Origin of the sequence: Collinsella aerofaciens (assembly GCF_039758965.1) — a bacterium.
In the GTDB taxonomy this organism is placed as follows: domain Bacteria; phylum Actinomycetota; class Coriobacteriia; order Coriobacteriales; family Coriobacteriaceae; genus Collinsella; species Collinsella aerofaciens_BR.
Map to the genome: position 1 here is coordinate 1 of NZ_JBDMSL010000002.1, position 57671 is coordinate 57671.

Genomic DNA, 57671 nt, shown 5'->3' on the forward strand with positions numbered 1-57671 from the left:
TTTGCCGCCAGGGTCCCGGGCCTTGTGGCGCCGAGCACGAGTATCGACGAGAGAAGGAAGGGGATGAAGGGAAGGAAAGACGGCGCCGTGGCAATGGCGTAAGGCAGGAAGGAAAGGAATGGCAGGTCGTTTGCGGAGGCCGGGATATCCGTGATGCCGGAGCTGCTCAGGGCACGGCAATATGCGAGCGCTGCGTCATTGGTCTCTCGGTCTCCCACGATGGACCCGGATTGGAAGCCTTCGCCCATGAGCGCGTAGTAGCTCTCGGCAGAATCGAGAAAGGCGGCGTCGGTTTGAGCGGCAAGGGCGGCGTTCGCGTATCTTGCAAGCTCCGCGTCATTTTGCTGCTCTGGCGATAGGTCTATGCCGTTGGCTTGGGGCGCGCGCGTATTGAATGCGTCGACAAAGCTCTGCATGCCCTGTTTCATAAAGAAGGGCCCGTAGATGGGTGAATTGAACGCAATGGGGACGGAAAAGGCTGCAGCGAGAACGAGCGTACAAATCCATACGGCCTTGTCTCTTAGGATTAGTTTGAGAAGAAGTCGACAGTACATTTAGAAGCACCTACGTTCCTCAAAGAATTGTTAGATTAAAAGTAACAGACCGGATGAAGATACGTGCGACGGGGGCGAGGCGAATGGCTGAGCGGTATCGATACGCTGGTTCAACGGCATCATATTGACCACATAGATTATCAACTTGCTTGACTTGTAAACCTAATCGTCCTGTCATCATATTCAACTTCGAAAAAAGGGGAATGAGGGCATCCCGATGCATCGAGTATTACTGGAACCCTGGCGATACGCTGAATGGTTTGTGACGAATAGTCATGTCCATCAAGAAGGCTCGACGCTTCGGGCAGCTCGTCAATCGATATATCAATTCTTGGAGACATGTATTCCTACCATTTTTAAAGAAACAACGGCTGTAATCGCTATCGCGATTGCGCCAATAATACCGAGCGCCATCTATTTATACTTGATTTAAGGCGGAGTGGAATGTGGGCGCGCAAGGAGATGCGGAATCGATGAGAGCCTCAAAAAAAACTACTGCAGTGTTATCATCTTTCATCTTCTCTATTCTTCCATTTCTGATTCTATGGGCGGCTTGGTCAGTCCTCCCTGATACAATTCCCGCTCATTGGAGTGGGGGTGTGGTTGATAGATGGGGCAATAAGCTTGAATTGCTGGTTGTTCCGCTGTTTTCCCTGATTGGTTCTATTGCAATTTCTGTGTACCTTATTGTTTCCACGCGGCGAAGAGAGTTCGCGGATTTCTCTGTTCGAATGCGACGGGACTTTGTTGCGTGCTATATTTCTAGTCTTCTTTTATCGACAACCTGCTCAGTGATAATTGCCGTTTGGGTTCAGTTGATTCTTACGCAAAGCACTGCGGTTGATGGGGAACTTGGACTATCGATCCTGTATTCCCTTCCCGGGCTATATGTGATCTTGTGCGCTTTGCCGCCTTTTTATGCGAGCGGCGAGAGCAAAAAGGCAGAGCGCCTGATAACAGTTCTTATTGGCGGCGCGGAGATTGTTCTTTGTGGAATAGTGCTTGAAGGTTCGGCTGCCTCTTATGCGATGATTGGACTGATGATTCTGTTCTGTGCGTTTGAGATTGTGTCACAGGTAAGGGATAGCCGGTCCTCATGAGTTGAATTACGCGCGTGCGGATATAAAGGGTGGCATGTTAAGCTGGTCGTTTTCTCGTTCTGGGACATTTGCAGTAGGATGAGTGGGACTAGGCGCGCTGCGGTGTGATGGTGACGGATGAGACTTGTATCGCTGCAAATCCGCTGATGCACATTTTGCTATTGGGCTTGAAGGTGGGACCGACAGGCCTTTGTTTGGGTTGTTCTGGTCGTCCAACGCGTGTTGCACGGCTTTATATTGTTACCCTCGTTCGGCGCTCCGTTGGAGCATTTCCTGGTTTGTCGGCATCATGACTTGGCCAAGTGACACGCTTGCCGGGACGGTTGTAACGCCGCGCCGGTTCCGTGTGCTCCTTCGTTGTTGGCCTGTCCAGCCGGGGGCGGATTCGGCCTCATGTTGTGGCGCACGGCCTTCAGGGGCTTCCCCTGGCGAGTTATGTTCGTCCGCATGGGTAAGGGTCGGGTTGAGCTGACAATCCCGTGTCGGAAGGGGCTTGGACCATGCGCGCGATGACAGAGATTGAGTGGCTGGACGGCCGTGTGACGAAGGTGCCGGAGCTCGCCCTGGGCGATGCGTTCGGCGAGAGCGTCCAGGCGGAGCTCGATTTCGGGTTCGACGATGTGTTGGAGGGCCTTTGGGTCGAGGTGCGCCATCATGAGCCGGATGAGGACTCGGACGGCGACCCGCGCGGGAGGGGCTGCGCACTGTACGCGGACTGCCGGTACAGCCTGGTCGAACCGTCGGACCTCGACCGTGACCTCACACGTCGCCATTGCCTCTCCAATCAATGCCGGTCCCGGACTTTACTGGTACACATCTTATTGTGCATATTCAACGTCCCAAAACGTATGCCGCCAGACACTCGGAAATATTCCTCTTCTCATGCCGCTGCAGCATCCAACACATTTCCGCAATCTCGAAAACATCGAGCCCGCGACGGAATATATAAGACCGATTGATGTTGCAAAATAGAAGGAGAGGCATTACACCCCTCCTTCTGGACAGCCTGTATCCCGGTTCCCTGCCTGCCAGTTCGCCCTCCCCGAAACCCTCGGGGCGCTATGGGGTCGAACCCCTCCGCATGGAAAATTCTATCGCGGCCATGCCCACTATGCGCGTCACGCACACCACGCCAAACGTCAGGTTTACCAGCCGGAGCTGAGTCCTCTTTCGAGAGCAGGGTTATATTAGCATCTACAAACTCGAAAAACCCTGCCGCATTTGAGGAGTACCAAGAAAAAGGTCTACACCTTGAATATCAACTTCACCCGAACACCTCCCGCATTCATACGAACATGTACGGATGAATGCGGGAATCCGATACCCTGAGGGCCGGATCGGCCGGCCCACTGAGCACGAGCGAGACACGGTCCAGAGGATGCCGGAGCGCAGAACCCCGTGTAGGGAGATCGCGAGGGAGCCGGGCAGGTCGCCCTCGACGGTGAGCGCCGAGGTGCCGCGCACGGGTTCATCGCCGCGCCCACCCATGAAAAGAGGGTTCCCTCGCAGGCGCCGCATCCGCACGCCCCCGCAAAGAAACCCTCGCACTCGCATCTCTACCTGCGAACCCGTATGCAGCCTCGCGCGTGTGTTCCGCAGTTGCTAGTCGCGGTAGAACGAGCCCATGTAGCGGATGTACTCGTCCTCGGTGTGGTTTGCCTTCCAGTCGTGGACGGAGTCCTTGTTGCGCTGGCCGGCGATGACGGAGAGCTCCTTACCCAGCTTCTCAAAGGCCTCGTCGACGCACTCCTCGGGGGTGAGGGCGATCTTCATGACGGCCTCGCCCTGCGGGCCGCCGGGGAGGTTGGACAGCAGGCTGGGGGTTAGGGTGGTGCCGAGGGTGATGACCTCGACGTCGACGCCGGTGCCCTCGCACTCGCAGGCCACGGCCTCGGTCATCTTGAGGATGAAGGCCTTGCCCGCGCCGTACTGGCCGTTCCAGGGGCTGGAGCTGATGCCGGTCATCGACGAGACGTTGATCACGGCGCCGCGGTCCTGGGCGGCAAAGATCCGCATGTAGTGGTGGAAGCACTTGAGGAAGGTCACGACGTTGACGTTGATCATGGCCTCGTGCTTCTCCCAGGGGGTGTCCTGGATCTTACCGAAGCTGTGCAGGCAGGCCACGTAGCTCATGAAGCCCATGTCCAGGCCCTCGGTCGCGGCGAAGACGGTCTCGGCAGCGCCGGGCTGGCTAAAGTCGGCGCGCACGACCTTGGTCTCCACGCCGTAGGTCTCGCGGATCTCGCCTGCGAGCACGTTCAGCTTCTCCTCGCGACGGCCGACCATGACGACGTTCATGCCGCCGGCGGCGATCTTCTCGCAGAACGCCTTGCCGACGCCCTCGGTCGCGCCCAGGATCAGGCCCCACTCACCGTACTTCTCCCTCAGGTTCATGCTGCATCCTCTCTCTCGATGCCCATGCGGGCACATCTCCTTTAGCGTGCGACCGCACAGCCGCACACGGTGCACCATTATGCGCTGAACAAGAGGGGAGCGTGTTCACGACTTTGCGAACGAGCCCGTAACAACGATGAACGGTGTCGGTCTATCACCACGAAGAAACCCTTGCGGCATCGAGAGAGGAGGTGCTGGCAGGTGGAACCAAAAGGTGAACGCCGCCCTGGCGTGAGCGGCGTTCGGTGTGGTTTTACTCACCTTGCTAGCTGTTCACCAGGAGGGTATTGCGACCTCCGGTCGCCTTTGCTGTATCCCCTTGTGTGCCCATGTACAAAGGGATGCATCGCTATTCTGCGCCGGTGCTCGACGTCACCGCTTCGGTGGGCTCGGCAAATACGTTTCTCGCAATGTTCATGGTCGGCGTGATGCTCGATGTGCACATCGATGCCGAAGACCTGGGACCTCATGCGCCTCATCGACTACGTTGCGGCGCGTGGAGTCTGCGCGAACTCGGCTGCGTCGGCTTTTCCGGCGGTGGCATGCAGACGCTCTACCTCGCTGCGCTCGACGAGCGCGTGCGCTGGGCGCTCATCAGCGGCTACCTCTACGGCGTGCGCGACGCGCTGCTCACCCTCAACAATAACTGTAGCTGCAACTACCAACATAGCCCTCGCGGCTACTTCCTGTGAGAGTTTTTTGTTAAAGCAACGGCGCGAGAGTCCTCGTGGCACCCAGCAGCATCCTCCATATGTCTGGACTCTCTATGGCTGCGCTGGATAGACATCGCCGGAACGGGTATAGTATCGAAAGTTTTGTCGTTAACCAGCGGGGGAGTCCTGTGGGCATCAAAAAGAAGATCAAAAAGGAGCTTATCGGCACTTCCGATTACCCGTCGAATAAGATCTTTACGATCTCCAATTTCATCACCTTTACGCGCCTGATCCTCACCCTGGTATTTCTGTACCTGTTTGTGACGGATAACAACCGTGTCATCGCCATCGTTATCTACGCCGTTGCCGCCTCCACCGACTGGATGGACGGTCAGATCGCCCGCATGACTAAGACGGTCTCGTGGCTCGGCAAGGTCATGGATCCCATTTGCGACCGTGCGCTGCTGTTCACCGGCGTACTTGGACTGGTGGTCCGCGGAGAGCTGCCCATCTGGGTCTGCGTACTCATTATTGGCCGCGATATCTATCTGGGCATCGGCACGCTTATCGTGCGTCATTATCACCGTCGCCCCATCGATGTCGTCTTCCCCGGAAAGATTGCCACAGCGCTGCTCATGACCGGATTCTCGCTCATGCTGCTCGGGTTCCCCGTTGTTGACGGCCTGCAACTTTTACCTTCAACCCTCACGGCCTTCCCGGGCCTCAACGGAAGCTCGGTGCCCCTCGGCATCTTCTTTGTGTACGGCGGCGTGATCTTCTCCATGCTCACGGCTGTCATCTACTCCATTAAGGGCGGAGCGGCCATTAAACAGGCTCTCACGCATCCCGAGGACGAGGACATCGACTTTCTGAACCCTGAAATCGAAGACTGATTCGTTGGGGTATGATTACGTACGGTTCATTATTTGCGGCACGTCCGCGATAAGTTAGGGGTTGTCATGGACAACATGGTTAACAATATGCCTCAGAATGATAAGACTGCTGACGCTACCTGCGTATTCCGCGTGCCTTCAAGCGACGTCACCGTTCCCGACCTCATGGCCAACGTGCGCATCACCGCCCCCGTTCTGTCCATCGTCAAGGGTCCGCAGACTGGTGCCGCCTTTGAGCTCGAGGACGACGTGACCACCATCGGCCGCGATCCTGCGAACGGTATCTTCCTCAATGACATGACCGTTTCGCGCAGCCACGCGCGCATTATCCGCGAGGGCCTCGGCGCTCGCATCGAGGACTTGGGCTCGCTCAATGGCACCTGGGTCGACGGTGCCATCGTCAATGCAGCCCCGCTGCACGACGGTTCTTCCGTGCAGATCGGTACGTTTACGCTCATCTACCACGAGAGCACGCCGGAGCGCATCGAAACCGGTGAGTAGGGCATGGCCGAACGCAACTATCTGAGTATCGGCCAAGTCGTCAACCTACTTCGAGGCGCATACCCCGATCTTTCGAACTCAAAAATTAGATTTCTAGAGGATGAGGGGCTCATTACCCCTCATCGTACGCCTAAGGGATACCGTCAGTACTCCAAGGAGGACGTTGATCGCCTGGAGGTCATCCTGCACTTGCAGAAGACCCGCTACATGCCGCTCAACGTGATTAAGCAGCGCTTGGAAAACGCCACGGACCTGTCAACGCTCGCTTACGAGGTGGGCTTGCTGTCCGATGTTCCGCTCAAGACGGAGCCCAAGGAGACTAAGCAAAAGCTGCATCCCATCGAGACCATTCCCGATATGCTGGGCGTCGAGATTTCGTTCATCCGCTCGCTCGCCGAGAACGACCTCATTCGCATCATCAAGAGCCCGCAGAATCGAGAGCTCGTCGATGGTCGCGATTTCCCGATCATCCGCTACTGCTCCGAGCTGTCACGCTTCCATATCGAGCCGCGCAACCTGCGTCAGTACGTGTCTTCCGCCAACCGCGAGTCCTCCATGTTTGAGCAGGTGCTCGTGAGCATGCTCGGAATGGATACCTCCGATGACGAGCGCGACGCCAAGCTCGAGCGTGCGTTTAAGAAGCTACACGACCTGACGGAAGGTGTGCACACCGCGCTGCTCAAGAACCGCGTTTTTGAGTCGCTCAACGCCGTGGTCGAGGACGCCGACATCGATGCACTCGATGAGGAAATCACTCGCTCCGAGTCCACCAAGACCAAAAACGAAGAGACTGCCATGCCGGCTTCGCACGAGGATTCTCTCGTAAAGCCGCTCAAGGTCGTCGCCCCTTCGCAATCCGGCACCGCCACCGCGGGCAAATAACAGCTGCTGAAATTTCGGCAACCCATTGAAAGGTCATGCAATGTACGACTTCGAATCTCAAATCGTCGACATCCCCGACTATCCCGAGCCCGGAGTCATCTTTAAAGACATCACGCCGCTCTTTGGCAATCCCGAGGCGCTCAAAGCCATGACCGATGCCCTCGCCGAGCACTTTGCCGGCATGGGAATCACCAAGGTCGTGGGTCCCGAGGCTCGCGGCTTTATGGTTGGCGTACCGGTGGCTGTAGCCCTTGGCGCCGGCTTTGTTCCCGCACGTAAACCGGGCAAGCTACCGCGCGAGACCGTGAGCCAGAGCTACGAGCTCGAGTACGGCACCGATTCAATTGAGATCCATGCCGACGCTATCAGCTCTAAAGATACCGTGTTGATTCTGGACGACTTGGTCGCGACGGGCGGAACCGTCGAGGCAACAGGTAAACTGGTGCGAGATATGGGCGCAAAGCTTGTCGGTTACGGTTGTATCCTAGAGCTTGCGTTTCTCAACCCGCGCGAGAAGCTCACGCCGTCTGATGACGATGTGGAGCTCTTTAGCCTGGTGACGGTGGACTAGCCGTTACCCTTAGTTACTGGAAAGGAAGCTACATGCGCACAGCAAACACGCACAAAAACATGGCACGCTGCGCTGCTACGGCAACCCTCGCTTGTGTTTTGGGCTTGGGCCTCGCGGCTCCTGCCTACGCCGATACCGCATCCGACCTTGCCGCTGCTCGTACGAAGCTCGAGCAGATCGGTACCCAAACCCAGCAGATTTACGATGAGCTCGCCACGCAGACGCAGGCGCTCGATCAGACTGCCGGCGAGATCACGCAAAAGCAGCAGGAGATCGCCGATGGCCAGGCCAAGCTCTCGACCTATGTCGCCGGCGAGTACAAAACCGGCGGTCTGAGCCTGCTTCAGGTTCTGACGGGTGTCGATGACCTGAGCGATATGCTCAACCGTCTGTTCTACTACGGCAAAGTTTCCGATAAGCAAGCTCAGACCATTCAAGAGGTCAAGGAGCTTAAGCAGCAGCTCACCGATAAGCAGTCCGAGCAGGAGAAGAACGTCGCCGCAACGCAAAAGAAGGTCGATGAGCTTAACGCCCAGCAGGCTGAAGCCCAGAACGTCGTAAACTCCCTGGATTCGCAGCTGCAAGCCGAGCTTGCCGCAGAAGCCGAGGCCAACGCCGCGCTGCAGGCTGGCATCAACGCCAGCACCGCCGAGAAGGCCACGGTGAGCAACGAGACTGCCGGTACGACCGAGAACACCAACAACGGTGGCCAGACCAGCAATAACAACAACCAGGGCGGCAACACTCCGGCTCCTACGCCGGCACCTGCTCCGACGCCGCAGCCCTCCACGCCTGCTCCGGCTCCGACGCCTTCTGCTCCGAGCCAGTCTGTTGATGGCGGTTCTGTTGTCTCGCGTGCATACAGCAAGCTTGGTTGCGCTTATTCCTGGGGCGGAATTGGCCCGAACAGCTTCGACTGCTCTGGTTTTGTTAGCTATTGCCTCACTGGTCGCTATTGCCGCCTGGGCACCACGGGTACCTTTATGGGCTGGACGCGTGTGTCCGATCCGCAGCCTGGTGACGTTGTGGTCAACTCGTACCACACCGGCATTTACATCGGTGGTGGTCAGATGATTCATGCTTCCGACTACAACACGGGTGTTATCATCAGCTCCGTTGCCGCCGGCATGAACAATAACTACATCTTCGTGCGTTACTAAGTATTCAGATAAAGCAAGCGGATATGGACCTCGTGGCTTTTAGTCATGGGGTCCATTCTTTTGCCTTTAGTGCAGGCCGCTATCTAGTTTTGAATACTAGATAGCGGCCCAATCGGTCTGCAAGAAGGCTATAATTGTTTGGGAACAATTAGAAAGGACCCTCTATGAGCTGGGCACTTATCTCAGATTCAAGCTGTAACCTCCGCGATTGGCAACCGACCGCGCCCCATACTACCTTTGCATTTGCGCCCCTCAAAATTCGAGTGGGGGAGCGTGAATTCGTCGATGACCTTTCGCTCGATGTTCATGAGCTCAACTGCGCTGTTCAGGCGGAGACGAACGCTTCTTCGAGCGCTTGTCCCAGCGTAGGGGAGTGGGCCGAGCTCTTCAAATTGGCAGACAAGACCATCTGCATGCCGATCTCTGAGGGCGTGTCGGGCAGCTACAACGCGGCAGCCACGGCTCGCGATATGGTTCTTGCCGAGGAGCCCGACCGACAGATTCATCTAGTCAATTCACGCGCAGCTGGCGGCAAAATGGACCTCATTTTCTTGCTGTTCGACCGCTATCTTGCAAGCAACCCGGATGTCTCATTCGAGGATGCTTGCGCATACTTCGATAGTCTTGAACAGAACAGCAAAATCCTCTTCAGTTTGTGCAATTACGAAAACCTCGCCAAAGCCGGACGTATCCCTAAGGCAGCCGGCGTCATTGCCAACAAGCTCAATATCCGCATTTTGGGCACGGCGAGTGAGGCCGGTAAAATCGAACTCGTGGGGCACACGCGTGGCGAAAAGAAGATGCTCAACAAGATCATCGACACTATGGAAGCCGAGGGCTTTACGGGCGGTGAGGTCGTCATAGATCACGTTGAGAACGAAGCTGGAGCCCAGGCGCTCACTGACCGCATAGTCGAGCATTGGCCCGGCTCCAAGACCATCATCATGCCCTGCAACGGCCTGGATTCCTATTACGCCGAGATGCACGGCCTCATCATCGGCTACGGCATGGGCGTAGCTTCGGGCAAATAAAGTCCAACCAAGCAAAAATACGGGCGGGACAAAGCGACAGATGGCTCTTTGTCCCGCCCGTTTTATACGTCGGCTAGCTATTAAACCCGTTGAACTTGAGATAGCTCATCAAGTACGCCTTCGAAACGAAGGACGATACCGCGCTACGCACAAGCAGCGACTCACGCGTTACCTGATGCGCCGTATCGGGCACGGGAGTCTGCTCGACGGAAAACGCCGCACGAATCGATGCCTCGAGCTGATCGACCACATAATCAAAGGCCGTCGGGGCATCGTAGCTCAAACGCTGAATGTTAAAGAGTGCCTGCACCGCAGCAATAGGTAGCACCTGCTTAAAGATGCAGATAGCGATCAGGCGGGCAATCTGCTCGCGGCCATATTGCTTTTTGACCGGAGCAGGCACTAGGCCGACCTTTACGTAGTTATTGATCATCGATGGCGTAATGATAGGCTGCTCAACGCAAATGGACAGCGGCTCCATCCACAGCGTAACATACTCAATAACCTGGTCGCGGTAGAGCGTCACATTGGGCAACTGGTTATAGCGCGGCAGACTCAACGTATTAAGTTTGCGCACGATATCGGACTGAATAAATGCATCGGGCAGCACAGTGGGCTGAATATCCTCAGGCTTAATGCTGACCGACGAATCGGACATCGGGATAACGCGTTTGGCGTGGTTCATAAGGATCCTCCGTTCATTAGCTATATTGTATTCTAGGTTATCTAGTTTTGCATACTATATAGCAGGAAAGTAAAAGTGGTTGGACAGCACATTGATGCACCGTCCAACCACTTTGTATTAAAGATAGCAACCTTACATAAGATATATTATCGTACTTATCCGCGGAGAAACGCGTATGCGCCCGTTGCTGCTATGGCTCCGTCAGAAACGGCGGTCACAACCTGACGTAAGCGCTTGGAACGGATATCGCCAGCAGCAAATAGACCTGGCGTGCGGGTCGCCATGGATTCATCAGTCAGAATGCCGCCATCAGGCGCCAGATCGACAAGATGCTCAACAAGCTCGGAATGGGGCTGCGTTCCGGTAAAGACAAAGATACCAAACGAGCCAGGGACAAATGACTCGGTGTGAGTTTCCCCGGATGCATTGTCCTTAAAGGTAATCGTCGTTGGCATGGCTTCGCCCGAGAGCTCGACAATACTAGTTTGGTACCTAACTGAAATATTATCTTTTGCAAGAACTTTTTGAACCACACCATCGGGGGCACGGAACTGATCGCGGCGCAAAACGATGGTCACGCTGCTGGCGATTTCTGACAAGAACAGAGCTTCCTCGCAGGCAGCATTGCCGCCGCCGATGACAAAAACCTGCTTGCCGCGAAAGAACATGCCGTCGCACGTCGCGCAATACGAAACGCCACGACCGCGATACGCATCCTCGCCAACAAAACCAGCAGATCGCGGCGTGGCACCCATGCAAGCGATAACGCTCGAGGCCGACGTATCGCCCAAATCGTGATGCACCGTAAACAGCGCTGCATCGGCATCGTAATCGATACCCGTAACCATGCTCCATGTAACCTGTGCTCCCAGGCCCTCTGCATGCTGCTGAAAACGCTCACCGAGTTCGGCGCCACTCAAGAGCGGAATGCCCGGATAGTTCTCGACTTCATTGGTCGTGGCGATCTGCCCTCCCGACATGCCCTGTTCAATCACGGTCGTCGTTAGGTTGGAGCGCGCCGCATAAATGGCCGCAGCATAGCCCGCAGGGCCGCCACCGATAATCGCAACATCGATCGGCTGATGGGTAGTCATGAAGAGACCTCCTGTCGAAAGATTGGCGTTCTTTGCGCTCATACCCAAATTTACGTGAACATGACACTCATGCACTACAATGATAAATCGCGTAACAAAGCTGAAGGGGAGTTATCGATGGATCAAACGCAGATGAGCAATAGCGCTCCCCTGCCCATGCAAGCCACTCCCCAACCGGAGCAAATGACCGTTTCACCTGCACAAAAACCCCTAGTAACCATTGTGCACGCATCGGTTGGATCGGGCCACAAAGCCGCCGCCAACGCGATTGCACAAGCATTTGATCTTATCCGCGGCACCAAGGGAATCCCTGAGGATATTGAAATTGAAGTGCTCGATATCCTTGATTTTGGACGTATTAAATTCGACGGCAATAAGACCGCGGCTTCTTTTACGGGAGCCACACGCCCCATTTACGACCTGACCTGGCGATATACGCTTACGGGACATCTTCTCTGGGGTGGCGGCACGGCATGGTCGCGTATTATGTTCCCCGCCTTCAACGAATATATTCGTCGCCGCAGGCCTATAGCCGTGGTCGCAACGCACATCACAGCAGCCAATGTTGCCGTGGGCGCCCGCGTAATTACGGGTATCGATTACCCGGTCATCTGTGTGCCGACCGATTACGAAGTCGAAGGCTTTTGGCCCCACAAGGACACCGACCTATTCTGTGTAGCCAACGAGTTTATGGCCGAAACGCTGCGCCCGCGCAAGGTTCCCGAGTCAAAGATCCGCATAACGGGCATCCCCATCCGAGCCGGTTTCGATTCAGATTACAAACGCGAAGATGAGCTCAGCAAGTTCAATCTCCCCATAGACAAAACCGTCGTATTGGTGATGGCCGGCGCCAGTTTGCCCCAACCATACGTGCGTTTCCGCGCCGCGATGGACCACACGCTCCCCTTCTTACGCGGCTTTGAGGACATGCACTTTGTCTTTTTGCCCGGTAAAGACGTGGAGTATGCCACCCGGCTGAAGACGCTCTTCGTCGCCATGAAGCTCGAAAACGTCACAGTTCTGGACTACGTGGATGACATGGCGGCCCTCATGCACGGCTGCGACCTGGCAATCCTCAAGTCGGGCGGGCTCACCGTCACCGAGTGCCTATGCGCACATCTGCCGATGATCCTGCTGGGCAAGTCCTATGGCCAGGAAAAGGCCAACACCACGATGCTCACCGGCATGGGCGCCAGCATGCATGTCACCACCGCACGAGAGCTCATCGTTACCCTACGTCACCTGCACGACCATCCCGAATCACTCAAAGCCCTACTCATCAATGGCGAAGTACTACGCCGCCCCCACGCAGCCGAAGACATAGCCATCGCAACCATGGAGCTAGTAGGCAAGCCCCAAAAGCGCAAACGAGCCTTCTGCCGCTTCTACTGGGGCGGAAAGCCCGCGCATATCCGCTAGCACCGGACTGTCCGCCGTGGCGCAGGCCGCCCACACATATCATTCCATGCTCAAACATTCTCGCTTCGCTTCGCTCGCTGCGAAACTGCGCGTGGAACGATATGTGTGGGCGGCCTGCGCCACGGCTATATGTACGCACTAGCAGCCATATCGGATACCCTACTAAAAGCAGCGAAGGGAAACTCGAAAACAAGAAATCAAAGTAATCCAATCTGACAAAGGAGCCGTCTCTTTGTCAGATCGGATTACTTGTTAGACACAGCTTCTAGATACAGCATTAGGCTTCAGATGGGAAGCCATAACCGATTGCGAGCATGTAAACGTAGCTCGCCCCTGGGATGCCCCTATATATCGTCCCGCGCGCAGTTTCGCAGCGCAGCGAGAATGTTTGAGCACGGGATGATATATAGGGGCATCCCAGGGGCGAGCGGACATTACGACACTCCGTTCAACGAAGCAAAAGACTAAGCGACGCCGCTGGAGCCGAAGCCTCCGTTGCCTCGGTCGGTTTTGTCTAGTTCTTCTACTTCCATGAGGTTGACCGTGGGGACTTCTTGGATGACGAGTTGGGCTATGCGGTCGCCTTTGTTGATTTTGATGTTGTTGGAGGGATCCAGGTTGATGAGGATAACCTTGAGTTCTCCTCGGTAGTGGGCGTCGATGAGGCCCGGCGTATTGACTATAGACAGGCCCTGCTTGATGGCCAAGCCGCTGCGGGGCTGGACGAAGCCGGCGTAACCGTCGGGCAGGGCGATGGCCAGCCCAGTAGAGACCAGACGACGTTCGAAGGGCCTCAGGACGCAGTCCTCGTTGGAGCGCAGATCCAAACCGGCATCGGTGGGATGGGCGTATTTGGGAAGCTCGACGGTGGGGTCGAGACGCTTTATGTTGACGGTAATGTTGGACATGGAATCACCTTAGCTTGTCAAGCTCTTGCAGAAACTCATCGACGTCTTTGAAATCGCGGTAGACCGAGGCAAAGCGGATGTACGCCACCTTGTCGATCTTGGCCAAGCGCTTGAGCACCATGTCACCCAACTCATGGGACGTGACGGCCGTCAGCGTACGAGAACGCAGCTCGACCTCGATATCGTCGATAATCTCATTGAGCTTCTTAGTGTCGATATCACGCTTGATGGTGGCGCGCATCAAGCCGACGAGCAGCTTATTGCGATCGAACCGCTGCTTGGTTCCGTCCGACTTAATGACCTCAATTGGGTCTTCGCATCGCTCGAACGTTGTAAAGCGGTAGTTACACGAGCAACATTCGCGACGGCGCTTAATGGTGTTATTTGACTCCTGCATACGGGAATCAACGACGCGGGTATGTGCCTTGCCGCATTTGGGACAGCGCATGGTACCTCCTCTTAAACGATAACAAGGGTACCATGTGCAGCGCGATAATGATTACGAACGAGCAGGAACCTTAAGATGCGCACCGGCGGCGAGCGAACCATGCTCCAGATGATTGACGTTACGGATCATGTCGGAAGTCTCTTGCGTGGAAAGGCCTTCGATTGGATATTCCTCGGCAAGCGACCAAAGAGAATCACCAGGCTGAACGCGAATGGTCTCGTAGGTAACGTTGGAAACGGACTCGGCATACGCGGCGTGACGAGCGCTAAAGACCGACGTAGCGAGGACAAAGAAGAGCGTAAGCGCAACGGCAACGGCGACAATCGTCGGAACCTTCAGGGCAACGCGGGCCGGCACAACTGCAGCCTGCTGATTGCGAGCAGGCTTTACGGTCAAAGGCTGAAAGCCGGAGCGGCCACCCTGAACAACCGTAAAAGTGGGTTCAGCAGGCGTCACGAGCTTAAGGGCGAGGTTTCCCTGGACCATATTCGTTGCGTTCATCATGTTCTCCTCTCGCGTGTTTTGCTGAGAACAGTTTTATCAAGCCGCGCGGACAAAAATATCTGGCGCGAGAACGAATGTTCGGTTATTATTATCTTCGAACAGTTGTTCCTGTCAAGCAAAATTCGAACATTTGTTTGACACGGGTAGAGAGGATGCCCTGATGGCTCGCAAAATTACCAAGCGTCAGCAGCAAATTTACGACTTCATCAAGGAATATCAGCAGGAGAAGGGTTATCCGCCCAGCGTGCGCGAGATGGCTTCTGCCGTGGGCCTTTCCTCCCCCAGCACCGTGCACGCCCATCTATCTGCTCTGGAGGCGCGCGGGCTACTCAAGCGCGATGCCACCAAACCGCGCGCCCTGGAACTCTTTAACGAGGACGGTTCCTCTGTCTCAATTTCTAAATCTGACGAGCCCACCGCACCTCGCGGAACGGTCTCGCTACCGCTCGTTGGTCGCGTCGCGGCTGGGATTCCCATTCTGGCCGAGCAGAATATCGAAGACACTTTTACTATCCCGACCGAAATCGCCACTGATCAGGGTTCCTTTATCCTTGAGGTGCATGGGAGCTCAATGATCAATGTCGGCATCTTCAATGGCGATTACATCATCGTCCGTGAACAAAAGAGTGCCATGAACGGCGAAATTGTCGTGGCCATGATTGATGGTTCAGCGACCGTCAAGACGTTCTACAAGGAGCAGGGACGCGTACGCCTGCAGCCCGAGAATGACACCATGGAGCCTATCTATGCAACGAATCCCGTTATCTTGGGCAAAGTCGTCGGCTTGATGCGCCGGTTCTCGTAATGCAAAAACGCATCACTATCTTTGATACCGTCCGCGGGTTTACGATGATTTCAATGGCAGGTTTTCACGCTTGCTACGATCTCGCCTACCTGTACGGTTGGGATATGCCCTGGTTTACCCAGACCGTCTTTCAAGACATCTGGCGCGCCAGCATCAGCTGGGTATTCTAGTTTATCGCGGGTTGGATGTGCACTCTTTCGCGCAACAATATCAAACGTGCCGCCAAATACGCCTTAGCAGCACTCGTCGTCTGGTTGGCAACAACACTTGTCTCAGTCGACGATTCGGTTAATTTTGGCATCATCTACTGTATGGCCGCATGTACCGGCATCGTAGCGTTGACCAATCCCGTCCTTAAGAAGATTTCGGCGAGATGGGGCGTGTCCCTATGCCTTGTGTTGTTCGCCCTCACCTGGAGCATCCCCAAAACGACCTACCCTGTCCCATACCTGGCGTGGCTAGGATTTCCGAGCCCTGGATTTATCTCAGGTGATTACTACCCCATCATCCCGTTTATCTTTATGTATCTTGCAGGATACTTCGCCGCACACATAGCGAAGGGAATCGATAAGACCGTCCCTAGCTGGGCCTACGCGAATCCCATCCCGGCGCTCGCCAGCCTTGGACGTCATGCACTCCCCTTTTATCTGCTACATCAGCCCATCATACTGGGCATTTTGGAGCTCGCCTACTCGGTGCGATAACGCTCGAGCCGCGGTGCAATACGAGCCGGCAGTTTCGCCACAATACGAACGCCATCCTCAAGATATTCCTCGTGCAAAAGGGTCCCCTGCTCATGCACGACTGTGATGAGTGCACCTTCACGATATGGAATGTCGGCGGAAAGCAGCACATCGGTGGCGGCCGCCTCGCGAGCAATGCGATCGACGAGATCGTCGAGCCCCTCGCCCGTTTGGGCCGAGAACAGAACAGCTTCCGGATAACGACGACGGAAACTCAATCGATCGACGCTATCGAGAAGATCGATTTTATTGAACACCGTAAGCGTTAAACGCTCTCCGGCGCCGATCTCATCAAGCACGCGGTCGACAGCCTCAAGCTGTCGCTCATAGTCCTCATCAGACGCATCCACGACTTTGAGAATTAAATCGGCACCCAACACCTCGGACAACGTCGATTTAAAGGCATCGACCAGACCATGCGGCAGCTTTTGAATAAAGCCGACGGTATCGGTAATCGTCATGCCGCGACCGCCAGGCAGGCGATATGAACGCGTCGTCGGGTCGAGCGTAGCAAACAGCTTGTCCTGCGAAAGTACCGTAGAACCGGTCAGACGATTGAGCAACGTCGATTTACCGGCATTGGTATAACCGGCTAACGCGACGCGAAACGCCGGTGACTCAATACGACTCTTGGATTGAACATCACGACGCTGTTCAACCTGCTTGATCTCACGTCGAAGCGCAGCGATCTTATTACGAATGAGGCGACGGTCGACCTCGAGCTGACTTTCGCCCTGACCAAAGCGTGAGCCGATGCCGCCGCGCGTCTGTTCCTTGGCGAGATGGCTCCACATGCCGCGCAGACGAGGCAACAGATATTGAAGCTGCGCCAGCTGTACCTGTAGGCGTCCCTCACGCGTCTGAGCATGCAGGCCAAAGATATCCAAGATCAGTGCCGTACGATCGATAATCTTTACCGGCTCGCCCACGGCTTTCTCCAAATAGGATTGCTGCGAGGGCGTCAGGTCGTCGTCAAAAATAACGACATCGGCATCCATGCGATGCACCAGGCCGCACAGCTCTTCAACCTTACCGGAACCGATAAACGATTTAGGATACGGCTTTACCAAACGCTGAGACAAGCGAGCCACGCACTGGGCACCAGCCGTATGGGCAAGGCGCTCAAGCTCGTCAAGCGAACGATCGAGCGGCCACGCATTGTCGCGCCACTCAACACCAACTAATATGGCACGCTCGGGCTCGGGTGCCGTGGGAACAAGGGGGAAGCGGGCCATTAGGCAGCCTCAATACAATGCAGGATGTCCTCAACGACCTCATCGATCGTAAACTTGTCCATATCGAACCACACGATGCGATCATCGCGTTTAAACCACGATAGCTGACGCTTGGCATAACGACGCGAACGCATCTTAATGAGCTCGCGAGCCTCATCCATGCTCATCACGCCATTAAAAGCATCGATAATCTCTTTATAGCCAATTGCCTGCATCGACGTCAGGGCATCTCCCAGCCCCTGGTCCATCAGACCGCGAACCTCATCGACAAGACCCTGTTCAAACATCAGATTGACACGCAGGTTAATGCGCTCGTAGAGAACCTCGCGATTACGCGTCAGACCAAACCATAGAGCATGATAATGCTCGCGCGGAACACTAAACTGACTTTTTTGCTGTGCATAGGAGATACCATCATCATGCATCTCGAGCGCACGAATCACACGGCGCACGTTATGGGGATGAATAACAGCAGCAGATTCTGGGTCGCGCTCGGCAAGCAGGGCATGCAGTTCTTCCTCGCCAATACGCTCGGCAAGCTCCTGATACCCCGCACGGCGATCGTCCTCAAGTTCACCCGAGGGAAAGTCCATCTCATCGAGGGCGGCCTTGAGATACAGCCCCGTACCCCCGCAAAACACCGGTAGACGGCCCTCGCCAAGCAAGCGCTCAACATGCGCGCGAGCGTCAGCCTGATAAAGCGCAGCAGAATATGCCACACCCGGCTCTACAATGTCGACGAGACGCAGCGGCGCCGTACACTCATCGGGCGTCATCTTTGCGGTACCGATGTCCATGCCGCGATAGATTTGCATCGCATCGCACGACAGCACTTCGGACGAAAGACGAGCGGCCAAACGGTCGGCAACATCACTCTTACCAACCGCCGTCGGACCGACGATCGCAACGGCGGAAAGACCTGCCCCGGAAGAAACCATTAGCGCGGCTCGCCCACAACGGAGCCGGACAAATACCAGGTCTTGGCAACGTCAACGTCAACAGCAACGATCTTGCCAACAAGCTGATCGATGCTGTAACCCTCGGGGATAGGCGCATGCACGGTCTGATTCTTGGGACTCTTGCCCAACAGGACCGCATCGTTCTTCTTGCTCGTACCCTCAATAAGCGCCGGCACAACGGTATGGAGCTCACCTTGGTTATACTCGTGCGCCGTGGTCTCGATAATCTTCACCAGACGGTTGAAGCGCTCAAGAATCACCTCATGCGGCGTGGGATCGTCAATCTCGGCTGCCGGAGTACCAGCGCGCTTGGAATAGATAAACGTATAGGCCTGAGCATAACGGACCGTCTCGGCAAGCGAGAGAGTCTGCTCAAAGTCTTCCTCGGTCTCGCCGGGGAAGCCCACGATGATATCGGTCGAAAGCGCGATATTGGGCATGCGATTGCGAATGCGATCGACGAGCCCCAGATAGTCTTCGCGTGTATAACGGCGATTCATCTCTTTGAGGATCCGTGTCGAACCTGACTGGACGGCCAGGTGCAGCTGCGGCATAACGGCAGGCGTCTCGGCCATGGCGTCGATGGTCTCGGGGAGAAGATCCTTGGGATGCGAAGACGTAAAGAAGATGCGCTCCACACCCGTATCGCCCACGGCACGCAGCAGATCGGCAAAACGTGGCTTGCCAAACAGATCGCGACCATATGAGTTAACGTTTTGGCCCAGCAGTGTAATCTCACGCACGCCCTGGCGCACCAAACCGGTCACCTCGTCGACAATCTCTTCGAAGGGGCGGCTCTTTTCGCGACCGCGCACGTACGGCACGATGCAATAGGTGCAGAAATTATTGCAGCCCGTCATGATGGGTACCCAGGCGTGATACTGGGTCTCGCGATGCCACGGCATGCTCATGGCATCCGTATCCTCATGCTCATTGGTGCGGATATGACGCTTGCCGTCAAGGAACGCCTCGGCAATGAGCTCGGCCACATGTGCGATAGAATGCGTACCAAAGATGACATTGACGTTATCGACGTTGGTGAGCAGGCCCTCGCCATCACGCTGCGCGATGCAGCCGCCCACGGCAACCACACGCTTGCCCGAAGGCGAAGGCGGCAGGCTTTTGCAGGAATTGCACTGACCGTACAGCCGAGTATCGGCGGCCTCGCGCACGCAGCATGTCATGAAAACAACGATATCGGCATGCGCGGGATCAAGCGCCATGAGGCAGCCATACGAATCAAGCAGACCGCTCACACGCTCGGAGTCGTGCTGATTCATCTGGCAGCCAAAGGTGCGGATAAAGTAGGTTTTACCGGCAAGAATATCGCGTACGGAACGCTGGTCCATGTGATAAGTCCTAACGATGGAAGGGAGGCGAATCGAGGCAAGCAGAAGCTATGCCACAGGCTTAACATCATCCATGACGACGTTATCCATAGCAGCTCGATTGATCTGGTGAACGTAGATAGAAAGGCGGATGGCCGTGCGCGACTCCCCGTTAATGAGGATGTCGGAGAACACGGGCGCGCAGGAAATATCAAAACCGGTTGGAATCAAAAAACCGCGCGCGATAGCCACGGCCTTAATGGCCTGGTTGACAGCACCAGCGCCGACACACTGGATGTTGACGGGTACGCCATCCTTGACCATGCCGGCGATGGCGCCGGCAACGGACGCGGGCGATGATTTGCTTGATACCTTCAGGCAATCCATGAAGAAACTCCTGCGTTTAAAAGTACGTTTTAACTGCAATAACTGTATCGTACCGAGTGGACTCGGTAAAGGCACTATTCCTCTTTGGCAAGATCGAAAGTCACAGTGATTCGATCACGCGAAACACGAATCTTTGGGTCGCCGCAAAGGTTGAGATAGTACCGGGCGGCAAGATCATTAAAGTCGCGCTCCACAGCACGCGAAAACTGTGCCATGTCATCCTTGGCAATACGTAGCCCGCGACGATCCTTCGCGAGGTCGACAGGAGCCGGCGCATGCGAGGACGAATCGCGCTCGCGCAGCAGACGCGCGGTCACACCGCGAACGGGCTTAATCTGCCCTGCCAAAATACGATGGGCCGTGCGCTCGGACATCTCAAGACCCAAACCCGAACAGATACGGATAAAGTCCTCGGCATCAGAGGCAAGGCCTAAACGGTCGACAACCGGAAGCTCGCTCTCGTCATCAATAAACAGGAGACGAGACGTATCGAGCCGACTGGACGCCTGAGCATAAAGGGTCGCGGCAATCTCAGACGGAGAACCAAGATAGACATCGCAACCACGCAACTCCTCGAGCGCAAACTCACAAGCAGCGCGAATAATATTATGCGGGCCGCGAGCACAGACATAACGTCCGTCCTCATCCTTGACGGCCTGGGGCCAGCTAGACTGATCGGCACGCTCACTGAGGCGATCGGCCGCAACGCTCACCTTAAAGGCCGAGCCAAGGTCGACACCTGACGTGACCACACGGGCCTCGTCGGTGTTCTGCTTGATCGAAAACAATGCCATGCCACGACCGTGAACGCCCCAACGGTCCATCTTCATGCTCTCGAGCTTGGAGGTAACGCGGGCATCGAAGATTCGCTCTTGCATATCCTGCGGAACGCCCGAACCGTTATCCAGAAAGACAAGCGTGCGGACGCTATCTTCCTTGGTCGTGGCGAGATAGACTTTGTCGGCGCCGGCATCGCGAGCATTACGGAGCATTTCGATGACGATATCCTCGACATGCTGAATGTCGTGCTTTGCCTGGCGCCGCTCGGCCTCAGAAACGCGGAGGCGGACATACCCCTCGCCAAGGTTCTCCTCGACGCGAAGGTTGCCCTCCCCCGACATCGACGCGATAAATGAGATGAGCTCGTTCGCGTCGCTCATGTTATTTAGCGATATCGACAGCGCGGCTCTCGCGAATCACGACGACGCGCACCTGACCGGGATACTCCATCTCTTCCTCGATCTGATGGGCGATATCGTGAGCCAGGACCGTGGACTGGGCATCGGAGATCTTGTCCGGCTGAACCATGACGTGGACCTCGCGACCAGCCTGCATGGCATAGGTACGCTCGACGCCGTCATGGGAGTTGGCAATCTCCTCGAGCTTCTCAAGACGCTTGATGTAGTTCTCGGCAGACTCGCGACGGGCACCGGGGCGAGAGGCAGAGACAGCATCGGCGGCCTGTACCAGGACATCGAGCACCGTGTTGGGGTCGACATCGGCATGGTGAGCCTCGATAGCGTGGACGATAACGGGCTTCTCGCCATAACGACGGGCGAGCTCGGCGCCGATGACGGCATGCGGGCCCTCGACGTCATGGTCAATTGCCTTGCCCAGGTCGTGCAGCAGGCCGGCGCGCTTGGCGGTCACAACGTCCAGACCAAGCTCGGAAGCCATCACGCCGCACAGGTCAGAGACTTCGAGGGAGTGCTGAAGCACGTTCTGACCAAACGAAGTACGGTAGCGTAGGGCACCAAGGGTCTTGACGATCTCGGGGTGCAGGTCGTGAATGCCGGTATCGAAGGCAGCCTGCTCGCCAGCCTCGCGAACGCGCTGCTGAACCAAGTCGGCAGCCTTGTGATACATCTCCTCGATGCGGGCGGGGTGAATGCGGCCGTCGGCGATGAGGTTCTCGAGGGCAACACGGGCGGTCTCACGACGGACCGGGTCGAAGCTCGAAAGAACGACGGTCTCGGGCGTGTCGTCGATCACGAGGTTGACGCCGGAAACCTGCTCGAAGGTCCTGATGTTGCGACCCTCGCGACCGATGATACGACCCTTGAGGTCATCAGAGGGAATGTGCACGGAGGTAACGGTGACCTCGGCAGTGTGGTCGGCAGCGCAGCGCTGAATCGCCAGGGACAGAATCTCCTGGGCGGTCTTGTGGCACTCGGCGCGAACCTGCTGCTCGGACTCGCGAATGATCGTGGCGGCCTCGTGGGTAACCTCGCCGCGAACCTTATCGAGGAGCTCCTTGTGGGCGTCCTCGCGGGTAAGGTCGGCGATACGCTCGAGCTCGGAGGTCTGCTTTGCGCAGAGCTCCTCGAGCTCTCGGGAGCGCTTCTCGACCTGACCGGCCTGGCTGGACAGCTGATGCTCGCGCTTGTCGAGAGCGTCGTTACGGCGATCGAGGGATTCCTCGCGCTGCATCACGCGGTTCTCGAGCGTACGAATCTCGTTCTTACGCTGCTTGTCCTCGGCCTCGGCGGCCTGCTTGTTTTTGATGATCTCCTCTTTAGCCTCGAGCAGAGCCTCTTTTTTGAGGGTCTCGGCCTGACGCTTTGCATCACCGATCAGGGACTCAGCCTGTGCGTGTGCCGACTGGATCTTTTCGTCGGCCTCGTGAAGACTACCCTGCTTGGCGGTGCGCATGTAGGCAATGGCGGCGATAGCACCCAAAACGATGCCAACGAGCGCTGCGATGATAGGCATGCTCACTCCTTTTTATGGATTCGTTACACAACAAAGCGAACCGTCCTTACGAACGGCTCGCGACATTTGAGTAATATGGGCGCAGCTTATGCGGGTCGGATACAGATAAACATATAAACAAACTCATCACAGATGAGCACATATCACAAAGCAAATGACAGTGTTTATCGTACGTTGAACCACAACAACTGTCAAATAAATGGCCCCAGTACGGCGGCTAAAACGCGGTGAACGGCAGGGCCACAAAACGCATACGCCTAAACCGCACATTCCTCGCATTCGGCATCGAGACGTGCCTTAACGGCATCGGCGGCAATGTGATACGAAAAGCCCTTGCCCATCAAAAACCGAACCAGTTTTTCGAATCCGCGCGTCTCTGGAACACGCCGCTTGGCGAGCAGGGCTGACGCACGCGCCAAATCGTCTTCGACGGCAAAATAATCCTCGGGATAACCGGGAATGTCATCGAGCACAACATGACGTCGCTTGAGCTCGGTCTCGATTTTGCGCTGTCCCCAACCGCGCCGCTTGCGTTCCTCGATAAAGTACGAGCAAAAGCGGTTCTCGTCTAAAAAGCGATACTCGGTGGCGCGCTCGACGGCGAAATCGATCGCGGGCTGGCGAAAGCCGTAGCGAGCCAACTTGTCACGGACCTCACCCGTCGCATGGTCGCGGCGCGATAACATCTCGGTCACCATGGTAAGTGCACATTTACGCTCGATGAGCTGCACCGCCTCACGGAAGTTGTCCCAATCACAGGGAAGATCGGGGCGGTTTTTGACATACAGCCGCGCAACCCGCACGGGAATCCAAATGGACCGCTCAAAACCGCCCTCAAGCTCACAATCGATATGTGCGCAAGGCTTTTTGGACGCATACCCGCTCGAGAACGAGGAGGCCGACTTCTTATCGGGAAAGACGACCGTAGCCTCGGTCACCGTATACGACATGAGCGTAACCGCTACTCGTCGTCATCATCGAGCATGGCGGAACCATCGATGGCATAAAGCTCGTCAAACTCCCCAGGCGCAGGCTGATCGGTCAACTCGACCTCGGACGGAGCATCGTCATCAAACTCAAGCCCGCAGGCGAGGCGGACCTTATGCTCAATCTCGTCGGCGCAATCGGGGTGTTCGCGCAGGAACGCCTTGGCGGCCTCGCGACCGTTGCCGAGCTTGTCCTCGCCATAGGCAAACCAGGAGCCCATCTTCTTGCAGATGCCGCACTCGACAGCCATGTCCAGAATCGAGCCCTCCTTAGAGATGCCCGTGCCGTACATGATGTCGAACTCAGCAGAACGGAACGGAGCTGCCACCTTGTTCTTAACGACCTTGGCGCGCACGCGGTTACCGATAACCTCGTCCTTAAGCTTAATGCTGTCGATACGGCGAATGTCGATACGCACCGAAGAGAAGAACTTAAGGGCGCGGCCGCCCGTCGTGGTCTCGGGGTTGCCGAACATGACGCCGATCTTCTCACGCAGCTGATTAATGAAGATGCACGTCGTGTTGGACTTGGACAGCGAGCCGGCGAGCTTGCGAAGCGCCTGGCTCATCAGGCGAGCTTGCAAGCCGACCGTGGTATCGCCGATTTCTCCCTCGATCTCGGCACGCGGGGTCAGCGCGGCGACGGAGTCGACGACGATGGCATCGATGGCGCCGGAACGCACGAGCATGTCAACAATCTCGAGCGCCTGCTCGCCCGTATCGGGCTGGGAAATGAGCACCTCGTCGATATCCACGCCGATGCGCGCGGCATACGTGGGATCGAGCGCATGCTCGGCATCGATAAATGCCACAACGCCACCCATTGCCTGGGCCTCGGCCAGGATCTCAAGCGAAAGCGTCGTCTTACCGGAGGACTCAGGACCGTAAATCTCGACGATACGGCCGCGCGGCACACCGCCGATACCCAGAGCGGCATCGAGGGCCAGGGCGCCCGTGGGAATGGCCTCGACCTCGAGCTCGGGACCACCGTCGCCGTACCTCATGATGGAACCCTGGCCGAATTTCTTCTCGATCTCGGCCTTGGTGGTGGCGATCATCTCATCGCGCTCTTTACCCGTCGTGCGAGCATGAACGGTACGTACGGGACCTGAATTCTTGGCCATGAATAGCCCTCCTCTTAACAACCTGCATCGATAATAAACGAACGGCTGTTCGTGGTCAACCGTTCAGGCCAATCATATGCAGGCGGTCTTTCCAAAACCCAACCAAACGCCGACCAAACACTGACCAAATGCTTGACCACAAAGGAACAAATAAGAGCAAGGAAGGCAAAAATACATCTACAACCAGCACAAACGCCAAATGAGCCTAAGGTCCCTATCTCCACAATTAAGGGGCTCGGAGGCCCCTTAAAACACGTCTATTCCATAGAGTTGAGCACAAGGGCAATGCGACCCAATGCCTCCGTGACCGCATGGGCACGAACACACGAACGGTCGCCCTCATAGTGGCAGCGCACAGAGTCCACGACCGGCACGCCCCCATCGGCGGAACGATGCGCCCAGCCAATATAGAAAGTGCCCGCCGGATCGTCCTCAGTGCCACCGCCGGGGCCGGCATAACCCGTTGCGCTCACTGCAATATCGCTCTGGTACAGCTCCAGCGAACCCACCGCCATCTCGCGCGCGGTCTGATGCGACACCGCGGTATAGCGGTCGAGCGTCTCCTGCTCAACACCAAGAACACGATGCTTAATCTCATCGCAATAGGTCACCGCACCGCCACGCAGCACCGCCGAGGCGCCCGGGATATCGGCAATCGTCGAGGCGATCATACCCGCCGTCAGCGACTCAGCCGTCGAAACCGTCACGTCCCGAGCGCTCGCGCGCTCGACAATATCACGCGCCAGCTCCTCGTTATGTGCGGAAATCTGCTCAAAAGAGTCCGTCATACCCACCAGGACCTAGACCGAAAAGACGATCTTGCGGCAGTTCCAGAAGTACTGGGCGCCCGAGATAACGGTCAGGACAACGGCAACGGCGTACAGGAAGCGCGACACCGAGTAGATGCCGAGCGTCAGCGCCACCGGGCCAAGGTGCAAGCCAGCCATAGCAAAAACGCACAGGTAACCGCAAATGGAGACCATCGTGGTTGCCGTCTTGTACTTGCCGAGCTTATCGGCCGCAACGACCACACCGGCCGCACTCGCGACCATGCGAAGGGCGCTCACCAGAAGCTCACGGAACAGGATAATGAACACGGACCACACGGTCACCGCGCCAAAATCCAAGAACAGCAGCAGGGCCGAGAACACGAGCAGCTTATCGGCGATGGGGTCCAAGAACTTACCGAAGTCGGTGATCTCGTTGCGCGAACGCGCCAGATAACCGTCGACCTTATCGGTGCACGACAGGATCACATACAGAATGAAGGCAGCGGCGGCGAGCGGGCCGTCGAAGATGCTCCAATCCGTACCGGCAACACTCGTGTGAGAAAGCGCCGACACGATCATGAACACCGGGATAAAGACGATGCGAACGCACGTCACGATGTTGGCGGGCGTCCAGACACTCGTCAGTTCCTTATTGCTCTCGTTAGCCACGACGCTCTCCTACTCCACAACATGACCGATAAGCTCATAGCAGAAGCTATCGGTAAACTCGACGGTCAGAATATCGCCCACGGACGCCTCGCTGGCGTCCAGATGCACCGCGCCATCGGAATCGGGCGCCTGGAACCAGGCATGGCCGATCAGCTCGGCGCCATCCTCGGTCTCTTCGATACCGTCGACGATTACCTGGGCGCGCTCGCCCACATGTGCGGCGGTGGCGGCAAAACCGAGCGACTCGGCCAGGTCCATGGCCTCCTGGGCGCGCTCGAGCTTAACCTCCTCATCGACCTGACCCTCCATCTTGGCGGCCAGGCTGCCTTCCTCACGCGAGTAGGCAAAGACACTCGTATAGTCAAAGCCGACGGTGTCCATAAAGTCGATAAGGTCGCGGAACTCGTCGTCGGTCTCGGTCGGGAAGCCGACCATGGCCGTGGAACGAATCACGATGCCGGGGATGCGCTCGCGAAGGTCGCGGAACAGATCCTCGAGCTCCTGGCGCGAACCGGAGCGACGCATGGCCTTGAGAATGCGCGCGTCGCAGTGCTGCACGGGGATATCGATATAGGGCAGTACCTCGGGCGTATCGCGAATCGTCTCGATGAGTTCGTCAGTCATGCCCTCGGGCTGCAGATAGAGCACGCGGACCCAGACGTTGTGCGGGCGTACGGCCTCGGCGACGGCACGCAGCAGCTGCGCCAGATTGCGCGGCGAGCCATCAGTGACGTCCTCATCGGCAAAGTCGGTACCCCAGATGCCCGTGTCCTGGCCGATCAGCACAATCTCGCGCACACCGCCGGCAACCAGGTCACGCACCTCGGAGATAATGCTCTCGGCATTGCGCGAGTGATAGCGACCGCGGATGTAGGGAATCATGCAGAAGCTGCAGAAGCGGTTGCAGCCATCGGAAATCTTGACGTAGGCGACAGCACCCTCGACGGTACGCTTGACCTGCGGGATATAGGCTGCAATCTCGCGCTCGACACCCAGCACGCCATCGATGACCGCCACGATGCCGTCTTCCTCGTCGGCCTTCACAAAGGCAGCGACCTCGGGCAGCTCGTCAGGCAGGTCATCGCCATAGCGCGACGGCACGCAGCCGCACATGACGATGGGGCAAGAACGAACGCCGTCCTGAACCTCGTTGGCGAGCTCGAGCGTGGTCTCGATGCTCTCGGACGTTGCGGAGGCGAGGAACGAGCAAGTATTGACGATGGCGATATCGGCATCCTGCGGGTCGAATGCCTCCTCGTAGCCCGCGGCGGTCAAAAGAGAACGCATGCGGTCGGTGTCAACCTCGTTCTTAGCGCACCCGAGGGTGATGTAGAGCACGGAGCCCAACGGTGTATCCATGTTGGAGAGCAGTCCTTTCGATTGATATTAGCGGTAGTTGGTGAACTGCAGCGGCTGGTCGTAGTCCTGGTCGCGCAGGAACTGGATCACGGTCTGCAACGCGTCCTTCGAAGCAGAGGAAACACGCAGCTTGTCGGCCTCGATGGTCACCTTGACCTTGAGCTTTTGATCCTTGATGTCCTTGTTGATCTTCTTGGCGGTCGCCTGGTCGATACCCTCGACGATATGGCCGAGCACGCGCACGGTGCCGCCCGATGCCGCCTGCGGAGCATCCCACGAGACAGCCTTGAGGTCGATGCCGCGCTTGATGAGCTTGGAGCTCAGCACGTCGACAACCTGTTTGGAGACAAAGTCGGCCGGGGCGTTGATCGTAAAGAGCTTGTCGCCCTTCGAAAGCTCAATCGTGGCGCCGGAATCCTTAAGGTCATAGCGCTGGGAAATCTCGCGCGTGGTCTGCTGGAAGGCGTTGTCGACCTCTTGCATGTTGACCTCGGACACGACGTCGAAGCTGGAATCTTTAGCCATGATGTTTCCTTTCGCGTACGAGCGGCTTAGTAGCTATCGTACGAATAGTCGGTAGAATCGCTGGGCGTCTGACCGTCAGTTGCGGTATCGGCGCCATCCGTGGAGTGGGCATCGGTACCGTCGGTGGTATCGGTACCATCGGTGGTGTCGGTACCATCAGAACTTTCACCATTCTCGGAATCAGACGTCTCCTTCTTGGGAACGGTGATCGTCACACGCGCCACGCCCGAGGTCTTGGTATCGTAACGGACCTTTTCACCGTTCTTGGTAACGGTGACATCGGAAGGCTTGGACGTGGTGATCTCGATCGAAGACTCGGGCGTGTACTCCTGCTCAAAGGGGCCAGTCGCCTGGGCGCCATAGACCGACTTGCCGTCAACCTTGACCTCAATCCACGCGGTCTTTCCCTTGGCAACGGAGACTTTGACCTTCGTGACCTCGTTCTCTTCCTTCTTGGCCGTCGTCTTGGTAGCGTCCGAATCAGTCGACTCATCCGTCGCCTCATCGGTGTCTTCGTCCTCGTCGACCGTTTCGGTCTTCTTAGAAGACTTCTTGGTCGGCATCTTGGTAGCAGTGGGCGTCTCGGGCGTGTTCTCGGGCGCCGAAGATGCGCAGCCACGCAGAAGCACCACGATGAGCACAATCAACAGCAGCGCAACGGCACCGATGCCGGCGTAGACGATACGCGGATCGAGCCCGTTGTTTTGAGGAGTACGTGATCCGCCGCGTCCACGACTGGAACTGCTGCGGCCGCCTCCCTGAGGCATACGACCACGATTGCTATCGGAACGGCCGCGATAGCCACCCTGGCCCTGAAGGCTGCGCTGACCCGAGCGGAGCGCAAGTTCACCGCGGCCTTGATAGCCACGCTGGCCCGAACGCGGAGCCGAAGAGCGCTGGCCATACGGCTGTGATTGAGAGCGAAGACGCGGCGTCACCTGCGTGGTATCGGCATCCGCATAGCCACCGCGAGAGCGTCCGGTGGAGGCACCACGGTAACCGCGATCGGAATAGCCGCCGTCGCCGTAGCCGGCACGAGGGTCACGCGCTACACCACGGGCAGCGGGAAGTGCACGGTCCTCGGGCATCGGCGTACTGCGGAACCGGTCACGCTGTGAGCGAATCTCCTCACCCGAACCCGTCTCGGTAATATAACCGGCCTGCTGAGGACGCTGTCCATAGCGGGTCGAACGACCACCCTGAACCATCAGGAAGCGCCCGTTGTCGACCGAGGAACGCGAATTGACGTAGCCGGCGGCGTCCTGAAAACGACCGCCCTGCTGCGACGTCTCGCGTTCGTATGCCATCAGGTCGTCAAAGTAGGCATTGACGACCTCGCGCGGATTGAGGCCCAAAAAGCGAGCATAGCTCGAAATCATGCCCTGCGCATAGCCGCGCGGCGGCATCGAAGCAAAGTTACCGGTCTCGAAAAACTCGATGATCTGCGGCCTGATTTTGATGGTGTTGGCGACCTGCTGAATGGAAAGGCCCATTCGGCGACGCTGCTCGAGCAGCATGTCACCAAAGCGTGCAGCCATCAGAATCCTCCAAACTCACGATCTTCACGTGCCATCTCGGCGTCGACAGATTCCAGCGCGGCAAGCCCCTCCTCGTCCAACAGGACCTCGCGCGGCTTGGAACCGTCGGGCGGGCCGACGACACCCTTTTCTTCCAGCATGTCCATAATACGCCCGGCACGCGCATAGCCAACCTTCAGGCGGCGTTGCAGGCCAGATGTGGAGCCAAGCTGCGAATCCACCACAATATGGGCGGCTTCCCAGATGAGCGGATCATCGTCTTGCGGCTCGGCGACTCCGGTACGGACAATGCCGCCGCCACCCGCCATGGACATGGAAGCGGGCGCCACGGCAGACAGGATCTCCTCGTGGTAGTCGGGCTCGCTCTGCGACTTGACGAACTCGACAATCTCGTTGATTTCGTCATCCGAGACAAAGCAGCCCTGGATACGGCGGGGCTTGCCCCAGTCGACCTTGGAGAACAGCATGTCGCCCAAACCGGTGAGCTTTTCGGCACCCATCTGGTCGATGATGACGCGCGAGTCGATGCCCGTGGCGACGTTAAAGGCGATGCGGTTGGTGATGTTGGCCTTGATAAGGCCCGTCACCACATTGGAACTGGGGCGCTGCGTGGCCACGATAAGATGAATACCGGCGGCACGGCCCAGCTGGGCGATACGTACGATCGAGGCCTCGACATCCTTACCGGCGACCATCATCAGGTCCGAGAGCTCGTCAATGATGATGACCAGGTAGGGCATCTTTTGCGGCGGATTATCGTAATGCTCAAACTCGCCGGCGGCCTGCTTTTCGTTGTAGGTCGAAATCTTACGCACGTTAAGGCGCTCGAAGACCTTCAGGCGACGCTCCATCTCGGACACGGCCCATTGCAGGGCGCTCGCAGCCTGCTTGGGTTCGGTAACGACCGGTACGTAAAGATGCGGCAGGCCGTTATAGCCCGCGAGCTCGACGCGCTTGGGGTCGACCATGATCAGGCGAACGTCCTCGGGAAGCGCGCGCATGAGCAGGGTCGTGATGATGGAGTTGATCATGACCGACTTACCGGAACCGGTCGTACCGGCGATCAGCAGGTGGGGCATCTTGGCAAGGTCGGCGACGACCGGCGTGCCCTCGGCATCGCGCCCGATTGCGAGCTCAAGCGGACCGCCCTTCACATAGGGCAGCACGTCGCCCAGGTTGACGTTCTGGCGCTTGCGATTGGGGATCTCGATGCCCACGAGCGAGGTGCCGGGGATCGGGGCAAAGATACGCACCGACTGGGCAGCGAGCGAAAGCGCGATATCGTCCTCGAGGCTCGAAATCTTGCTCACGCGCTCGCCCTCGCCAGGTTGCAGCTTAAAGGTCGTCACCGTGGGGCCGGCGATCCAGCCGACCACGCGGGCACTACGACCAAACTCCAGCAAGGTGGACTGAAGAGACTCGGCAGTCTGTTCCAGCTCCTTGTCAGAAGACGCGGAGGAAGCCGACTGCGGGTTGGCATGCAGGATTTCGAGCGGCGGAAGCTTGAGGCCGTCCTCTTCTTCGCCCTCGTTATCTGCGGCGCCACCGTCCGCTCCCCCATCGCTAGCCGCAGCCGATTCGACAGCACTCGAGGCAGGCGCATCGGCAACCTTGGGATGCTTCAAGAAGTCGGGAATCTGAGGTGCAGCCGAAACAGGATTCACGGCAAACGGCGGCTCGGACTCGTCGATCTTATCGGGGTCGTCTTCCATCGAAAGCTGACCGGTTACCTGGTTGCGCTTTGCATGGCAACGCGGCAGCAAAGTTGTCTTTGCGGTCTCAATCGGTGCCTCGTCGTCCTCGTCATCGCCCTCAGTGAGCTCAATCTCGCTATCGGACCAAGACGGGTCGGGCTCGCTCGTGTTGAGTTTGGGCGCAGCCTTGCCCTTCTTGACATGGCGGCGCGGCAACAGTGTGGTCTTGGCCCGCTCAGCTTCCACGGCCTCGGACACGTCGACAAACGGGTCATCGTCCTCATCGTCATCGTCCAAAACCGGGTCCACATCGTTGCCCATAACCGTGGTCACGGCAGCATCGGAGCCCTTTTGACGAAGAATGCTCAAGTGCGGACGGGCAACGCCGGGCACCGACAGGGCTTCGTCGTCACCCCACGGGCTCGCGTTGACGTCGGAACGACGGCGCTCGGCAAAATCGGCCGCACGGTCGCGAGCAGAGCGCAGCACGCCACCCACCGAAAAGCCGATGATGACAAAACCAACGACGGCCAGACCCAACAGGACCACCATCGCGATAGGCTTACCCAGTGCATTCTGCAGCGCACTCGCAATAAACGCACCGATGTAGCCACCCGAGGCGGACAGATTTTGCGGCGTAAACATAAGGTCACACGAGTCGCTCGTACCCGGCACCATCAGAGAAAGAATGGAGACAACGGCGATAAAGACCACGGCTCCGCCCGCGACCGAGCGAATGTTGAGCGGCGAGTCCTCGCCTAAAAAGAGCGTGGCGGCAAACAGCAAAATGACGATCGGCAGCACGTAGGCGCCCAGACCAAAGCCCAGGTGGTAGAAACCGGCAACCGCAGCCGTAACGGGTGCTGTTGCCGGAGAAATCACGGCAATGAAGGACGCAATCGCCAAAACGGCGATGACCACGCCGGCAATATCGCGGTTGGCCGAGGGCTCGACCAGGGGCTCAAAATCGTTGAAGTCGGCCTCGTGGCCCTTATTGGCACGAAGATGGGAACCGGCACCCTTAGCAGATGCCGGTTGGTTATTGGCCTTATTACCTTTGGCGTTTTGTGCAGATCCGCGCGCCAAACTAAACCTCCATGACGACCGGGATGATCATCGGACGGGTGCGCGTACGACTCCAGATAAAGTTAGAGAGCGAGTCGCGCACGGCCTTGCGAATGGCATCGGAGCCGCTGCTCGTAAAGCTGAACTTGCCCTTCTCGATCGTCTTCATGATGGACGCGGAGGCATCCTCAGAGAACTGGTCGTCGATGGCAAACGAGACGCCGCGGCCCGAGAACTCGATGGCCTCGATCTTCTTGTGCTTGAGCGAGACGATGGCAACAGCGGTAACCATACCGTCATTGGCGAGCTTCTGACGATCGCGCAGGACGATGGGGTCGGTATCGCCGATACGCAGGCCGTCGACGTAGACGACGCCGGACTCGACGGGCGTACCACGCTTGACGATACCACCGCGCATCTCGAGCGTGTCGCCGTTATCAAGGATAAAGATATGATCGTCCTTGATGCCCATCTTGCGGGCCAGCTGGGCATGGGCGCGCAGATGCACGGCCTCACCGTGAACCGGCATAAAGTACGTGGGCTTGGCCATGGCCATCAGGAGCTTAAGCTCCTCCTGGCTGCCGTGGCCCGAGACGTGAACAAGAGCGCGGTTCTTATCCCACACGTCGCAGCCGAGCTTGGCCAGGCTGTTGACGACCTGCTGGACAGCTTTCTCGTTGCCGGGAACGGGAGTTGCCGAGAGGATGACGGTATCGCCCTCGTGGATAGAGAGCGTCTTGTGCTCGCCATTGGCCATGCGGGACAGGGCCGACAACGGCTCGCCCTGCGAACCGGTGCACATGACGACGATCTTGTCGTCGGGCAGGTTATCGATATCGAAGGCATCGATGATATCGGCATCGTCGATGTTGAGGTAGCCCAGCTCGCGCGCGACGCGGGTGTTGGTGAGCATGGAGCGACCGGTCACAACGACCTTACGGCCGCACTTGCGGGCGGCATCGCAGATCTGCTGCAAACGGTGGATATGGCTCGAGAAGGAAGCGACGAACACGCGACCCGGGGCGTTCTTGATGGCATGCAGCAGGTTGGGACCAACCTCGGCCTCGGACTTGGTAAAGCCGGGAACCGTGGCATTGGTGGAGTCGGAAAGCAGCAGGTCGATGCCCTGCTTGGCAAAGCGGCTGATAGCGGCATAGTCGGGCGTGACGCCGTCGATGGGCGTCTGGTCGAGCTTAAAGTCGCCGGTGTGCATAACGGTGCCCTGATTGGTGCGGATAAACACGCCCAGAGCGCCGGGGATGGAATGCGTCATCGAGAAGAAGTCGAGCGAGATGCCGCCGAGGTTGACATGGCTGCCGCCCTTGACCTCGCGGAACTTGGGTGCGCGAATGCGGAACTCAGAAAGCTTGCCCTCGATAAAGCCAAGCGTCAGCTTGCTCGAGAAGATGGGCACCTTGTTGTTGAGGTCCTGCAGCAGGTACGGAAGCGAACCGGTGTGGTCCTCGTGGCCGTGGGTGACGACGATACCGCGGAGCTTCTCCTCGTTCTCCAGGACATAGGTGTAGTCAGGAAGGACCAGATCGATACCGGGCTGTGAGTCGTCGGGGAACATGAGACCAGCGTCGACGAGCACCATGTCGTCGCCGCACTCGAAGACCGTCATGTTCTTGCCGATGCCATCAAGGCCGCCGAGCGGGATGATCTTCAAGGGAGATGATTTTTTAGCTGCCATAGGTGAGTGTTGTTTCCTTTCTTCGAAACGGGTCTGGAACAACCGGCGGGGCGCTTCTGGCAAACCGACCGTCGGGAACGTACAACAATGCATCACAGAGTCGATGCAATAACCACAGTATGATACCCATTTGCACAACAACAGACCACCCATGCATCAAAGCCCCATCTGGACCCGTCTATCCCGCCGGTTTCCCGCGAGGGCGGGCACGGATGAAGTTTCCTGCTCTACAGTCCTGCTCACGACGGAGGCCACATTAAGTGGCCTCCTGTTCGTGCGGAACTCGCGATAAACTTCATCCGTGCCCGCCCTCGCGGGGAACCTACCAAAAAGGGGCAGGTTTATTTTGGTCGGTTTTATTTAGGGAAATGCTGCTGCAGCTATCTACAGATCTGAAATCTGACTACCGATTAGACTGTCCAACTTATATAGCGAGCGGCACTAACCAGCCCTTTTTCTTGCGACCGGGAGGGCCGCATATGAAGTTTATCGCGAGTTCCGCACGCAAAGGAAAGCACTTAATGTGCTTTCCGTCTTGCGCAGGACTGTAGAGCAGGAAACTTCATATGCGGCCCTCCCGGGCGCAAGCAAAAGGGCGACCCCTGTCCGGAGTCGCCCTTGTTGAGCTGATTATGTGCGGCTGTTACTCGACGTCGTGGTGACGGCGGGGCTTGCGGCCTCCGTTGTCGCCGGGACGGCGCGGACGGTCGCTGCGCTCGGAGCGCTCGCGACGCGGACGCTCACGGCGCTGGAAGTGCTCGCCGTCGCCCTCGGAGGAACCCTCGGCGCGAGCCGGGGCCTCGGGCTTGTCGAGACGATCGAGCGAGATTTTGCCGCGATCGTCGACCTCGATGACGACGACCTTGACCTCGTCGCCCACGTTGAGGACGTCCTCGACTTTCTCCACGCGGCCCTTGGCGACGCGGGAGATGTGCAGCAGGCCGTCCTTACCGGGCAGCAGGTTGACGAAGGCGCCGAAGGGCTGGATGGAGACCACGCGACCGGTGTACTCCTCGCCCGGCTCGGGAACCTTGATGATGAGCTTGATGCGCTCGACAGCCTGGTCCACGGACTCGCCGGTGCCGCCGACAAAGACGGTGCCGTCCTCCTGGATGTCGACCGAAGCACCGGTCTCGTCCTGGATGCCGCGGATGACCTTACCGCCGGAACCGATGACGTCGCGAATCTTGTCAGTCGGAACCTGGATGGAGACGATACGCGGAGCGGTGCTGCGCGTGGTGTGACGCGGCTCGGGGATCACATCGAGCATCTTCTGCAGAATGAAGGCGCGACCCTCCTTGGCCTGCTGCAGAGCGCGGGCCAGGATGTCGAAGGTGAGGCCGGTGGCCTTGTTGTCCATCTGCAGGGCGGTGATGCCCTCGGTGGTGCCGGTGACCTTAAAGTCCATGTCGCCCAGGAAGTCCTCGAGACCCTGGATGTCGGACAGGACCACGGTCTTGCCCTCCTCCTGGATCAGGCCCATGGCGATACCGGAGACCGGGCGCTTAATGGGCACGCCGCCGTCCATAAGGGCGAGCGTGGAGCCGCAGGTCGAAGCCATCGAAGAGGAGCCGTTGGACTCCATAACCTCGGAGACGACGCGGATGGCGTAGGGGAACTCGTTCTCGTCGGGAAGCACCGGAAGTAGAGCGCGCTCGGCCAGGTTGCCGTGGCCGATCTCGCGGCGCTTGGGGCTGCCCATGCGGCCGGTCTCGCCGGTGCAGAACGGCGGGAAGTTGTAGTGGTGCATGTAGCGCTTGCCCTCGGTGGGCTCGATGGTATCCAGACGCTGGCCCTCGTTGAGCATGCCGAGCGACAGGACGGAAAGAACCTGAGTCTGGCCACGCTGGAACAGGCCGGAGCCGTGAACGAGCGGCAGGTAGTTGTCCTTCACCATGATGGGACGAATCTCGTCGGCGGCACGGCCGTCGACGCGCTCACCGGTCTCGACGACCATGGTGCGCATGGCCTTCTTCTCGAGCTTCTTGAGCGCCACGGGGATCTCGCGCTCCCAAGCGGCCTGCTCCTCCTCGGTGAACTCGGCGCGGATGGACTCCTTCAGAGCCTCGACCTTACCGATGCGGGAAAGCTTGTCGGCGTCGCGCAGGGCAGCGGCCATCTCGTCGTAGTGGGCGAAGATGCGCTCCTGGACCTCCTCGACGGGCTGGTCGAGCGGGTACTCCTTCTTAACGATAGCGCCGTTGACCTGCTCCCACTCGGCGACGAACTCGTCTTGGGCCTGGCAGAAGGCAGCGAGGGCCTCCTGACCAAACTTCATAGCGGCGAGCATGTCGTCCTCGGAGATCTCCTCGGCACCGGCCTCGACCATCGAGATGAAGTCGGCAGAGCCGCCCAGCTCCAGGTCCAGGTCGGAGTTCTCGCGCTCCTCATAGGTGGGGTTGACGATAAACTCGCCGGTCTCCACGTTGCGGCCGATGCGCACGCAGGCAAGCGGGCCCTCGAAGGGCACGCCGCCGAGCGTCATGGCCAGAGAGGCGCCCATGACGTTGATGACGTCGAAAGGGTTGACCTGGTCGGCGACGAGCGAGGTGGCGACGATGTGCACCTCGTTGCGGAAGCCGTCCGGGAAGCTAGGGCGGATCGGGCGGTCGATCATACGAGCCGTGAGCGTGGCCTTCTCGCTGGGACGGCCCTCGCGCTTGAGGTAACCACCCGGGATACGGCCGGCAGCGTACATCTTCTCGTTGAAGTCGACGGTCAGCGGGAAGAAGTCGTAATTCTTGCGCTCCTTGGAGACGACCACGGTATCGAGCATCGTGGTGTCGCCCTGCTTGACCAGACAAGCGCCGGTGGCCTGCTTGGCAAGCTCGCCAGACTCGAAGGTGTAGGTCTTGCCGTATAGCTCAAAGGTCTTGGATACGAGTGTCATTGTTCTCCTTTACCCCGCAGGCCCCTTGCCTGCGGGCTTCTCATGTGACGCGGGCCCCCTGCCCCCGCCACGCTTCAGAGCGTGATTGTTCACGCCCTTACACAAAAAGAGCGCCCCGCTGCGCAGGACGCTCTTAGCATGTACAAATCCTTACTGGATGTTGTCGCGGATGCCCAGAGCCTTGATGAGCTCACGGTACTCGACGATGTCGTTCTTCTTGATGTAGGAAAGAAGACGACGACGACGGCCGACGAGCATGAGCAGGCCACGACGGGTGTGGAAGTCCTTCTGGTGGGACTTCATGTGCTCGGTCAGCTCCTTGATGCGCTCGGTCAGGATGGCGACCTGAACCTTGGGGTTGCCGGTGTCGACCGGGGTGTTACCGAACTGGGCAGTCAGCTCCGCCTTGCGCTCTTTGGAAACAGTCATTGTTTCACCTTTCGTTTTACGTCGCCCGCAGGCGACTCGATTCGCCTCGGACTGGGAAGCCGCCGGTGGAGCGAGCAACCAAGGTCGAGGTACCAACAGGTCGGCATGATACCACAAGCAGCCCGCGCCTGCGCATCATCACCGACCCAACATGAATTCCATCGCACGGAGACGCTGATCGGTGTGCGTCGCAGCCCAAACATGCGAAAGCCCCAGCAAAAAAGCTGCGGTATGGGGGTCGACCCTCTCGGCCAAGAGCGAATCGAAGGTCATGGACATGAGGGCGCGCAGCCATGCGACCTCACCGGTCGACACCAACTCGGCACCCGGAACGCTCGACGCGCACGAGCCGCACATGAGCCCGCCGGCCTGGGGCGAAAAGTACGACAGCATGGGATCTCCACACAGTACGCAGGCCGAAAAATCGGGTCGGTAGCCAACGTGCGACAGCAGCTTAAAGACATATGCCGCCACAAGCAGATCCATATGCGCTGTGTCGAGCCCGCTGCCCACCAGGGCAAGCGCTCGCTGCGTTATGGCAAAGGTATACGGGTCCTCGGCGTCCTCGAACGAGCACACGCGCGCGACCTCGGCGATCGCGCTTGCGGCGCAGGTCGTCTCGTAATCGGGTGCTGCGCCGAGCGGCGCCTCCATAAGCTCGGCCTGGGAAACCACATCGAGCGAACGTCCATGCGCAAGCAGCATGTCAACGGTACTGAACAGCTCGCAGCGCGCAGCCAGGCGCCCACCGGGTTTGCGGGCGCCCTTTGCCACGGCACGAACCTGCCGACCCCGCTCGTCAAGCATCGTCAGGATCAGGTCCGTCTCTTTGAGCTTCGTCTTATCGAGGACGAGCACCTTCGTGCGATATGTCCGGGAGCCTGCCATGCGTGCCGCGCGCCCTTAGTCCTCGGCGTTGTAGCCAAAGCGGCGAATCTGGGCCTCGTCGTCACGCCAGCCGGCCTTGACCTTCACGTCCAGCTCCAAAAAAACCTGCGTGCCAAAGATGCGCTCAAGATCGCGACGGGCGTCAATACCGATATGCTTGATCATCTCGCCGCCCTTGCCGATGATGATGCCCTTTTGGCCTTCGCGCTCGACGTAAATGGTGGCGTGCACGCGCAGCACCTTCTTGGTCTGCTCGAGCGCATCGCAGATCACGCCAACGGAGTGCGGGATCTCATCACGGGTGCGGCGCAAGACCTTCTCGCGCACAAACTCGGCAACGAGCGTCTCGTCGGAAGCGTCGGTACCCATATCCTCGGGGAACCAACGCGGACCCTCGGGCAAAAAGTGCGCAACGGTCTCGATGAAGGCATCGACGTTGAAGTTCTTGACGGACGACGTCACGATCTCGTCGTCATATTCCATGAGCTCGTGGGCGGCCTTAAGCTGCTCCATGACCTGTGCGGGGTCGGCCTCATCGGCCTTGGTGAGCACCAGGACCTTCTTGGAACGGGCATTCTTGACGCGCTCGGCAACCCAGGCGTCTCCCCTACCGATCGGTTTGGTGGCATCAATCAAAAACGCGACGACGTCGACATCGTTCAGTTCGAACAACGCGCTCTTGTTGAGCTCGGATCCCAGACCGTCCTTGGGCTTGTGAATACCCGGGGTGTCGACAAAGACCAGCTGGAAGCCGGGACGGTTGACGACGGCGCGCATGCGGCGGCGGGTCGTCTGGGCCACCGGCGAGGTGATGGCGACCTTTTTGCCATAGCAGGCGTTGAGCAGCGTGGACTTGCCGGCGTTGGGGCGGCCGACCAGCGCCACGAAGCCGCTGCGGAAACCGGGCTCAACGTCGCCAAAGCCCACGAGGCTATCGTCCTCGTCGCACAGGGCGTCGAGTTCCTCGTCGCTCATGCCCTCAAACGGGTCGAACTCCTCGACCTCCTCGCAATCCTCGGTCGCTTCGGCATCCACCGCATCCAGGGACTCGTCATCCAGAGTTTCATCGATAGGCTGCATAGTGTCGGACATGGAAATCCCTTTCTAAATAAAGTCGAGCGCGTGGGCAAATACCAGCAATCCCACAATCGCGGCGGTGATGGAAAGTACGTATACGGAGGCGGCGGCGATATCTTTCGCACGCTTTGCCAGAGGATGGAGCTCCTGGGTCGCCAGGTCGACGATCGCCTCCATGGCGGTGTTGCACAGCTCGCCGTGAATTACCAGGCCACAGCAGATGATAACCGTGGCCCATTCGGCAATATCGAGCCCCACGATGCAGCCGGCAATGACGGTGCACACGCCTGCCGCGAGCATAACCTTGATGTTGCGCTCGGTCTTGACGGCGGTGACGAAGCCCTCCATGGCATAGGAGAACGACTTTAAGAAGGACGGATGGTCCTTGCTCGATCCGGGAATCATAGAAGGCTCCTAGTCGTGGGCATGGTTGGTGATGGGGCCGACGTGGACCAGCTTGGGGTCCTCGCCGCGCTCGAGCGCCAGATCGCGCAGGATGGCGTCCTCGCGGGCCTCCATGACCTCGGCCTCGTCGTCCTCGATATGGTCATACCCCAGCAGGTGCAGCATGCCATGCACGAGCATCAGGCGGCACTCGTCGGCAGGGCTATTACCAAAGCCGGGGGCCTGACGGGCAATGACCTCCGGGGCCAGGATGATATCGCCGAGCTCGAGCGTCTCGTCTGCGGGAATATCCTCGTCAAAGGCGGAGTCGCATTCAAACGAGAGGACATCGGTAGTACGGTCGATACCACGCCACTCGTGGTTGAGTTCGTGCATCTCGTCCTCATCGACATATGAAAGGGAAATCTCAACTTCACGCTCAACGCCCTCGGCGGCAAGCACGACCTCGCAGATGTGCTCTACCTCCTGAGCGTCGAGCAGCGTATCGAGCTCGGCATCGTTGCTGATCAATACACTCAACGGGACTCCTTTCGGTCGCGCACGCGCTTCTCGCGTACATCATCATAAGCATCGTATGCCTCGACGATACGCCCCACCAAGGCATGGCGTACCACGTCGGCACGCTCGAGGTGAGAAAATGCGACATCGTCGACACGGCCCAAAATCTGCTCAACGTCGGCAAGACCGCCACGACGGCCCACCAGGTCACGCTGACTCAGGTCGCCGGTAATCACAAACTTGGAGTTAAAGCCCAAGCGCGTCAGGAACATCTTCATCTGCTCGGGCGTGGTATTTTGCGCCTCGTCAAGCACCACGAAGGCATCGCACAGCGTGCGGCCGCGCATATAGGCAAGTGGGGCGATCTCGATCACGCCGCGCTCCATGAGCTCATCGGTGCGCTCGCGATCCATCATGTCAAAAAGTGCATCGTAGAGCGGACGCATGTAGGGATCGATCTTTTCCTCGAGGGTACCGGGCAAAAAGCCCAGGTTCTCCCCCGCCTCGACAACTGGACGCGTCAAGATCAGACGGCCCACCTCGTGACGCTTGAGTGCGGCAACAGCGAGCGCCATGGCCAGATAGGTCTTACCGGTACCGGCAGGACCCAGGCCAAACGTGATGGTATTTGAGCGGATGGCATCCACATAGCGCTTTTGACCGAGCGTCTTGGGGCGAATGACGCGACCGCGATACGAAAGCAGCACGTCATCGCGAAGCGACGTAGCCTCGTGCTCACCGTCGCGCAAGACGGCCAGGCAGCGAGAGACATCGTCGGCAGAAAGCGTGCGCCCGGCAGCCGCCTCGCGAAAAGCATGCTCGAAAAAACGCGCCACAAGCTCGACCTCATCCGGGTCACCGCTCACAGCGATGCTGTCGCCACGGGCGACCACGTGGGCGCGAACTAAGCTCTCCAGCGCACGAAGGACGCCGTCGCCGGCACCCAAAACGCGCGAGGGGTCAATACCCTCGGGAACGGTAAGTCTAATCTTCGAGGCTTCCATGAACCTCCCTGCGTGCATGGACCAAGCCGGAATCATCGACTCCGATGATAGCAACATCGAGCAGGCACGGGGCTGTGAGTCCACAGGTATCGTCAAGACGGGCATGATGGAACGAACCGAGCGTCAGGTTGTCGCCATACTCGAGCACGGCGCGCTCGACGGTGCCCACGCGACGGCGAGCGTCGACAATGGCAAGCTCCTGCGCCGCGGCTCGCATACGACGACTGCGCTCGGCCATAACCTCGGGCGGCACCTGGTCGGGCATGTCGGCAGCAAGGGTACCGGGACGCCTGCTGTAGCGAAACACGTGCATACGCGAAAAGCCCACGCGGCGGCACAGCGCCAGCGACTCCTCAAACTCCTCGTCCGTCTCGCCGGGAAAACCGACGATGACATCGCACGAAAGAGACACCTGAGGCAAGTTGGTGCGAATCATGCGCACCGTCTCCTCAAAGGCCTCGGCGCTATAGGGACGGCCCATGCGATGCAGTGTCCTGGTGCAGCCGGACTGCACGGGCAGGTGTAAAAACGGGGCGATGCGCTTCGGATAGCGCGCCATGACCTTAAGCAGGGACTCGGAGATATCCATGGGCTCGACCGAGGAAATGCGCACATGCGGAATGGACGTGCGCTCCATGATCGCCTCGAGCAGCTCATCGATCTCGACGTGTTCATCAGTCGCGCTCTTGCCATCGTAGGCGCCCAGGTTCACGCCCGTCAGCACTACCTCGGGCACGCCGGCCTCCTGGGCCTCGCGAACCTGCTCGAGTACGGACTCGACCGGCACGGAGCGCTCGGGGCCGCGGGCCTTCCATACAATGCAATAGGTGCAACGATGGTTGCAGCCGTCCTGGATCTTCACGCCCAGACGCGAGCGACCGAGCGCGTCGACCACCTCGCCGTCACTGCAGGCGGGAACGTCATCGGACTCAACGCCCAGCACCTCACAGACGCGTTCGGCGACATCGATCTTGGACGGCTCGGCGATCACGCGGTCCGAAAGCTCCAGCAGCTCCTCGGGGTGCAGATTGACTACGCAACCGGTCACGACCACATAGGGCACGTTTGGATAAGCTAGCGCATGGCGAACGGCCTTACGGGTCTTGGCCTCGGCCTCGCCCGTAACGGCACAGGTGTTAATGACGATCAGCTCAGCATCCTGAGGCTCCACCATCGCAAAGCCCAGGCGCATTAGATCGGCAGTGATACGGTCGGACTCAACCCGGTTGACGCGGCAGCCGAGGTTGACGACAGAGATATGTGGTGCGAGCACGCGGGCTCCTTAATCGAGGATGTCGTCGAGAGCGCTCTTGATGCGATCGGTTACCGACTTCTTACCGGATGCGACGTCATCGCCCATCTCGTCGGCAAAGGCGCGAAGCAGCTCGCGCTGCTTGTTGGAAAGGTTCGTGGGGACGACCACGCGCATCTGAACGATAAGACGGCCACGCGAACCGCCACCGCCGATACGCGGCATGCCGTAATTGTTGACGCTCACGGTGTCACCGTACTGTGTGCCGGCGGGGACGCACACCTTGACGACCTCATCGGGCATAATGCCCTCGACCTCGATCTCGCAGCCGAGCGCGGCCTGCGCAATCGAGATATCGCTCACCAAGTACAGATCATCGCCATTACGCTTAAAACGCTCGTGATCGGCGACACGCACGTTGACGATCAGGTCGCCCGAGGGCTCGCCGCGAAGGCCGGCCTCGCCAAAACCACTCACGCGCAGCTGGCGACCGGTCGAAACACCGGCGGGAATATCGATGTCGATCTTTTCGTGCGAAGGCGTACGACCCTGACCGTCGCAGGTCTCGCAGGGATGATCGATGACCGTGCCCTCGCCATGGCAGTCGGGGCAAGGCGAAGAGGACTGAACCTGGCCCAGGAACGAGCGCTGGACCGTCGTGACATAGCCCGTGCCGTGGCAACGGCTGCACTGCTTTTCCTGTGCGCCCTCGGCCCTACCGGTGCCGTTGCAATCCTCGCAGGGAGCAAGGCGGTCATAGCTGATTGTCTTTTTGCAACCGAGTGCCGCCTCCTCAAGGGTCACCGAAAGGGAGATGGCCATATCGCGGCCGCGACGACGCTCACGACGATTTCGGGCGCCACCGCCGGCACCGCCACCAAAGAACGACGAAAAGAGGTCGTCCATACCCATGCCGCCAAAAATATCGTTAATGTCGACGTAGCCCGAACCACCAGGGCCTTCGGCAGTGCCGTAACGGTCGTAGTTAGCACGCTTCTGCTCGTCGGAAAGAACGGAATATGCCTCGTTGAGCTCTTTGAACTTGGCCTCGGCCTCGGGGTCGTCCGAAACGTCCGGGTGTACGGTACGGGCCTTCTTTAGAAACGCGCGCTTAATCGTCCGCGCGTCGGCATCCTTGTCGACGCCAAGCACCTCGTAGTAATCCCTATTTTCCGACACGACCGAATCCTTCCGACTTTCATTATTGTCACAGTGCGTCCTATACCCAAGCTGGGCCGGCCGCAAACAGAGGGTTTGATGTTATTGCATTCCGTAAGGCGAAAGCATGGCACGCTGCGAGCAGCTCGCAAACCAAACCGACACGAGCGCAAACATAAATCCGTTGGCAAAACCGTTGACAAACTGCATCGCGCCGCGCTTCCACCACAGCAGGCTGCGATGCAGCACGCCGTCCGAGAGCACCATGAACAAGCCCATGGCAAACGGAATAAAGCACATCACGGCAAAGGCTGAGAACACGCCCGAGATGGCCGACAGCACCAAAAACGGCGCCACGATGCCCATCAGGTAAAAACCGGTACGGGCCTTGCCCTCCAGACGCTCGGCCTCAACATGGGCGCGACCGACCAGATCGCCACCCGAGGCACCGTTGGTGCCGGCGTGACCCATACCGCTAATACAGACCTCGTCGCCATCGTGCGTACCGGCAGGAAACTCAATCGTCTGCTCGGAGGTCACACGGGTCCGCCCGCTGCCGCCGCAATCGGGGCAGGGGTCGGCGACGACCTTACCGGAACCGCCGCACTCGGGGCAGACCGACTGGAACGTGCCGGCACCGAACAGGAAGGACAGGTCGACATCGATGTGGCCGCGACCACCGCAGCTCGGACAGGTATGTGCATGCTCGGACGAGACAGAACCCGAGCCTCCGCAGTGACCACAGGTATCGAAGCGCGTATAGCGGACGGTCTTGCGGGCACCGCCCTTGGCCTCCTTGGCGTCGAGCTTAATATCGATGACCACGTTGGCGCCGTTCTCGGGATTATAGGCAGCCTGCCCGCGACGCGGCTGACCCCAGGCGCCACCAAAGGGAAAGCCGCCCTCAAAGGGATTACCATAGCCTGCGCTGCCGGCGTAGCCGCCGCCATAGGGCGAAGCCGTGGGAGCGCCGGCGAAGGGATTACCCGAACGCATGGCGTCATAGCGCGCACGCTTCTGCTCATCCGATAGCACAGCGTAGGCCTCGGAAACCTCTTTGAACTTTTCCTCGGCATCCGGCTCTTTGTTGACGTCCGGATGGAGCTTGCGTGCCTTTTGCTGGAAGGCCTTCTGTATATCACGCGAGGTGGCGTCCTTGGAGACACCCAAAATCTCGTAGTAATCTTTTTCATTCATCGTCGCCATGCGCGGCAACCTCCTGCTCACAGCAGCGTATATATTGCGGTAATTCTACCCGAGCGGCCTAAGCTAGACCCCAAAACAGCTCGAACAGCACATTTCCATCGAGCCAGCCCAAGTGGGTGGGCGCTAAACGAGCACGGACGCGACCTGCGATAACGTCTTTCGAGGTGACGCGACCCACATGTCCTTCAATATAATCGGGCACCCAAGTGGCAAGGCCCAACTCGAGCGCACGGTCACAGGCCGCCGCCAGCTCGTCTGCAGCGATCACGCTTGCCGAGCGAACCAACACATCGGGCCCAATGCCACGCGTCATGCGGCAGGCAAGCATCAAATCCTCGGCCGCAGCCTCGCGCTGCGACAGAAACTCGGCCTCAAACGTCGTCGCGGCATCGTTGCGTTGCACCAAGCGCACGCGATACGCATCGCCGCGAGCAGGCACGTCGGGAAACAGCCCGGCCAAGCGATCGAAATCCCCGGCGTCGAGCATACCGGCGGCAGAGCGACCCAAGCCCAGATAGCCCTGTCCGGTCCAATAGGCAATGTTATGGGCACACTCATGGCCGTCGAGCGCGTAGCTTGCCACCTCATACGGCTGATAGCCGGCCGCACCCAGGCGCTCACGCGCCGCGTCCATGCATGCAGCCTGAAAATCCTCGTCGGGCTCGAGCGACTCGTCGCGGCACGCCATGAGGTAGAGCGGCGTGCCCTCCTCGAGCGTGAGCGGGTACACCGATACATGATGCGGTTCCACTGCCAGTACGCCATCGAGCGTACTCTGCCAGCTTACGGCGGTCTGCCCGGGAAGGCCGCACATCAGGTCGCACGAAACATCGAGCCCGGCGTCCTTAACCGTCGTGATGGCAGCGAGCGCCCGATCGGCATCGTGAATGCGACCGATGGCGGTAAGTTCGGCGTTATCGAGCGTTTGCACGCCCAGAGAGACGCGTGTGACACCAACCTTGGCAAGCGCAGCGGTAAGCTCGGCGGTCAGCGACTCAGGATTGGCTTCGCAGGTAAACTCAACGGGCTTGCACCACGCAGAGATACGCCGGGCGAGTTCTACCAGGCGCTCCCCCGCCAGCGACGGCGTGCCGCCGCCAACATAGACGGTACGGATCTGCGCAAGCGCCCCGACGTCTCCAAAGGCATCAAGGCGCGCATACAACTGCTCAAAATAGGCATCGAGCGCAGCGCTCAGGTCGCACGGAGCAAAACTGCGCGAGTCAAAGTCGCAGTACCGGCACTTTTGGGCGCAAAACGGCACATGCACGTACAGCGCGCTAACGGCCACCGTTAGGCCTCCAGCGGATGAGCGGGCACCGACTCGCCGGCGGCAAGTGTGGCCTCGCAGGCCACCACATCGCGCTCGATATCATCGACCAATGCCATGAACTCCTCGTATGTGGAGCAGCGCACCACTTGAGCGCGCCAGGCGGCAGCATGGGGCATGCCCTTTAGATACCAGCTCGCGTACGTGCGGGCACGCGACATGAGCGGCAACAGCTCGTGCGTGAGCGTCAGGTGCTCGCGAAGGGCATCCAGGCGCTCGCATGAGGAGCGAGACGGCGCCGGCGTGCCATCGAGCGCAAGGGCGCGGGCATCGCCGAACACCCAGGGATTGCCATAGATACCGCGCGCGATAAACACGGCACTGGCGCCAGAGCTGCGCAGACGCTCCGCCGCATCCTCGGCGCAGAACACGTCGCCCGAACCGATCACGGGAATCTCGACGGCATCTGCGACCTCATCGACGACCGACCAATCGGCCTGACCCGTATAAAGCTGCGTGGCACAGCGACCATGTACCGCCACCGCAGCGGCCCCTGCCCCCTCGAGCATCTGGGCAAACGTCGCGGCATTGCGGTCTTCGGCGTAAAAGCCCTTGCGGATTTTTACGGTCACGGGCACATGCGCCGCGCTCACCGCCGCCTCGACGATCTGCTCTGCCAGCTCGGGCGTGCGCATGAGCGCCGAGCCCTCGCCCTTGGTAACGACCTTGCGAGCGGGGCATGCCATATTGATATCGATCAGCGTCAGGCGATCGCCCACACGTTCCTCGACGGCAGCGACAGCACTCGCAAACTGATCGGGTTTGGAGCCAAAGAGCTGCACGCAGATCTGCTCTTCCTCATCGGCAGGCAGCACCAGACGCCACGTCTTATTGCTGGCATAGGCAAGTCCCGCCACGCTCACCATCTCGCTATAGGCAAGATGGGCACCGCGGCGGCGGCACATGATGCGGTAGGCAGGGTCGGTCACGCCGGCCATAGGAGCCATAAGGAACGGCTGCTCGGCATAGGCACCCAGCAGCCGCGTACTGTATTCAGAAAGCGCCATGGACCTACTCGTCCACCTTGAGGATCGCCATAAAGGCCTCTTGCGGGACCTCGACCGAACCGATGGCCTTCATGCGCTTCTTGCCCTCTTTCTGCTTCTCGAGCAGCTTGCGCTTTCGCGAGATATCGCCGCCATAGCACTTGGCCAAAACGTCCTTGCGGCGCGCCTTGACGGTGGAGCGGGCAATGATCTTGTTGCCGATGGCACCCTGAATAGGCACCTCGAACAGCTGGCGCGGAATGATTTCCTTGAGCTTGTCGCACAGGCCGCGAGCCAGGCCATAGGCCTTGTCCTTGTGCACGATAAACGACAGCGCGTCCACCTCGTCGCCCGAAAGCAAGATATCGAGCTTGACGAGCTCGGAGGGACGGTACTCGTTGAACTCATAGTCGAGCGAGGCATATCCCTTGGTACGGCTCTTGAGCTGATCGAAGAAGTCCAAGATGAGCTCGGCGAGCGGCATATCAAAGCGCATCTCGACCGATTTGCTCGTGAGATGGATCATGTCGGTCGTAATGCCGCGGTGCTCGATAGCGAGCTGCATGACGGCACCCGTATACTCGGGCGGGCAGATAATCTTGGCCTTGAGGTAGGGCTCCTCGATGCGCTCGATGCGCGTAGCCTCGGGCAGATCCTGCGGGCTGCGGACATCAATCATCTCACCGTCGGTCTTGTAGACGTGATAGTCCACCGAAGGGCTCGTGGCAATCAGATCCAGATTGAACTCGCGCTCCAGGCGCTCCTTGACGACCTCCATATGCAGCAGGCCTAAGAAGCCAACGCGGAAACCAAAGCCGAGCGCCACCGAGGTCTCGGGCTCCCACACCAACGACGGGTCGTTGACATGCAGTTTGTCGAGCGCGTCGCGCAGGTTCTCGTAATCCTTGTTGTCGATCGGGAACAGGCCCGTGTAGACCATGGGCTTGGCCTCGCGGTAGCCGGGAAGCGGCTCGGGGCAGGGATTCGACGCCCACGTAAGGGTATCGCCCACGCGAACGGCCTCGGGGTCTTTCAGGCCCGTGACCACGTAGCCCACCTCGCCGACCGTCAACGCATCAACCGGGGTCTCGGCGGGACGCTTGACGCCCACACCATCGACCAAAAAGTCACCCTTTGCCTGCATCATAAGCAGGGTATCGCCCTTTTTAATGGAGCCGTCAAAGACGCGGACCGTGGCAACGACGCCGCGGTACTCATCAAAATACGAGTCCAGGATGAGCGCCTTGAGCGGCGCGTTCGCATCGCCCTTGGGCGGAGAGATCAAAAATACGATGGACTCCAGCAGATCGTGAATGCCCTCGCCAGTCTTGCCCGATACGCATACGGCATCGTCGGCAGGAATCGCTAAGTCGTCCTCGATCTCGGTCTTTACCTCGTCGGGGTGTGCCGACGGCAGGTCGATCTTGTTGATGGCGGGCACGATATCCAGATTGGCGTTCATGGCGAGCGTCGCGTTGGAGACGGTCTGCGCCTCGACGCCCTGCGTGGCGTCGACGACGAGCACCGCGCCCTCACAGGCGGCCAGCGAGCGCGAGACCTCATAGGTAAAGTCCACGTGGCCCGGCGTATCGATCAGGTTGAACTGATACGTCTCGCCATCGTCGGCATCATAGGACACGCGAACGGCATTGGACTTGATTGTGATGCCGCGCTCGCGCTCGATATCCATGGTGTCGAGCAGCTGAGACTCCATGTCGCGCTCGTCGACGGTATGGGTGAGCTCGAGGATGCGGTCACTGATCGTGGACTTGCCATGGTCGATGTGCGCAACGATCGAAAAGTTGCGGATGTGGGAAATGTCAATTGAAGTATTCATGCGGACTATCTTACCCGAGCGATACAAAAAATGGAGCCTGTTCCATAAAACAGGCTCCATTTATGCGCGTAATCTGTGTGGTGTGAAATTTACAACTTAGGCGTTGATGCTGTTCACGAGCTTGGCAAGACCGGACTTGCGGTTGGAAGCCTGGTTCTTGTGGATAACATGCTTGGCAGCAGCCATGTCGAGACGCTTGGTGACGGTCTTGAGGGCAGCCTGGGCCTTCTCGGCGTCGCCCTCGGCGACGGCGGACTGGACGTGCTTGGTCAGCGTCTTGAGCTCGGACTTGACAGCCTTGTTACGCATGCGAGCTGCCTCATTGGTGCGGATACGCTTCTTCTGAGACTTGATGTTTGCCACTTCTGGAGTTCCTTTCGAGTTCCTTGCAAAAAATGTATGACACCTCTGAGACACGGTGAGGTCATGCAAGCGCCTACTATAGCACGCTCCCCCTCAAAGGGATAGAACGAATTTGTCAAATAGGCAGGTATCATCACGATTTTCTCAAGATGTTCGTAATCCAGAGCAAAAGCGCGGTCTGGGAATCGGCCGAACCCTTCAGTGCAAGCTCCACATCGACCGCGCCCTCAAGCGCAGCGACAAGTTCCGCCATCGAAAAGCGGCGTGCCCAGGTCAGATGATTTTTGACCTGCCAGGACTGGAGCTTGAGCGTCGCGGCGAGCTCACGCCCCTGCCCGCGAGAGTCGAGCGCCTTGGCGACGATCAGCTCACGGATGCGACCACATAGCAGCGTGTAGGTCCACACGTAGCTCTTGGAGGGCAGAAGCTTAAAGAGCTCGAGCGAATGCCGCATATCGCGAGCCGAGACGGCGTTGAGGAAGTCCCAGGGCTGGACTTCGGCCGTACGCACGATCCAACGCTCCACGTCGGCAAGTTCAATCTGGGGTGCCTCGACCATCTGGGCGAGCTTTGCCAAGTCGTTATCGAGCATGCGGGTGTTCTCGCCCGAGCGGGAAACGAGCTCCTCGGCAGCCGCCGTCGAAATGGACTTTCCGTGCTGCGTCGCCATCTGCTGCACGCGGCGCGGGAGCTCCCAGCGCTTGGTGCCCGAACAGTCGATCACCGCCTTCTTGTCAATCTTGGCGATTGCCTTGTACAGGCGCGTGTTCTTGGCAAGCGAATCGGCGATTATGAGGCAAACCGTCGTGGGGCTGGGACTCGCCAGATACTCGACAAGCGGCTCGGAAATCGCTTTGGCGAGTTTTGAGCAGCCGTCAAGGATTACCAGGCGAAACTCGCTGCCCATGGGAAAGGTGTTGAGCGATCCGATAATCGACTCGATATCGGGGTCTTTGGTCATATCGCGCTCGTCGAGGTTGAACTCGACCATGCCCGTCTTTTCCAGACGCGCCTTCATACGCGAGACGGCGTGGTCGCGTTTGACTCCGTCGGTACCGACAATCAGATATGCCGGCAGCAGACCGGTTTCGGACATCGCGCTCCCCTCCCGCAGGCTCTCGTGTTCGTACCGTGCCATTCTAGCCCACGGGCTTATCCCGCGCCAACGGCAGCATCACGGTCGCTGGCATCGCATGGCAAATCCGGTTACGGTCGCCGAGACGGTAATGTCTCCTTGTTCGATGGTGCATGCGAATGCGCCGCCCGCATCGCGAACGGCATCGATGCAGGCATCGGTTGGATGGCCGTAGCGGTTGCCCTCACCCGCGCTCGCGATAGAGAGCTCGGGCTTAAGCGTTTCCAGCAGGTCTGTATCGACAGAAACTTTTGAGCCGTGATGCCCCAGCTTGAGCACATCGATATCGCCCACCTCCTGTACAAACTCGCGCTCCTGATCGAGCTCGGCATCACCAGTGAGGAGCATACGCAGGCTCTTACCTTCCTGAGCATAGGAGAGCAGCAAGACAAGCGAGTCCTCATTGCCCTCACCATCCACCGTGTCAAACGGCCACATCACACGAGCCCGAAATGCGCCGATATCGACCACGTCTCCGCGGGCTACCTGCCGATACGTTACGCCGGGGCGATTCAGGACCTCAACAGGCGCGCCGTCCAGCGCATCGGCCGCGACCGCAATGGTTCCAACCGAAAACTGATCGAGTACGTCGGGAAGACCACCCCAATGATCTTCATCCCAATGCGTCACGAAGACGGCATCGATATGGTGAACGTTATTGCGAACCAACGCCGACACCACGCGCTCATCGAGCCCACAGTCGACAAGCGCCACGGCGCTACCCTGACGAACCAGAATCGCATCGGCTTGGCCGACATCGAGGACTGTTACCGAAGGCGGCGCACATCGATCCCAATAGACATACGGAACAGCCGCCGCAAGCATCAAACACAGCAGCCCCACTGCCATGGGCCGCGCGCGGGGACGTGGCCACCAGACCAAGAGGACCGCCAGCGCAAACGGCACCACGTATACCAAGGGCGTATCGGGCGGCACGCTTACGGATGCGCCCGGAACGGCAGCAAAGAGCTGCTCAAAGAACAGGGCGCAGCGTGCGACAATCATGGGCACCACGAGCGCCCCGTGACGCAGCAGCGGCACAAGCGAGCAGGGCACCAGCACAACCGATACAGCGAGCAGCACGCTTACCACCGGACCGATCACAGCATTTGCAAGCGGGGCAATGAGCGAAAACGTCTCGAATGCGGGAATCGTAACGGGAAGTGTCGCCAGCTGCGAGCACAGCGTGACAGACAAAATACTGGCGACGCCCGATGACACACCCAGCTCGCCCAAGGCGTAGGTAGCGTAGGGGCAAAAACAAAGGATGGCGAAGACACTGGCGCACGATAGCTGAAAACCCATCTCGAACAGCACTGTCGGCCGGAGCAACACAAAGATTGCCATGGTCAAAAATAGAGCCGAGAGGCCATGCTGACGACGCCCGGCGCCGTTGGCGACAAGCGACGCCGCCACCATAGAGCACGCGCGCACGGCCGAGGGCGAAGCGCCAGTAAAAACGGCATAGGCAGCGAGGGCCAGCACCAACAGCCCCCGCTGAAGCCCACGAGAGAGACGCGTCTTTTGCAGGGCACTCTCAATCACAAACCCCACGATGGCAAGATGACTGCCCGAAACGGCGATGAGATGTGCGGTGCCCGTTACCGAAAACCATTCGCCCGCAGGCTGGGCGCGCAGCTCGGACGAGCGCCCACAGACAACGCCGGCGATGAGCGAGCGCGCCGGATCGGTCGCGGGCGCGATAACGGCAAGGAGTTCGTTTCGAAGCCAAGACAACGGCCCTAGAGAGCCCTCGTCGATCGATACCAACCGGACGACTTTAACCTTTCGAAGCTCGCCCCGAAGCAAGCGCGAGCGCCCATACGCATCATTCTCAAAGCGCGAAATTCGACCGATGGCACGTACATGCGAACCGACGCCGAGCTCACGATCACACGACAGCCGTACCTGACCCAAACGCTTTTCGCCCGCATACGCATCGCAGGTATAGGAGTACACACCGTCATTGATGGACGGATCGCCTTGTACATAAAATTCGAGATTGCTCGCAGCCCGATTATCCAGTGCCCTCGATGCGTGCAGCGCCCCTATCGCCCAGCCCGTGGACACGAAAGCTCCCGCCACGAGGCCGAGAGCCGCGGCATACAGCCATCGCTTCCACCGCACAAGGCGTATGCAGGACCGAGCCAATACGATGCACGCCGCAGCCGCAACGGGAATGGCCATAAGCAATGTGACGGGCGCTGTCCGCTCTCCCAGCAGCACATCGGCTGCCACGTTAAGTACCAGACCACAGCTCGCACACAAGCCGGCACAAAGGGCTATGGACCACGGCATCAATGGGCGCGGTGGCATCACATGCTCGCGCTCGGTCGCACTCATACGCAGATGCAATCTTTGATTTTGGCGAGTTTCTTCTCACCGATCCCCGATACGCGCATAAGGTCATCGACCGAGGCAAAGGCCCCGTTTTGCGTCCGTTCGTCGATAATTGACTGGGCCATAGAAGGCCCGATGCCCGAAAGCGTCTGCAGCTCCGCCGCACTTGCCGTATTGATGTTCACGAGCTCCGACGAAGACCCCGCACCAGGAGTCGTGGCAGCACCGCTTTCGGCCCCGCCGACCGTCGCAGCCGCTTGTTGCTCCCCCACCGTCGGAACATAGATCTTTTGACCATCTGTGATCTTGGACGCACGATTAAGCCCTGTCACATCCGCCTCGGCCGTAAGCCCTCCGGCGGCATCGATCGCTTGGGATACCCGTGCTCCATCTTTGAGCCGATACACGCCTGGCCTCACAACGGCGCCATCAACATCGACGTACACCTCGGCAGCAGAAGAGCTCTTGGCAGACGACTCATCGGCATCGTCAGGTGACGCATCCCCGGCCCCGTGCACATCCGAGGCGCCCGCCTCATCACTACGCTCAAACGAAACGTTGCTGGAGTGGCCACCAAAACTTGCCATCGCCAAGCCGCTCGCGGCGGCAATGACAACCAGAATCGCCAAGACCACCGCCTTATGGCCGAGTAGCTTTTCTGCCCAGCGATCCATCCGTTTAACCCGTTCGTGTTGCTCGCGCTGCGCCATAGCAAACACCTCCCAACACCATCGTGTCAGGAAACGAGCGCCGCAGCCTCCGCACGTCCACACCGGTTATCGCGGTCAAACCAAAAGCTGACCAAAACCTTGCGAAAAAATGTCCATAAATTCAGGCACACGTCGATAAATGAACCGTTTATCGCCAAAAGTCCAGATAGAAAAAGACCGACGATGCAAAATCACCGCCGGTCTATACACAACATTATTCGTGATCTTGGTAAATCTCACGTGGAGCGAGCTCGGAATGTTTGCGTTTTAAGGTCTTAGGGGCCTTATACGTGTTGCTGGAGAAGTCGATGTACTCGGTCTGCTTAAGCAGGCGCTCGATCATCTCCTCGTGGTCGAACAGCTCCCAGGCCTCGTGCACGGCATCGAGTTTGGCGTGTGTCTCGGGACGACGCGGCATAAACAGCGTGCAGCAGTCGGGAGCGGCCTCAGTCGAGATATCGAACGTACCGATCTCCTCAGCGCGTGCGATGATCTCTTGCTTGTCCGAACCGATCAGCGGACGGAACACGGGGATCTTCACGGCCTCATTGACGGCCATGATGTTCTCGAGCGTCTGGGAGGCAACCTGACCGAGCGATTCACCAGTAACGATAGCCTTGGCGCCCTCGATATGCGCAATGCGCTCAGCAACCGAATACATGATGCGACGATACATGATCACGCGCAGGTTGCTGGGGCAGGTCACCGAGATCTCACGCTGACAATCGCCAAACGGCACCACGTACAGGCGGCCGATCTGAACACCCGGCTCAAGCGCACGGATGATGTCCTGCACCAGATACTCGCTCGTATCAGGCGTCTGCGGACGACCGGAGAAATGTACCGGCACACACACCGCACCGCGACGCGCGAGCATCCAGGTCGCCACCGGGGAATCGATACCCGAAGAAAGCAGCGTCACGACCTTGCCGGCAGACCCCACCGGAAGACCACCCACGCCGCGCTCAGAGCGCGCATACACATAGACGCTACCCTGGACCACCAGCACGTGCACCATCGCGTCGGGATCGTGCATCTGGACCTTTTTATCGGGAAACGCCTCGCACAGTACCTCGCCAACCTGTCGATTGATATCAATCGAGGTGAGCTCGTAGTCGGTGTTAGAGCGCTTGGCATGCACCTTAAACGACTCGAAGGGACCAAATTCGCGCAGCGCCTTCACGGCGGCGGCGCAGTATTCCTGCGGGTCGCGGTTCGTGTGATATGCCAGGGACACGCGGGCAACGCCGGGGACGGTGCGAATGACGCGCGCCGCCTCGTCGGCCTGATGCTCGTTAAAGGTCACGAGGATATAACCGGAAATTCGAGACACGGCATTCACGGAAAAGGCGGCCAAGGCCGCCTTGATGTTATCCATGAGGATATGCTCAAAATGTGCGCGGTTCTTGCCCTTCAGTCCAACCTCGTGATAGTGGACCAGGCAGACGCGAGCTGCCATTTAGGCTTCAGCGACCTTGTGGCCGAGCGCCTTCTCGTAACGGGCCTCGTCGTAGGAGATATCGCCGTCGACAATCTCGTCCATAGCCATCGAGATGGTATCGGCACCGGAGAGTGCAATGGTGATGTCGTCGACATCCTGGACGGCGAGCACGCGGTTGTGCTGACCACGCAGCATGCTGTTAATGTCGCAGGCGCGCTTGGAGGCAAGCGAGGCGAGCAGGAAGCGGTTGTGATCGGTCTTCTCCAGAAGATCGTCAATACAAGGCTTTACAACGGACACGGACCTCAGATCCTTTCATGCATATCGAGAACGCGAACGAGCTCATCGGTCGCGCGGTCGAGATCGTCATTAACCACGACGTCGTCGTAGCGGTCGGCAAGGGCAAGCTCATGGGCGGCGTTTGCCATACGCAGCTCGATCGTCTCGGGCGTCTCGGTACCGCGACCGACCAGACGCTCGCGGAGCACCTCAAGCGAAGGCGGCTTGATAAAAATCAGCACGGCCTCGGGGAAACGCTCCTTGACCTGCAAGGCACCCTGGACATCGATCTCCAAGATTAGAGACGAACCAGATGCGAGCTTGGATGTGACCTCGCTCACCAACGTGCCGTAGCAGTTACCGTGGACCTCGGCCCACTCAACAAACTCACCGTTTGCCACGCGGCGGTCGAACTCCTCGCGCGTCAGGAAAAAGTAGTTGACGCCGTCGACCTCACCTTTGCGTGGTGCTCGCGTGGTAGCCGAAACCGTCAGGCCCAGGTTCGAGCGACGCTCGCGCACACGAGTGACGAGCGTGCCCTTGCCTGCACCTGACGGTCCAGAAATCACAAAGAGCTTTGAATCCTGAGCGCTCACTTATTTGGTCAGCTGCTCGAGGAGCTGCTCGCGCTGACGGACGCCGAGGCCCTGGACGCGACGGGTAGCGGAGATGCCGAGCTCCTCCATGATCTTGGCGGCCTTGGCCTTGCCATAACCGGGGAGAGACTCGATGAGGGTGGAAACCTTCATGCGGGAAGCGATGGGGTCATCGGAGTTGAGCACGGACTCGAGGGACTTCTCGCCCTTCTTGATCTGCTCGCGAAGCTCAGCGCGGGCGTGACGTGCGGCGGCAGCCTTCTCAAGAGCCTGCTTGCGCTGCTCGTCGGTAAGCTGAGGGAGTGCCATTCGAACCTCCAAATAGTTGGGTTATATCTGATGCAATAATTGGCATTTTAGCACGTCAAACGCACTAAATGCCCAATCGACGGCATCATAGGTTAGACGATACCTGCGAAAAGTGCAATATACGGAGGTCAAAGTTAAGCCCCTGACCTGCGATTCCACACAAAGGATGGGAAAGTTTTCGCAGGCACAGGGGCTAATTTGTGCTAATGAGACCCAAAAGTGGTGACTTGAGGGAATCTTTTAGGCGACGTTTTCGACCAGCTCGGCAACGATGGCGTCAAATGCGGCAACCGGGTCGTCGGCACCGGTGATGGGTCGGCCCACCACGATGTGGCTCGCACCGCGCTCGATAGCCTGAGAGGGCGTCGCCACGCGGGATTGATCGCCCAGGGCGGCACCCACCGGACGCACGCCCGGAGTCACAATGAGGGCATCGGGGCCCAGCAGCTCGCGCATGTCATGGGCCTCCATCGGCGAGCACACGATGCCGTCGATGCCGTTAGCCTGGGCAAGCTTTGCCAGGCGGGCGGCCTCCTCGGCCACGGGCGACTCGACACCGATCTCGGTCAGCGCATCCTGGTTCATGCTCGTGAGCACGGTAATGGCAACGAGCTTGGCACGATCCTCGCGAGCCTCCTCGGCACCCTCGCGGCAGGCAGCAAGCATAGCGCCCGAGCCCAGACCGTGGACCGAAAGCAGGTCGGCACCGGCGAGCGAGGCCGAACGGGCAGCACCGCGCACCTGATGCGGAATGTCATGGAACTTGAGGTCGAGGAAGACCTTAAAGCCCAGGTCCTTGAACGTCTTGACGATCTCGGGGCCCTCGGCGTAATAGAGCGTCATGCCCACCTTGAGCCAAGCGGCATGACCAGAAAGCTCGTGGGCGAGCTCGAGCGCACGCTCACGGTCACAGTCGAGGGCGACGATAACGCGGTCGCGGGCATCAGTCTCTAGCATTCGAAAGCACCTACCAGCTCGTTGATGTCCTTCACGCCCTGGGACTCCGCCCAGGCCTCGAGCTCGTGCGCGATCTTAATCGATGCGCACGGATCGACGAAGTTGGCCATGCCGACCGACACGCAGGTGGCACCGGCCAGGATAAACTCGGCCGCATCTTCGCCCGTCATGACGCCGCCGACGCCATTGATG

Annotated in this window: 56 protein-coding genes and 1 pseudogene (1 of these 57 running past the window's edge); 12 read left to right on the plus strand and 45 right to left on the minus strand. The window is 58.8% G+C overall.

The window, feature by feature from the left end; all coding sequences use genetic code 11:
* A partial coding sequence (locus tag ABHU32_RS00710) for a hypothetical protein (protein WP_346978486.1) occupies positions 1-428 on the minus strand: 428 nt, incomplete at its 3' end.
* Between the two features lie 572 nt (positions 429-1000).
* On the opposite strand from ABHU32_RS00710, the gene ABHU32_RS00715 reads away from it, so the two are divergent.
* Together ABHU32_RS00715 and ABHU32_RS00720 are read left to right on the plus strand one after the other, a co-directional pair.
* A complete protein-coding gene (locus ABHU32_RS00715; protein ID WP_346978488.1) occupies positions 1001-1654 on the plus strand; it encodes a DUF1648 domain-containing protein in 654 nt (217 codons plus the stop codon).
* Positions 1655-2154: 500 nt separating this feature from the next.
* Positions 2155-2613: a hypothetical protein gene (locus tag ABHU32_RS00720; RefSeq protein ID WP_346978490.1), complete on the plus strand. Its 459-nt coding sequence runs from the start codon at positions 2155-2157 to the stop codon at positions 2611-2613.
* Positions 2614-3256: 643 nt separating this feature from the next.
* Here ABHU32_RS00720 and ABHU32_RS00725 read toward each other — a convergent pair.
* Entirely contained in the window at positions 3257-4048 is a 792-nt protein-coding gene (locus ABHU32_RS00725; RefSeq protein ID WP_006236005.1) for a 7beta-hydroxysteroid dehydrogenase, read from the minus strand.
* A 341-nt stretch (positions 4049-4389) separates the two neighbouring features.
* Here ABHU32_RS00725 and ABHU32_RS00730 point away from each other — a divergent pair, with 341 nt between their 5' ends.
* The 7 genes from ABHU32_RS00730 (at position 4390) to ABHU32_RS00760 (ending at position 9739) form a co-directional block, all read left to right on the plus strand.
* Complete coding sequence (locus ABHU32_RS00730; protein WP_346978492.1) at positions 4390-4740, plus strand: hypothetical protein; 351 nt, start codon at positions 4390-4392, stop codon at positions 4738-4740.
* Between the two features lie 149 nt (positions 4741-4889).
* Positions 4890-5594 (plus strand): CDP-alcohol phosphatidyltransferase family protein, encoded by a 705-nt coding sequence (locus ABHU32_RS00735; RefSeq protein ID WP_260699275.1) that lies wholly within the window; start codon positions 4890-4892, stop codon positions 5592-5594.
* 66 nt (positions 5595-5660) lie between these two features.
* Positions 5661-6095, plus strand: coding sequence for an FHA domain-containing protein (locus ABHU32_RS00740; protein ID WP_006236002.1), 435 nt, complete (start codon positions 5661-5663; stop codon positions 6093-6095).
* Positions 6096-6098: 3 nt separating this feature from the next.
* A complete protein-coding gene (gene ftsR / locus ABHU32_RS00745) occupies positions 6099-6977 on the plus strand; it encodes a transcriptional regulator FtsR (RefSeq protein WP_346978493.1) in 879 nt (292 codons plus the stop codon).
* 40 nt (positions 6978-7017) lie between these two features.
* Positions 7018-7548: an adenine phosphoribosyltransferase gene (locus ABHU32_RS00750; protein ID WP_006235999.1), complete on the plus strand. Its 531-nt coding sequence runs from the start codon at positions 7018-7020 to the stop codon at positions 7546-7548.
* A 32-nt stretch (positions 7549-7580) separates the two neighbouring features.
* Positions 7581-8708, plus strand: a complete 1128-nt coding sequence (locus tag ABHU32_RS00755) for a coiled-coil domain-containing protein (RefSeq protein WP_346978494.1) — start codon at positions 7581-7583, stop codon at positions 8706-8708.
* A 164-nt stretch (positions 8709-8872) separates the two neighbouring features.
* Entirely contained in the window at positions 8873-9739 is an 867-nt protein-coding gene (locus tag ABHU32_RS00760) for a DegV family protein (protein WP_138340312.1), read from the plus strand.
* 73 nt (positions 9740-9812) lie between these two features.
* Here ABHU32_RS00760 and ABHU32_RS00765 read toward each other — a convergent pair whose 3' ends face one another.
* Both ABHU32_RS00765 and ABHU32_RS00770 read right to left on the minus strand, forming a co-directional pair.
* Positions 9813-10424 carry a DUF1836 domain-containing protein gene (locus ABHU32_RS00765; RefSeq protein ID WP_346978496.1) on the minus strand — a complete coding sequence of 204 codons (612 nt, stop codon included), beginning with the start codon at positions 10422-10424 and terminating at the stop codon, positions 9813-9815.
* Positions 10425-10579: 155 nt separating this feature from the next.
* The gene (locus tag ABHU32_RS00770) at positions 10580-11518 is read right to left on the minus strand and encodes an NAD(P)/FAD-dependent oxidoreductase (RefSeq protein ID WP_346978497.1); all 939 of its coding nucleotides are present in this window, start codon (positions 11516-11518) and stop codon (positions 10580-10582) included.
* Between the two features lie 69 nt (positions 11519-11587).
* On the opposite strand from ABHU32_RS00770, the gene ABHU32_RS00775 reads away from it, so the two are divergent.
* Positions 11588-12937: an MGDG synthase family glycosyltransferase gene (locus ABHU32_RS00775; protein ID WP_227790837.1), complete on the plus strand. Its 1350-nt coding sequence runs from the start codon at positions 11588-11590 to the stop codon at positions 12935-12937.
* Between the two features lie 464 nt (positions 12938-13401).
* Here ABHU32_RS00775 and dut read toward each other — a convergent pair whose 3' ends face one another.
* The 3 genes from dut to ABHU32_RS00790 are packed head-to-tail and all read right to left on the minus strand — an operon-like array spanning position 13402 to position 14797.
* On the minus strand, positions 13402-13845 hold the full coding sequence (dut, locus tag ABHU32_RS00780; RefSeq protein ID WP_227790838.1) for a dUTP diphosphatase: 444 nt from the start codon (positions 13843-13845) through the stop codon (positions 13402-13404).
* A 4-nt stretch (positions 13846-13849) separates the two neighbouring features.
* Positions 13850-14293: a transcriptional regulator NrdR gene (nrdR, locus tag ABHU32_RS00785; protein WP_022093781.1), complete on the minus strand. Its 444-nt coding sequence runs from the start codon at positions 14291-14293 to the stop codon at positions 13850-13852.
* A gap of 51 nt (positions 14294-14344) precedes the next feature.
* Positions 14345-14797, minus strand: coding sequence for a LysM peptidoglycan-binding domain-containing protein (locus ABHU32_RS00790; RefSeq protein WP_346978499.1), 453 nt, complete (start codon positions 14795-14797; stop codon positions 14345-14347).
* A gap of 160 nt (positions 14798-14957) precedes the next feature.
* Between ABHU32_RS00790 and lexA the strand changes: the two genes are divergently transcribed.
* Positions 14958-15602 carry a transcriptional repressor LexA gene (gene lexA, locus ABHU32_RS00795; protein WP_040359862.1) on the plus strand — a complete coding sequence of 215 codons (645 nt, stop codon included), beginning with the start codon at positions 14958-14960 and terminating at the stop codon, positions 15600-15602.
* A pseudogene (locus tag ABHU32_RS00800) lies at positions 15602-16306 on the plus strand (heparan-alpha-glucosaminide N-acetyltransferase). The gene lexA and the pseudogene ABHU32_RS00800 overlap by 1 nt, the downstream one beginning before the upstream one ends.
* Here ABHU32_RS00800 and hflX read toward each other — a convergent pair.
* The 38 genes from hflX to ABHU32_RS00990 form a co-directional block, all read right to left on the minus strand.
* The gene (gene hflX / locus ABHU32_RS00805) at positions 16291-17580 is read right to left on the minus strand and encodes a GTPase HflX (RefSeq protein WP_117746578.1); all 1290 of its coding nucleotides are present in this window, start codon (positions 17578-17580) and stop codon (positions 16291-16293) included. The pseudogene ABHU32_RS00800 and the gene hflX overlap by 16 nt on opposite strands.
* Positions 17580-18518 carry a tRNA (adenosine(37)-N6)-dimethylallyltransferase MiaA gene (miaA, locus tag ABHU32_RS00810; RefSeq protein ID WP_346978500.1) on the minus strand — a complete coding sequence of 313 codons (939 nt, stop codon included), beginning with the start codon at positions 18516-18518 and terminating at the stop codon, positions 17580-17582. Before miaA ends, hflX begins: the two co-directional genes overlap by 1 nt.
* Positions 18518-19888, minus strand: a complete 1371-nt coding sequence (gene miaB / locus ABHU32_RS00815) for a tRNA (N6-isopentenyl adenosine(37)-C2)-methylthiotransferase MiaB (protein ID WP_346978501.1) — start codon at positions 19886-19888, stop codon at positions 18518-18520. The genes miaA and miaB overlap by 1 nt, the downstream gene beginning before the upstream one ends.
* A 48-nt stretch (positions 19889-19936) precedes the next feature.
* The gene (locus tag ABHU32_RS00820) at positions 19937-20254 is read right to left on the minus strand and encodes a stage V sporulation protein S (protein ID WP_006235982.1); all 318 of its coding nucleotides are present in this window, start codon (positions 20252-20254) and stop codon (positions 19937-19939) included.
* A gap of 74 nt (positions 20255-20328) precedes the next feature.
* Positions 20329-21414 carry an ATP-binding protein gene (locus tag ABHU32_RS00825; protein ID WP_346978502.1) on the minus strand — a complete coding sequence of 362 codons (1086 nt, stop codon included), beginning with the start codon at positions 21412-21414 and terminating at the stop codon, positions 20329-20331.
* Position 21415: 1 nt separating this feature from the next.
* Entirely contained in the window at positions 21416-22966 is a 1551-nt protein-coding gene (gene rny / locus ABHU32_RS00830) for a ribonuclease Y (RefSeq protein WP_089573375.1), read from the minus strand.
* A gap of 257 nt (positions 22967-23223) precedes the next feature.
* The gene (locus tag ABHU32_RS00835) at positions 23224-23916 is read right to left on the minus strand and encodes a regulatory protein RecX (protein ID WP_346978503.1); all 693 of its coding nucleotides are present in this window, start codon (positions 23914-23916) and stop codon (positions 23224-23226) included.
* Between the two features lie 11 nt (positions 23917-23927).
* Positions 23928-25076, minus strand: a complete 1149-nt coding sequence (gene recA / locus ABHU32_RS00840; protein WP_346978504.1) for a recombinase RecA — start codon at positions 25074-25076, stop codon at positions 23928-23930.
* A gap of 257 nt (positions 25077-25333) precedes the next feature.
* Positions 25334-25864 carry a CinA family protein gene (locus ABHU32_RS00845; RefSeq protein WP_346978506.1) on the minus strand — a complete coding sequence of 177 codons (531 nt, stop codon included), beginning with the start codon at positions 25862-25864 and terminating at the stop codon, positions 25334-25336.
* Positions 25865-25876: 12 nt separating this feature from the next.
* Entirely contained in the window at positions 25877-26425 is a 549-nt protein-coding gene (gene pgsA / locus ABHU32_RS00850) for a CDP-diacylglycerol--glycerol-3-phosphate 3-phosphatidyltransferase (RefSeq protein ID WP_229025873.1), read from the minus strand.
* A gap of 99 nt (positions 26426-26524) precedes the next feature.
* Positions 26525-27874 (minus strand): 30S ribosomal protein S12 methylthiotransferase RimO, encoded by a 1350-nt coding sequence (rimO, locus tag ABHU32_RS00855; RefSeq protein ID WP_346978507.1) that lies wholly within the window; start codon positions 27872-27874, stop codon positions 26525-26527.
* A 27-nt stretch (positions 27875-27901) separates the two neighbouring features.
* Positions 27902-28399: a YajQ family cyclic di-GMP-binding protein gene (locus ABHU32_RS00860; RefSeq protein ID WP_346978509.1), complete on the minus strand. Its 498-nt coding sequence runs from the start codon at positions 28397-28399 to the stop codon at positions 27902-27904.
* Positions 28400-28425: 26 nt separating this feature from the next.
* Complete coding sequence (locus ABHU32_RS00865; RefSeq protein ID WP_346978511.1) at positions 28426-29937, minus strand: RodZ domain-containing protein; 1512 nt, start codon at positions 29935-29937, stop codon at positions 28426-28428.
* Positions 29937-32717, minus strand: coding sequence for an FtsK/SpoIIIE family DNA translocase (locus ABHU32_RS00870; protein ID WP_346978513.1), 2781 nt, complete (start codon positions 32715-32717; stop codon positions 29937-29939). Before ABHU32_RS00870 ends, ABHU32_RS00865 begins: the two co-directional genes overlap by 1 nt.
* A gap of 1 nt (position 32718) precedes the next feature.
* On the minus strand, positions 32719-34389 hold the full coding sequence (locus ABHU32_RS00875) for a ribonuclease J (protein ID WP_006235967.1): 1671 nt from the start codon (positions 34387-34389) through the stop codon (positions 32719-32721).
* A gap of 643 nt (positions 34390-35032) precedes the next feature.
* Positions 35033-37279, minus strand: coding sequence for a polyribonucleotide nucleotidyltransferase (locus ABHU32_RS00880; protein ID WP_346978515.1), 2247 nt, complete (start codon positions 37277-37279; stop codon positions 35033-35035).
* A gap of 150 nt (positions 37280-37429) precedes the next feature.
* Complete coding sequence (gene rpsO, locus ABHU32_RS00885; RefSeq protein WP_099431792.1) at positions 37430-37708, minus strand: 30S ribosomal protein S15; 279 nt, start codon at positions 37706-37708, stop codon at positions 37430-37432.
* A 138-nt stretch (positions 37709-37846) separates the two neighbouring features.
* A complete protein-coding gene (gene recO / locus ABHU32_RS00890) occupies positions 37847-38596 on the minus strand; it encodes a DNA repair protein RecO (protein ID WP_346978516.1) in 750 nt (249 codons plus the stop codon).
* A gap of 15 nt (positions 38597-38611) precedes the next feature.
* The gene (gene era, locus ABHU32_RS00895) at positions 38612-39688 is read right to left on the minus strand and encodes a GTPase Era (RefSeq protein WP_346978517.1); all 1077 of its coding nucleotides are present in this window, start codon (positions 39686-39688) and stop codon (positions 38612-38614) included.
* A 12-nt stretch (positions 39689-39700) separates the two neighbouring features.
* Entirely contained in the window at positions 39701-40078 is a 378-nt protein-coding gene (locus ABHU32_RS00900; protein ID WP_346978518.1) for a diacylglycerol kinase family protein, read from the minus strand.
* Between the two features lie 9 nt (positions 40079-40087).
* Positions 40088-40597: an rRNA maturation RNase YbeY gene (gene ybeY / locus ABHU32_RS00905; RefSeq protein ID WP_346978520.1), complete on the minus strand. Its 510-nt coding sequence runs from the start codon at positions 40595-40597 to the stop codon at positions 40088-40090.
* A complete protein-coding gene (locus ABHU32_RS00910; RefSeq protein ID WP_346978521.1) occupies positions 40594-41580 on the minus strand; it encodes a PhoH family protein in 987 nt (328 codons plus the stop codon). The genes ybeY and ABHU32_RS00910 overlap by 4 nt, the downstream gene beginning before the upstream one ends.
* Positions 41561-42853: a MiaB/RimO family radical SAM methylthiotransferase gene (locus ABHU32_RS00915; RefSeq protein ID WP_346978522.1), complete on the minus strand. Its 1293-nt coding sequence runs from the start codon at positions 42851-42853 to the stop codon at positions 41561-41563. The genes ABHU32_RS00910 and ABHU32_RS00915 overlap by 20 nt, the downstream gene beginning before the upstream one ends.
* 9 nt (positions 42854-42862) lie before the next feature.
* Entirely contained in the window at positions 42863-44011 is a 1149-nt protein-coding gene (dnaJ, locus tag ABHU32_RS00920) for a molecular chaperone DnaJ (protein WP_346978523.1), read from the minus strand.
* An 81-nt stretch (positions 44012-44092) separates the two neighbouring features.
* Positions 44093-45196 (minus strand): DnaJ domain-containing protein, encoded by a 1104-nt coding sequence (locus ABHU32_RS00925; protein ID WP_346978524.1) that lies wholly within the window; start codon positions 45194-45196, stop codon positions 44093-44095.
* 58 nt (positions 45197-45254) lie between these two features.
* A complete protein-coding gene (gene hemW, locus ABHU32_RS00930) occupies positions 45255-46487 on the minus strand; it encodes a radical SAM family heme chaperone HemW (protein WP_346978525.1) in 1233 nt (410 codons plus the stop codon).
* A 2-nt stretch (positions 46488-46489) separates the two neighbouring features.
* Positions 46490-47533: a tRNA dihydrouridine synthase DusB gene (gene dusB, locus ABHU32_RS00935; RefSeq protein ID WP_346978526.1), complete on the minus strand. Its 1044-nt coding sequence runs from the start codon at positions 47531-47533 to the stop codon at positions 46490-46492.
* A gap of 4 nt (positions 47534-47537) precedes the next feature.
* Entirely contained in the window at positions 47538-49349 is a 1812-nt protein-coding gene (lepA, locus tag ABHU32_RS00940; RefSeq protein WP_346978528.1) for a translation elongation factor 4, read from the minus strand.
* Between the two features lie 96 nt (positions 49350-49445).
* A complete protein-coding gene (gene rpsT / locus ABHU32_RS00945) occupies positions 49446-49712 on the minus strand; it encodes a 30S ribosomal protein S20 (protein WP_022094714.1) in 267 nt (88 codons plus the stop codon).
* A 133-nt stretch (positions 49713-49845) separates the two neighbouring features.
* On the minus strand, positions 49846-50808 hold the full coding sequence (gene holA / locus ABHU32_RS00950) for a DNA polymerase III subunit delta (RefSeq protein ID WP_346978529.1): 963 nt from the start codon (positions 50806-50808) through the stop codon (positions 49846-49848).
* A gap of 78 nt (positions 50809-50886) precedes the next feature.
* The gene (locus tag ABHU32_RS00955) at positions 50887-53190 is read right to left on the minus strand and encodes a DNA internalization-related competence protein ComEC/Rec2 (protein WP_346978530.1); all 2304 of its coding nucleotides are present in this window, start codon (positions 53188-53190) and stop codon (positions 50887-50889) included.
* Complete coding sequence (locus ABHU32_RS00960) at positions 53187-53897, minus strand: helix-hairpin-helix domain-containing protein (protein WP_346978532.1); 711 nt, start codon at positions 53895-53897, stop codon at positions 53187-53189. Before ABHU32_RS00960 ends, ABHU32_RS00955 begins: the two co-directional genes overlap by 4 nt.
* 214 nt (positions 53898-54111) lie before the next feature.
* The gene (gene thiI / locus ABHU32_RS00965) at positions 54112-55356 is read right to left on the minus strand and encodes a tRNA uracil 4-sulfurtransferase ThiI (RefSeq protein ID WP_346978533.1); all 1245 of its coding nucleotides are present in this window, start codon (positions 55354-55356) and stop codon (positions 54112-54114) included.
* Positions 55357-55638, minus strand: a complete 282-nt coding sequence (locus ABHU32_RS00970) for a DNA-directed RNA polymerase subunit omega (RefSeq protein WP_055250050.1) — start codon at positions 55636-55638, stop codon at positions 55357-55359.
* 5 nt (positions 55639-55643) lie between these two features.
* A complete protein-coding gene (gene gmk, locus ABHU32_RS00975; protein WP_118079855.1) occupies positions 55644-56213 on the minus strand; it encodes a guanylate kinase in 570 nt (189 codons plus the stop codon).
* Entirely contained in the window at positions 56214-56522 is a 309-nt protein-coding gene (gene mihF, locus ABHU32_RS00980; protein ID WP_006236130.1) for an integration host factor, actinobacterial type, read from the minus strand. It lies immediately after the preceding gene.
* Between the two features lie 240 nt (positions 56523-56762).
* Complete coding sequence (pyrF, locus tag ABHU32_RS00985) at positions 56763-57479, minus strand: orotidine-5'-phosphate decarboxylase (protein WP_156600826.1); 717 nt, start codon at positions 57477-57479, stop codon at positions 56763-56765.
* Positions 57473-57671, minus strand: the 3' portion of a protein-coding gene (locus ABHU32_RS00990) for a dihydroorotate dehydrogenase (RefSeq protein WP_346978574.1). The gene runs 710 nt beyond the window's last position; only the last 199 of its 909 coding nucleotides appear in the window; the start codon falls outside the window, past its right edge; it ends in the stop codon at positions 57473-57475. The genes pyrF and ABHU32_RS00990 overlap by 7 nt, the downstream gene beginning before the upstream one ends.

Excerpts from the sequence above, each read along its gene's own strand:
- miaB (WP_346978501.1), bottom strand. The coding sequence starts at position 19,888 with ATGGACCAGCGTTCCGTACGCGATATTCTTGCCGGTAAAACCTACTTT.
- ABHU32_RS00825 (WP_346978502.1), bottom strand. The coding sequence starts at position 21,414 with ATGAGCGACGCGAACGAGCTCATCTCATTTATCGCGTCGATGTCGGGG.
- ABHU32_RS00875 (WP_006235967.1), bottom strand. The coding sequence starts at position 34,389 with ATGGCAGCTAAAAAATCATCTCCCTTGAAGATCATCCCGCTCGGCGGC.
- recA (WP_346978504.1), bottom strand. The coding sequence starts at position 25,076 with ATGGCCAAGAATTCAGGTCCCGTACGTACCGTTCATGCTCGCACGACG.
- ABHU32_RS00845 (WP_346978506.1), bottom strand. The coding sequence starts at position 25,864 with ATGACGGACTCTTTTGAGCAGATTTCCGCACATAACGAGGAGCTGGCG.
- ABHU32_RS00755 (WP_346978494.1), top strand. The coding sequence starts at position 7,581 with ATGCGCACAGCAAACACGCACAAAAACATGGCACGCTGCGCTGCTACG.
- pyrF (WP_156600826.1), bottom strand. The coding sequence starts at position 57,479 with ATGCTAGAGACTGATGCCCGCGACCGCGTTATCGTCGCCCTCGACTGT.
- ABHU32_RS00750 (WP_006235999.1), top strand. The coding sequence starts at position 7,018 with ATGTACGACTTCGAATCTCAAATCGTCGACATCCCCGACTATCCCGAG.
- dut (WP_227790838.1), bottom strand. The coding sequence starts at position 13,845 with ATGTCCAACATTACCGTCAACATAAAGCGTCTCGACCCCACCGTCGAG.
- lepA (WP_346978528.1), bottom strand. The coding sequence starts at position 49,349 with ATGAATACTTCAATTGACATTTCCCACATCCGCAACTTTTCGATCGTT.
- ABHU32_RS00730 (WP_346978492.1), top strand. The coding sequence starts at position 4,390 with ATGCATCGCTATTCTGCGCCGGTGCTCGACGTCACCGCTTCGGTGGGC.
- rpsO (WP_099431792.1), bottom strand. The coding sequence starts at position 37,708 with ATGACTGTTTCCAAAGAGCGCAAGGCGGAGCTGACTGCCCAGTTCGGT.
- ABHU32_RS00765 (WP_346978496.1), bottom strand. The coding sequence starts at position 10,424 with ATGAACCACGCCAAACGCGTTATCCCGATGTCCGATTCGTCGGTCAGC.
- rny (WP_089573375.1), bottom strand. The coding sequence starts at position 22,966 with ATGCCTATCATCGCAGCGCTCGTTGGCATCGTTTTGGGTGCTATCGCC.
- ABHU32_RS00925 (WP_346978524.1), bottom strand. The coding sequence starts at position 45,196 with ATGGCGACGATGAATGAAAAAGATTACTACGAGATTTTGGGTGTCTCC.
- mihF (WP_006236130.1), bottom strand. The coding sequence starts at position 56,522 with ATGGCACTCCCTCAGCTTACCGACGAGCAGCGCAAGCAGGCTCTTGAG.
- ABHU32_RS00760 (WP_138340312.1), top strand. The coding sequence starts at position 8,873 with ATGAGCTGGGCACTTATCTCAGATTCAAGCTGTAACCTCCGCGATTGG.
- ABHU32_RS00775 (WP_227790837.1), top strand. The coding sequence starts at position 11,588 with ATGCACTACAATGATAAATCGCGTAACAAAGCTGAAGGGGAGTTATCG.
- ABHU32_RS00835 (WP_346978503.1), bottom strand. The coding sequence starts at position 23,916 with ATGTCGTATACGGTGACCGAGGCTACGGTCGTCTTTCCCGATAAGAAG.
- lexA (WP_040359862.1), top strand. The coding sequence starts at position 14,958 with ATGGCTCGCAAAATTACCAAGCGTCAGCAGCAAATTTACGACTTCATC.
- ABHU32_RS00720 (WP_346978490.1), top strand. The coding sequence starts at position 2,155 with ATGCGCGCGATGACAGAGATTGAGTGGCTGGACGGCCGTGTGACGAAG.
- ftsR (WP_346978493.1), top strand. The coding sequence starts at position 6,099 with ATGGCCGAACGCAACTATCTGAGTATCGGCCAAGTCGTCAACCTACTT.
- ABHU32_RS00865 (WP_346978511.1), bottom strand. The coding sequence starts at position 29,937 with ATGGCTGCACGCTTTGGTGACATGCTGCTCGAGCAGCGTCGCCGAATG.
- ABHU32_RS00790 (WP_346978499.1), bottom strand. The coding sequence starts at position 14,797 with ATGATGAACGCAACGAATATGGTCCAGGGAAACCTCGCCCTTAAGCTC.
- ABHU32_RS00910 (WP_346978521.1), bottom strand. The coding sequence starts at position 41,580 with ATGGAAGCCTCGAAGATTAGACTTACCGTTCCCGAGGGTATTGACCCC.
- ABHU32_RS00960 (WP_346978532.1), bottom strand. The coding sequence starts at position 53,897 with ATGGCGCAGCGCGAGCAACACGAACGGGTTAAACGGATGGATCGCTGG.
- thiI (WP_346978533.1), bottom strand. The coding sequence starts at position 55,356 with ATGGCAGCTCGCGTCTGCCTGGTCCACTATCACGAGGTTGGACTGAAG.
- era (WP_346978517.1), bottom strand. The coding sequence starts at position 39,688 with ATGTCCGACACTATGCAGCCTATCGATGAAACTCTGGATGACGAGTCC.
- ABHU32_RS00740 (WP_006236002.1), top strand. The coding sequence starts at position 5,661 with ATGGACAACATGGTTAACAATATGCCTCAGAATGATAAGACTGCTGAC.
- pgsA (WP_229025873.1), bottom strand. The coding sequence starts at position 26,425 with ATGATCGTGTCGGCGCTTTCTCACACGAGTGTTGCCGGTACGGATTGG.
- ABHU32_RS00880 (WP_346978515.1), bottom strand. The coding sequence starts at position 37,279 with ATGACACTCGTATCCAAGACCTTTGAGCTATACGGCAAGACCTACACC.
- ABHU32_RS00900 (WP_346978518.1), bottom strand. The coding sequence starts at position 40,078 with ATGATTCCCGGATCGAGCAAGGACCATCCGTCCTTCTTAAAGTCGTTC.
- ABHU32_RS00725 (WP_006236005.1), bottom strand. The coding sequence starts at position 4,048 with ATGAACCTGAGGGAGAAGTACGGTGAGTGGGGCCTGATCCTGGGCGCG.
- hflX (WP_117746578.1), bottom strand. The coding sequence starts at position 17,580 with ATGGCCCGCTTCCCCCTTGTTCCCACGGCACCCGAGCCCGAGCGTGCC.
- ABHU32_RS00820 (WP_006235982.1), bottom strand. The coding sequence starts at position 20,254 with ATGGATTGCCTGAAGGTATCAAGCAAATCATCGCCCGCGTCCGTTGCC.
- nrdR (WP_022093781.1), bottom strand. The coding sequence starts at position 14,293 with ATGCGCTGTCCCAAATGCGGCAAGGCACATACCCGCGTCGTTGATTCC.
- holA (WP_346978529.1), bottom strand. The coding sequence starts at position 50,808 with ATGTCCGAAACCGGTCTGCTGCCGGCATATCTGATTGTCGGTACCGAC.
- recO (WP_346978516.1), bottom strand. The coding sequence starts at position 38,596 with ATGGCAGGCTCCCGGACATATCGCACGAAGGTGCTCGTCCTCGATAAG.
- ABHU32_RS00955 (WP_346978530.1), bottom strand. The coding sequence starts at position 53,190 with ATGAGTGCGACCGAGCGCGAGCATGTGATGCCACCGCGCCCATTGATG.
- ABHU32_RS00860 (WP_346978509.1), bottom strand. The coding sequence starts at position 28,399 with ATGGCTAAAGATTCCAGCTTCGACGTCGTGTCCGAGGTCAACATGCAA.
- rimO (WP_346978507.1), bottom strand. The coding sequence starts at position 27,874 with ATGGATACACCGTTGGGCTCCGTGCTCTACATCACCCTCGGGTGCGCT.
- dusB (WP_346978526.1), bottom strand. The coding sequence starts at position 47,533 with ATGGCGCTTTCTGAATACAGTACGCGGCTGCTGGGTGCCTATGCCGAG.
- ABHU32_RS00770 (WP_346978497.1), bottom strand. The coding sequence starts at position 11,518 with ATGACTACCCATCAGCCGATCGATGTTGCGATTATCGGTGGCGGCCCT.
- miaA (WP_346978500.1), bottom strand. The coding sequence starts at position 18,518 with ATGGTTTCTTCCGGGGCAGGTCTTTCCGCCGTTGCGATCGTCGGTCCG.